The 56804-nt window shown below is 54.1% G+C and carries 55 protein-coding genes, 5 tRNA genes, 1 rRNA gene and 1 other annotated feature (2 of these 62 running past the window's edge); of the genes, 48 read left to right on the top strand and 13 right to left on the bottom strand.

All coding sequences use genetic code 11. The annotated features are described in order from the left end of the window. The 4 genes from mazG to queE form a co-directional block, all read left to right on the top strand. Positions 1–86, top strand: partial view of a nucleoside triphosphate pyrophosphohydrolase gene (mazG, locus tag PAT9B_RS15630; protein WP_013510245.1) — the end only. 706 nt of this gene lie to the left of the window's left edge; only the last 86 of its 792 coding nucleotides appear in the window; the start codon falls outside the window, past its left edge; it ends in the stop codon at positions 84–86. A gap of 254 nt (positions 87–340) precedes the next feature. After that, positions 341–1978: a glutamine hydrolyzing CTP synthase gene (pyrG, locus tag PAT9B_RS15625; RefSeq protein WP_013510244.1), complete on the top strand. Its 1638-nt coding sequence runs from the start codon at positions 341–343 to the stop codon at positions 1976–1978. Positions 1979–2052: 74 nt separating this feature from the next. Then, a complete protein-coding gene (eno, locus tag PAT9B_RS15620) occupies positions 2053–3351 on the top strand; it encodes a phosphopyruvate hydratase (RefSeq protein WP_013510243.1) in 1299 nt (432 codons plus the stop codon). Between the two features lie 147 nt (positions 3352–3498). After that, positions 3499–4170, top strand: coding sequence for a 7-carboxy-7-deazaguanine synthase QueE (gene queE, locus PAT9B_RS15615; RefSeq protein ID WP_013510242.1), 672 nt, complete (start codon positions 3499–3501; stop codon positions 4168–4170). Between the two features lie 46 nt (positions 4171–4216). Here the strand turns inward: queE and PAT9B_RS15610 are convergent, their stop codons facing one another. Then, positions 4217–4816, bottom strand: coding sequence for an inorganic diphosphatase (locus PAT9B_RS15610; RefSeq protein WP_013510241.1), 600 nt, complete (start codon positions 4814–4816; stop codon positions 4217–4219). A gap of 181 nt (positions 4817–4997) precedes the next feature. Next, positions 4998–5360, bottom strand: coding sequence for a 6-carboxytetrahydropterin synthase QueD (queD, locus tag PAT9B_RS15605; RefSeq protein ID WP_190274667.1), 363 nt, complete (start codon positions 5358–5360; stop codon positions 4998–5000). A 292-nt stretch (positions 5361–5652) separates the two neighbouring features. Here queD and cysJ point away from each other — a divergent pair, with 292 nt between their 5' ends. Genes cysJ through PAT9B_RS15590 form a run of 3 tightly spaced genes read left to right on the top strand, consistent with a single transcriptional unit; the run spans position 5653 to position 9913 of the window. After that, positions 5653–7458: an NADPH-dependent assimilatory sulfite reductase flavoprotein subunit gene (cysJ, locus tag PAT9B_RS15600; RefSeq protein ID WP_013510239.1), complete on the top strand. Its 1806-nt coding sequence runs from the start codon at positions 5653–5655 to the stop codon at positions 7456–7458. After that, complete coding sequence (gene cysI / locus PAT9B_RS15595; protein ID WP_013510238.1) at positions 7458–9182, top strand: assimilatory sulfite reductase (NADPH) hemoprotein subunit; 1725 nt, start codon at positions 7458–7460, stop codon at positions 9180–9182. Before cysJ ends, cysI begins: the two co-directional genes overlap by 1 nt. Further along, on the top strand, positions 9179–9913 hold the full coding sequence (locus tag PAT9B_RS15590; RefSeq protein ID WP_013510237.1) for a phosphoadenylyl-sulfate reductase: 735 nt from the start codon (positions 9179–9181) through the stop codon (positions 9911–9913). Before cysI ends, PAT9B_RS15590 begins: the two co-directional genes overlap by 4 nt. Positions 9914–9990: 77 nt before the next feature. Here the strand turns inward: PAT9B_RS15590 and PAT9B_RS15585 are convergent, their stop codons facing one another. Both PAT9B_RS15585 and PAT9B_RS15580 read right to left on the bottom strand, forming a co-directional pair. Beyond that, on the bottom strand, positions 9991–10275 hold the full coding sequence (locus PAT9B_RS15585) for a YciI family protein (protein ID WP_013510236.1): 285 nt from the start codon (positions 10273–10275) through the stop codon (positions 9991–9993). A gap of 9 nt (positions 10276–10284) precedes the next feature. Continuing rightward, on the bottom strand, positions 10285–11304 hold the full coding sequence (locus PAT9B_RS15580; protein ID WP_013510235.1) for an aminopeptidase: 1020 nt from the start codon (positions 11302–11304) through the stop codon (positions 10285–10287). Between the two features lie 246 nt (positions 11305–11550). Here PAT9B_RS15580 and cysG point away from each other — a divergent pair, with 246 nt between their 5' ends. The 13 genes from cysG (at position 11551) to rpoS (ending at position 22688) form a co-directional block, all read left to right on the top strand. After that, positions 11551–12966: a siroheme synthase CysG gene (gene cysG, locus PAT9B_RS15575; RefSeq protein ID WP_013510234.1), complete on the top strand. Its 1416-nt coding sequence runs from the start codon at positions 11551–11553 to the stop codon at positions 12964–12966. Between the two features lie 9 nt (positions 12967–12975). Further along, complete coding sequence (gene cysD, locus PAT9B_RS15570; protein WP_013510233.1) at positions 12976–13884, top strand: sulfate adenylyltransferase subunit CysD; 909 nt, start codon at positions 12976–12978, stop codon at positions 13882–13884. Positions 13885–13894: 10 nt separating this feature from the next. Beyond that, entirely contained in the window at positions 13895–15322 is a 1428-nt protein-coding gene (gene cysN / locus PAT9B_RS15565; protein ID WP_013510232.1) for a sulfate adenylyltransferase subunit CysN, read from the top strand. Next, positions 15322–15927 carry an adenylyl-sulfate kinase gene (cysC, locus tag PAT9B_RS15560; RefSeq protein WP_013510231.1) on the top strand — a complete coding sequence of 202 codons (606 nt, stop codon included), beginning with the start codon at positions 15322–15324 and terminating at the stop codon, positions 15925–15927. The genes cysN and cysC overlap by 1 nt, the downstream gene beginning before the upstream one ends. 54 nt (positions 15928–15981) lie before the next feature. Beyond that, positions 15982–16302 carry a DUF3561 family protein gene (locus PAT9B_RS15555; RefSeq protein ID WP_013510230.1) on the top strand — a complete coding sequence of 107 codons (321 nt, stop codon included), beginning with the start codon at positions 15982–15984 and terminating at the stop codon, positions 16300–16302. Between the two features lie 171 nt (positions 16303–16473). Then, positions 16474–16791 carry a cell division protein FtsB gene (ftsB, locus tag PAT9B_RS15550; RefSeq protein WP_013510229.1) on the top strand — a complete coding sequence of 106 codons (318 nt, stop codon included), beginning with the start codon at positions 16474–16476 and terminating at the stop codon, positions 16789–16791. Between the two features lie 3 nt (positions 16792–16794). Beyond that, entirely contained in the window at positions 16795–17511 is a 717-nt protein-coding gene (gene ispD, locus PAT9B_RS15545) for a 2-C-methyl-D-erythritol 4-phosphate cytidylyltransferase (RefSeq protein ID WP_013510228.1), read from the top strand. Continuing rightward, positions 17511–17993 (top strand): 2-C-methyl-D-erythritol 2,4-cyclodiphosphate synthase, encoded by a 483-nt coding sequence (ispF, locus tag PAT9B_RS15540; RefSeq protein ID WP_013510227.1) that lies wholly within the window; start codon positions 17511–17513, stop codon positions 17991–17993. The genes ispD and ispF overlap by 1 nt, the downstream gene beginning before the upstream one ends. After that, a complete protein-coding gene (gene truD, locus PAT9B_RS15535) occupies positions 17990–19033 on the top strand; it encodes a tRNA pseudouridine(13) synthase TruD (RefSeq protein WP_013510226.1) in 1044 nt (347 codons plus the stop codon). Before ispF ends, truD begins: the two co-directional genes overlap by 4 nt. Further along, positions 19014–19775: a 5'/3'-nucleotidase SurE gene (surE, locus tag PAT9B_RS15530; RefSeq protein WP_013510225.1), complete on the top strand. Its 762-nt coding sequence runs from the start codon at positions 19014–19016 to the stop codon at positions 19773–19775. Before truD ends, surE begins: the two co-directional genes overlap by 20 nt. Continuing rightward, positions 19769–20395, top strand: a complete 627-nt coding sequence (locus tag PAT9B_RS15525; protein ID WP_013510224.1) for a protein-L-isoaspartate(D-aspartate) O-methyltransferase — start codon at positions 19769–19771, stop codon at positions 20393–20395. Before surE ends, PAT9B_RS15525 begins: the two co-directional genes overlap by 7 nt. Positions 20396–20556: 161 nt before the next feature. Next, positions 20557–21645, top strand: coding sequence for a murein hydrolase activator NlpD (gene nlpD / locus PAT9B_RS15520; RefSeq protein ID WP_013510223.1), 1089 nt, complete (start codon positions 20557–20559; stop codon positions 21643–21645). A 50-nt stretch (positions 21646–21695) separates the two neighbouring features. Next, positions 21696–22688, top strand: coding sequence for an RNA polymerase sigma factor RpoS (gene rpoS, locus PAT9B_RS15515; RefSeq protein WP_013510222.1), 993 nt, complete (start codon positions 21696–21698; stop codon positions 22686–22688). A gap of 70 nt (positions 22689–22758) precedes the next feature. Here rpoS and mutS read toward each other — a convergent pair whose 3' ends face one another. Then, positions 22759–25302 (bottom strand): DNA mismatch repair protein MutS, encoded by a 2544-nt coding sequence (mutS, locus tag PAT9B_RS15510; RefSeq protein ID WP_013510221.1) that lies wholly within the window; start codon positions 25300–25302, stop codon positions 22759–22761. A gap of 362 nt (positions 25303–25664) precedes the next feature. Here mutS and mltB point away from each other — a divergent pair, with 362 nt between their 5' ends. Both mltB and PAT9B_RS15500 read left to right on the top strand, forming a co-directional pair. Next, positions 25665–26747, top strand: coding sequence for a lytic murein transglycosylase B (mltB, locus tag PAT9B_RS15505; protein WP_013510220.1), 1083 nt, complete (start codon positions 25665–25667; stop codon positions 26745–26747). An 86-nt stretch (positions 26748–26833) separates the two neighbouring features. After that, complete coding sequence (locus PAT9B_RS15500; protein WP_013510219.1) at positions 26834–27172, top strand: zinc ribbon domain-containing protein YjdM; 339 nt, start codon at positions 26834–26836, stop codon at positions 27170–27172. 33 nt (positions 27173–27205) lie between these two features. Here the strand turns inward: PAT9B_RS15500 and PAT9B_RS15495 are convergent, their stop codons facing one another. Continuing rightward, positions 27206–28093, bottom strand: a complete 888-nt coding sequence (locus tag PAT9B_RS15495; protein WP_013510218.1) for a dihydrodipicolinate synthase family protein — start codon at positions 28091–28093, stop codon at positions 27206–27208. Positions 28094–28259: 166 nt separating this feature from the next. On the opposite strand from PAT9B_RS15495, the gene tam reads away from it, so the two are divergent. The 15 genes from tam to luxS all read left to right on the top strand — a co-directional run bounded on the left by tam (position 28260) and on the right by luxS (position 39004). Further along, on the top strand, positions 28260–29036 hold the full coding sequence (tam, locus tag PAT9B_RS15490; RefSeq protein WP_013510217.1) for a trans-aconitate 2-methyltransferase: 777 nt from the start codon (positions 28260–28262) through the stop codon (positions 29034–29036). A 100-nt stretch (positions 29037–29136) separates the two neighbouring features. Beyond that, the gene (gene pncC / locus PAT9B_RS15485) at positions 29137–29631 is read left to right on the top strand and encodes a nicotinamide-nucleotide amidase (RefSeq protein ID WP_013510216.1); all 495 of its coding nucleotides are present in this window, start codon (positions 29137–29139) and stop codon (positions 29629–29631) included. A 96-nt stretch (positions 29632–29727) separates the two neighbouring features. Beyond that, positions 29728–30798, top strand: coding sequence for a recombinase RecA (gene recA / locus PAT9B_RS15480; RefSeq protein WP_013510215.1), 1071 nt, complete (start codon positions 29728–29730; stop codon positions 30796–30798). Between the two features lie 106 nt (positions 30799–30904). Beyond that, entirely contained in the window at positions 30905–31414 is a 510-nt protein-coding gene (locus PAT9B_RS15475; protein ID WP_013510214.1) for a regulatory protein RecX, read from the top strand. Positions 31415–31550: 136 nt separating this feature from the next. After that, positions 31551–34178 carry an alanine--tRNA ligase gene (gene alaS / locus PAT9B_RS15470; protein ID WP_013510213.1) on the top strand — a complete coding sequence of 876 codons (2628 nt, stop codon included), beginning with the start codon at positions 31551–31553 and terminating at the stop codon, positions 34176–34178. A 249-nt stretch (positions 34179–34427) separates the two neighbouring features. Then, complete coding sequence (gene csrA, locus PAT9B_RS15465; RefSeq protein WP_013510212.1) at positions 34428–34613, top strand: carbon storage regulator CsrA; 186 nt, start codon at positions 34428–34430, stop codon at positions 34611–34613. 283 nt (positions 34614–34896) lie between these two features. Then, a tRNA-Ser gene (locus tag PAT9B_RS15460) sits at positions 34897–34989 on the top strand. A 9-nt stretch (positions 34990–34998) separates the two neighbouring features. Next, a tRNA-Arg gene (locus tag PAT9B_RS15455) sits at positions 34999–35075 on the top strand. 87 nt (positions 35076–35162) lie between these two features. Then, a tRNA-Arg gene (locus tag PAT9B_RS15450) sits at positions 35163–35239 on the top strand. A gap of 58 nt (positions 35240–35297) precedes the next feature. Then, positions 35298–35374 (top strand) — tRNA-Arg (locus PAT9B_RS15445). A 53-nt stretch (positions 35375–35427) separates the two neighbouring features. Next, positions 35428–35504: transfer RNA gene (locus tag PAT9B_RS15440), tRNA-Arg, on the top strand. Between the two features lie 208 nt (positions 35505–35712). Beyond that, positions 35713–36279 carry a fructose-1-phosphate/6-phosphogluconate phosphatase gene (gene yqaB / locus PAT9B_RS15435; protein ID WP_013510211.1) on the top strand — a complete coding sequence of 189 codons (567 nt, stop codon included), beginning with the start codon at positions 35713–35715 and terminating at the stop codon, positions 36277–36279. Continuing rightward, on the top strand, positions 36276–36704 hold the full coding sequence (locus PAT9B_RS15430; RefSeq protein ID WP_013510210.1) for a YqaA family protein: 429 nt from the start codon (positions 36276–36278) through the stop codon (positions 36702–36704). Before yqaB ends, PAT9B_RS15430 begins: the two co-directional genes overlap by 4 nt. Positions 36705–36735: 31 nt before the next feature. Further along, positions 36736–38340, top strand: coding sequence for a glutamate--cysteine ligase (gene gshA, locus PAT9B_RS15425; protein ID WP_013510209.1), 1605 nt, complete (start codon positions 36736–36738; stop codon positions 38338–38340). A gap of 148 nt (positions 38341–38488) precedes the next feature. Then, positions 38489–39004, top strand: a complete 516-nt coding sequence (luxS, locus tag PAT9B_RS15420) for an S-ribosylhomocysteine lyase (protein ID WP_013510208.1) — start codon at positions 38489–38491, stop codon at positions 39002–39004. A gap of 51 nt (positions 39005–39055) precedes the next feature. On the opposite strand, the gene PAT9B_RS15415 is transcribed toward luxS, so the two are convergent. Together PAT9B_RS15415 and PAT9B_RS15410 are read right to left on the bottom strand one after the other, a co-directional pair. Next, on the bottom strand, positions 39056–40342 hold the full coding sequence (locus PAT9B_RS15415) for an HlyC/CorC family transporter (RefSeq protein ID WP_013510207.1): 1287 nt from the start codon (positions 40340–40342) through the stop codon (positions 39056–39058). Positions 40343–40355: 13 nt separating this feature from the next. Beyond that, entirely contained in the window at positions 40356–41156 is an 801-nt protein-coding gene (locus PAT9B_RS15410) for an inner membrane protein YpjD (protein ID WP_013510206.1), read from the bottom strand. Between the two features lie 166 nt (positions 41157–41322). Here PAT9B_RS15410 and ffh point away from each other — a divergent pair, with 166 nt between their 5' ends. The 5 genes from ffh (at position 41323) to rplS (ending at position 44832) form a co-directional block, all read left to right on the top strand. Further along, the gene (gene ffh / locus PAT9B_RS15405) at positions 41323–42684 is read left to right on the top strand and encodes a signal recognition particle protein (RefSeq protein WP_013510205.1); all 1362 of its coding nucleotides are present in this window, start codon (positions 41323–41325) and stop codon (positions 42682–42684) included. A 142-nt stretch (positions 42685–42826) separates the two neighbouring features. Next, positions 42827–43075, top strand: coding sequence for a 30S ribosomal protein S16 (rpsP, locus tag PAT9B_RS15400; protein ID WP_013510204.1), 249 nt, complete (start codon positions 42827–42829; stop codon positions 43073–43075). Positions 43076–43093: 18 nt separating this feature from the next. Then, positions 43094–43642: a ribosome maturation factor RimM gene (gene rimM, locus PAT9B_RS15395; protein WP_013510203.1), complete on the top strand. Its 549-nt coding sequence runs from the start codon at positions 43094–43096 to the stop codon at positions 43640–43642. A gap of 35 nt (positions 43643–43677) precedes the next feature. Next, positions 43678–44442 (top strand): tRNA (guanosine(37)-N1)-methyltransferase TrmD, encoded by a 765-nt coding sequence (gene trmD, locus PAT9B_RS15390; RefSeq protein ID WP_041525837.1) that lies wholly within the window; start codon positions 43678–43680, stop codon positions 44440–44442. A 42-nt stretch (positions 44443–44484) separates the two neighbouring features. After that, complete coding sequence (gene rplS, locus PAT9B_RS15385) at positions 44485–44832, top strand: 50S ribosomal protein L19 (protein WP_013510201.1); 348 nt, start codon at positions 44485–44487, stop codon at positions 44830–44832. Positions 44833–44899: 67 nt separating this feature from the next. Here the strand turns inward: rplS and PAT9B_RS15380 are convergent, their stop codons facing one another. Continuing rightward, entirely contained in the window at positions 44900–45421 is a 522-nt protein-coding gene (locus PAT9B_RS15380) for a GNAT family N-acetyltransferase (RefSeq protein WP_013510200.1), read from the bottom strand. Positions 45422–45721: 300 nt separating this feature from the next. On the opposite strand from PAT9B_RS15380, the gene PAT9B_RS15375 reads away from it, so the two are divergent. Both PAT9B_RS15375 and tyrA read left to right on the top strand, forming a co-directional pair. Next, positions 45722–46801: a 3-deoxy-7-phosphoheptulonate synthase gene (locus tag PAT9B_RS15375; RefSeq protein WP_013510199.1), complete on the top strand. Its 1080-nt coding sequence runs from the start codon at positions 45722–45724 to the stop codon at positions 46799–46801. 6 nt (positions 46802–46807) lie between these two features. Beyond that, positions 46808–47929, top strand: a complete 1122-nt coding sequence (gene tyrA, locus PAT9B_RS15370; protein ID WP_013510198.1) for a bifunctional chorismate mutase/prephenate dehydrogenase — start codon at positions 46808–46810, stop codon at positions 47927–47929. A 33-nt stretch (positions 47930–47962) separates the two neighbouring features. On the opposite strand, the gene pheA is transcribed toward tyrA, so the two are convergent. From pheA to bamD, 4 genes are all read right to left on the bottom strand, one after another. Beyond that, on the bottom strand, positions 47963–49126 hold the full coding sequence (pheA, locus tag PAT9B_RS15365; protein WP_041525836.1) for a bifunctional chorismate mutase/prephenate dehydratase: 1164 nt from the start codon (positions 49124–49126) through the stop codon (positions 47963–47965). Further along, complete coding sequence (locus PAT9B_RS30965) at positions 49113–49271, bottom strand: hypothetical protein (protein ID WP_013510196.1); 159 nt, start codon at positions 49269–49271, stop codon at positions 49113–49115. Before PAT9B_RS30965 ends, pheA begins: the two co-directional genes overlap by 14 nt. Continuing rightward, positions 49149–49272: a sequence feature (Phe leader region), on the bottom strand. It overlaps the preceding gene by 123 nt. 98 nt (positions 49273–49370) lie before the next feature. Next, positions 49371–49697, bottom strand: a complete 327-nt coding sequence (gene raiA / locus PAT9B_RS15360) for a ribosome-associated translation inhibitor RaiA (protein WP_013510195.1) — start codon at positions 49695–49697, stop codon at positions 49371–49373. Positions 49698–49965: 268 nt separating this feature from the next. After that, the gene (bamD, locus tag PAT9B_RS15355; RefSeq protein WP_013510194.1) at positions 49966–50697 is read right to left on the bottom strand and encodes an outer membrane protein assembly factor BamD; all 732 of its coding nucleotides are present in this window, start codon (positions 50695–50697) and stop codon (positions 49966–49968) included. A 130-nt stretch (positions 50698–50827) separates the two neighbouring features. Between bamD and rluD the strand changes: the two genes are divergently transcribed. From rluD to PAT9B_RS15335, 4 genes are all read left to right on the top strand, one after another. Continuing rightward, the gene (rluD, locus tag PAT9B_RS15350; RefSeq protein ID WP_013510193.1) at positions 50828–51808 is read left to right on the top strand and encodes a 23S rRNA pseudouridine(1911/1915/1917) synthase RluD; all 981 of its coding nucleotides are present in this window, start codon (positions 50828–50830) and stop codon (positions 51806–51808) included. Beyond that, positions 51805–52533, top strand: a complete 729-nt coding sequence (yfiH, locus tag PAT9B_RS15345; RefSeq protein ID WP_013510192.1) for a purine nucleoside phosphorylase YfiH — start codon at positions 51805–51807, stop codon at positions 52531–52533. Before rluD ends, yfiH begins: the two co-directional genes overlap by 4 nt. Positions 52534–52659: 126 nt before the next feature. Beyond that, positions 52660–55233 (top strand): ATP-dependent chaperone ClpB, encoded by a 2574-nt coding sequence (gene clpB / locus PAT9B_RS15340; protein WP_013510191.1) that lies wholly within the window; start codon positions 52660–52662, stop codon positions 55231–55233. 448 nt (positions 55234–55681) lie between these two features. Next, a 16S ribosomal RNA gene (locus PAT9B_RS15335) occupies positions 55682–56804 on the top strand; it runs 420 nt beyond the window's last position.

Raw genomic sequence — 56804 nt, 5'->3', positions numbered from 1 at the left:
CGCAGGGCATGGCGATGACTGACGCCACGCTGGAGCAGATGGAAGAGGCCTGGCAGCAGGTGAAAGTCAGTGAGAACAAGGAGTAACGCGATCCACCTTGATTTGTTGATTATTCCAGCGCTGTGCATAAAATCGCCGCTTGAGCTTACTCGATTCAGCCTTGCGGCAACTTTGTGACGTGCGTCAACATTTCCACCCTGGCTATCCGCTATGTTACCCGCTGCACTGCGTAGGAGGAGAGGGTGGTGATTGATCAATTGTGGCAGGTGACGACTTCAGGTATACTGTTTTCCCGTCCTGGTTATTCCACCGTCTTTAAACCTAAACTCTCAGGTTCAGCATGACAACGAACTATATTTTTGTGACCGGCGGGGTCGTTTCCTCTCTGGGGAAAGGCATTGCCGCAGCCTCCCTCGCAGCCATCCTTGAAGCACGTGGTCTGAATGTGACCATCATGAAACTCGATCCGTACATCAACGTCGATCCGGGTACCATGAGCCCAACTCAGCATGGTGAAGTTTTCGTCACCGATGACGGGGCCGAGACCGATCTGGATTTGGGTCACTACGAGCGCTTCATTCGCACCAAAATGACGCGTCGTAACAACTTTACTACCGGCCGTATCTACTCAGAAGTGCTGCGCAAAGAGCGTCGTGGCGACTATCTGGGCGCGACCATTCAGGTTATCCCACATATCACCAACGCCATCAAAGAACGCATCATTGAAGGTGGCGAAGGTCACGACGTCGTTCTGGTGGAAATCGGCGGCACTGTGGGGGATATCGAATCTCTGCCGTTCCTCGAAGCGATTCGCCAGATGGCGGTCGATGTGGGCCGTGAACACACCATGTACATGCACCTGACGCTGGTGCCATACATGGCTGCTGCTGGTGAAGTGAAAACCAAGCCGACGCAGCACTCGGTGAAAGAACTGCTCTCCATCGGGATTCAGCCAGACGTGCTGATTTGCCGTTCTGACCGCGCCGTACCGGCTAACGAACGCGCTAAAATTGCGCTGTTCTGTAACGTACCGGAAAAAGCGGTTATCTCACTGAAAGATGTCGACTCCATCTACAAAATCCCGGGCCTGCTGAAATCGCAGGGTCTGGATGACTACATCTGCAAACGCTTCAACCTGAATGCCCCGGAAGCCAATCTGGCCGAGTGGGAGCAGGTGATTTACGAAGAAGCCAATCCGGGTGGCGAAGTGACCATCGGTATGGTCGGCAAATATGTCGAACTGCCGGATGCCTACAAATCCGTGATTGAAGCGCTGAAGCACGGCGGCCTGAAAAACCGCGTCACCGTTAACATCAAGCTGATCGATTCGCAGGATGTTGAAACGCGTGGTGTCGAATTACTGAAAGATCTGGATGCTATTCTGATCCCTGGCGGCTTTGGCTACCGTGGTGTGGAAGGCAAACTGATGACCGCGCAATACGCGCGTGAAAACAACGTGCCTTACCTCGGCATCTGCCTGGGAATGCAGGTTGCGCTGATGGAGTTTGCCCGCAATGTGGCGGGTATGGCTGGCGCCAACTCAACTGAATTTGTGCCAGACTGTAAGTACCCGGTGGTTGCGCTGATCACCGAATGGCGTGACGAAGAAGGCAACGTCGAAATGCGTAGCGAGCAGAGCGATCTGGGCGGCACCATGCGTCTGGGTAGCCAGCAGTGCCAGCTTACGCCGGAAAGCAAAGTACGCCAGCTGTACGGCTCAGACGTGATCACTGAACGTCACCGCCACCGTTATGAAGTAAACAATATGCTGTTGAAGCAGATTGAAGCGGCGGGTCTGCGTATTGCGGGCCGTTCCGGTGACGATCAACTGGTCGAAATCATTGAGATTCCAAACCACCCGTGGTTTGTGGCCTGTCAGTTCCACCCGGAATTCACGTCGACCCCGCGTGATGGTCATCCGCTGTTTGCTGGCTTTGTGAAAGCGGCACAGGAATACCAGAAGCGGTTAGCGAAGTAAGTTTCACGAGCAGCGCGCGAGGTTTCGCGCGTTGTTTGTCTTAGGATTGACTAACTTGTACTGAGGAAAATCGAATGTCCAAAATCGTAAAAGTCATCGGTCGCGAAATTATCGACTCCCGTGGCAACCCGACTGTAGAAGCAGAAGTGCATCTGGAAGGTGGTTTCGTTGGTCTGGCTGCTGCCCCGTCAGGTGCATCAACCGGTTCTCGCGAAGCGTTGGAGCTGCGTGACGGTGACAAATCTCGTTTCCTGGGCAAAGGCGTGACCAAAGCGGTTGCGGCGGTTAACGGTCCGATCGCTGACGCGGTAAAAGGCAAAGATGCCAAAGACCAGGCGAACATCGATAAGATCATGATCGAGCTGGACGGTACTGAGAACAAATCCAACTTCGGTGCAAACGCCATTCTGGCCGTTTCTCTGGCGGCGGCGAAAGCAGCTGCGGCGTCTAAAGGCCAACCGCTGTATGAGCACATCGCTGAACTGAACGGCACCCCGGGCAAATACTCTATGCCGCTGCCGATGATGAACATCATCAACGGTGGTGAACACGCTGACAACAACGTCGACATCCAGGAATTCATGATTCAGCCGGTTGGCGCGAAAACGGTGAAAGAAGCCATCCGTATGGGTTCTGAAGTTTTCCATCACCTGGCGAAAGTGCTGAAAAGCAAAGGCATGAACACCGCGGTAGGTGACGAAGGTGGTTACGCGCCGAACCTGGGTTCTAACGCAGAAGCACTGGCTGTCATCGCAGAAGCGGTTAAAGCAGCAGGCTACGAGCTGGGTAAAGACATCACCCTGGCGATGGACTGCGCAGCGTCTGAATTCTACAAAGACGGCAAATACGTGCTGGCGGGTGAAGGCGGCAAAGCATTCACTTCTGAAGAGTTCACCCATTTCCTGGAAGATCTGACCAAACAGTATCCGATCGTTTCTATCGAAGACGGTCTGGACGAGTCTGACTGGGCGGGCTTCGCTTACCAGACTAAAGTACTGGGCGACAAAATTCAGCTGGTGGGCGACGACCTGTTCGTTACCAACACCAAGATCCTGAAAGAAGGTATCGAGAAAGGCATCGCTAACTCCATCCTGATCAAATTCAACCAGATCGGTTCTCTGACCGAAACGCTGGCTGCTATCAAGATGGCGAAAGACGCAGGCTACACCGCGGTGATCTCTCACCGTTCAGGTGAAACCGAAGATGCGACCATCGCTGACCTGGCAGTCGGTACCGCCGCTGGCCAGATCAAAACCGGTTCAATGAGCCGTTCTGACCGCGTTGCTAAGTACAACCAGCTGATTCGTATCGAAGAAGCTCTGGGTGCTAAAGCGCCGTTCAACGGTCTGAAAGAAGTGAAAGGCCAGGCGTAATCGCCTGCTGATGCTGCCGTAAGGCAGTATCGCCTGTTACGAAGCCCCGCTCTGGCGGGGCTTTTGCATTTTTGACGTAAAGCCGCTGTTGTTACCGGTGACAGATCTGCCATAATCTGCGCCTTGAATGAGTGAAGTGAGCAAATAATGTACTACCCGATTAACGAAATGTTCCAGACGCTGCAGGGCGAAGGTTTTTACACGGGCGTTCCCGCGCTGTTCATCCGCTTGCAGGGATGTCCGGTCGGCTGTAGCTGGTGTGATACCAAACATACCTGGGAAAAGCTGGCAGATCGGGAGACCTCGCTCGGCGACATTCTGGTCAAGACGGTTGAAAGCGATGCCTGGGGCAACGCTGATGCAGCGATGCTGATTGACACTATTCAGCGCCAGGGCTGGACCGCACGCCACGTGGTGATCACCGGTGGTGAACCGGCCATCTACGATTTACGTCCGCTCACCAGCGCACTGGAAGCCGCGGGTTTTGCCTGCCAGATTGAAACCAGTGGCACCCATGAAATACGCTGTTCCGACTCCACCTGGGTGACCGTTTCACCCAAGGTGAATATGCGCGGAGGCTATGATGTACTGCCGCAGGCGTTGCAGCGCGCTGATGAGATCAAACATCCGGTGGCACGCGTGCGTGATGTTGAAGCGTTGGATGCGCTGCTGGCGGGATTGCATGACGAGAAAAAACGTATTATTGCGCTGCAACCGATCAGTCGTGGTGATGCCGCAACCAAACTGTGCATTGAGACTTGTATCGCCCGCAACTGGCGCTTGTCGATGCAGACGCACAAATATCTCAATATCGCCTGATCACGGTAGCGAAACGGCGCGAAAGTTCGCGCCGCTCTGGCGGTGATTACTGCTTCGCTTTATAGGCTTCAAACGCCTTTTTGATCTCGGTCTTCGCCGCCACCGCATCCTGGAAACCATTCAGCTCCACTTTCTTGCGGCCGTCCGGCAGTTGCTTGTACACGCGAAAGAACGCCTGCAAACGTTCCTGCTCGATCTTCGGCAGATCGCTCATGGCTTTGATATCGTCATAGGTGGGATCGATTTTGCTCGCCGGTACTGCGACGATTTTATCGTCCACTTCGCCACCATCGATCATCTTCAGTACGCCGATCGGGCGCAGCTTGATCAGGGTACCCGGTTGCAGTGGGGCGCGACTGTAGAAAATCACATCCAGCGGATCGCCATCGCCACCCAGTGACTGGGTCAGCGAGCCGTAGTTAGCCGGATAAGCCACCGGCATCGACTGGAAACGGTCAGCCACGATAAAACCGGTTTTTGCGTCGGTTTCATACTTGATGTTACCCCCGGCCGGGATTTCGGTGACGGCATAAAACTCCTCCGGCACGTTATCAGGCTGTGGGAAATCCAGCACGTTTTGCGCCTGAACGGCAGCAGAGGCGGAAATAAAAATCGCAATCAGGGAAAGGCGTTTTACCAGGTTCATTGTTGATTCTCTTGATCTTTAATGAAGGAGACAACAACGTAGGGGCTGTTGATGACAGCCAGATGATAGGAATGTAAAGAAGTCTTAAGACATATTCCGTAGCGGCGCGATTTATCGCGCAGGTTTTTCCTGCATCGCGCATGGAACTACGCGATAAATCGCGCCGCTACGATACGGAGCCTTACCCGCGATAGACGCAGCCAGCGGTGCAGGTTTCCTTGATCATTACGGCGCTCAATTCCGGCAGAATTGGCTTCATCTCATCCCAAATCCATTTTGCCAGCACTTCACTGGTGGGATTCTCCAGACCCGGGATGTCATTGAGATAGTGGTGATCGAGGCGGTCATAAAGGGGCGCAAAGGCCGCTTTCAGTTCTGCAAAATCCATAACCCAACCGGTATAAGCATCCACTTCTCCGGTAATTTCCAGCCGCACCAGAAAGGAGTGACCGTGCAAACGACCGCATTTATGCCCTTCAGGCACGTGCGGTAAGCGGTGCGCCGCTTCAAACTGGAACTCTTTAAACAACGTGGTAGACATAATGGCCTCAACATAAAATCGGCTAAAGTCTACCTGAAATGCAGATTTTTAGCACCCGTTACCTCTGAACGCGGCATTTTGCGCACTCAGCCTCGCCAGACGATAAATTAACTCATTGAATATAAATTGCTTTATTTACCACTTTTGCTGGTTAGCATTACCCGAAAAACCACTTAGTCATTTTGGTTATTTATTATGTCGAAGCTTTATTTAATCGTTAATATACGGGCCGGTAACCTATTCACTCTTCCGCCATTTTACGGTCCGGACTTCTGATACTGGAATTTTTAACGCGATGACGACTCAGGCACCCCCAGGTTCACTGCTGCCGCTAACCCCGGAGCAACTCGCGCGCTTACAGGCAGCGACAACCGATTTCTCTACCACCCAAATGGCATGGCTTTCGGGTTATTTCTGGGGCATGGTCAACCAGACACCTGGCGCCGTCGCCACACCGGCACCGGTGCAGGCCGAGGTGCCGACCATCCTATTGATCTCGGCATCGCAAACCGGCAATGCCCGTCGCCTGGCAGAGCAACTGCGTGATGACCTGTTGGCGGCGAAACTGAACGTCAACCTGGTGAATGCCGGTGACTACAAATTCAAACAGATCGGTCAGGAAAAACTGCTGGTCGTGGTGACCTCCACCCAGGGCGAAGGCGAACCGCCAGAAGAGGCGGTGGCCCTGCATAAATTCCTGATGTCGAAAAAAGCGCCGAGCCTGAAGGGCGCGGCCTTTGCCGTGTTTGGCCTGGGCGATACCTCTTACGAATTCTTCAGCAAAGCCGGTAAGGACTTCGACAGCCGTCTGGCGGAGCTTGGCGCAGAACGTCTGCTGGATCGCGTCGATGCCGATGTGGAATATGCCGATCAGGCCAGTGCCTGGCGTAAGCAGATCACTGACATTCTGCAATCGCGCGTACCGAGCGGATCACCTGCCCCGTTGGCCGCAACCGCTGCCGGTAGCGTCAATGAAATCCACAGCAGCCCGTACAGCAAAGAAGCACCACTGACCGCCAGTTTTGCCGTTAACCAGAAAATCACCGGTCGTGATTCCGACAAAGACGTGCGTCATATCGAAATCGATCTGGGCGATTCGGGTCTGCGCTACCAGCCGGGCGATGCCCTCGGCGTGTGGTTTGAAAACGATCCGCTGTTGGTCAAAGAGCTGCTGGAGTTGTTGTGGTTGAAAGGCGATGAGCCGGTGGCGATCCACGGTGAAACCTTACCGCTGGCGGAGGCGCTGCAACGTCATTTTGAGCTGACGGTCAATACGCCGCAAATCGTCGAGCAATACGCTGCGCTGTCACGTAACGATGCGCTGCTGGCGCTGGTCGGTGATAAGCCGCAACTCCAGCACTACGCACAAAGCCTGCCGATTGTCGATATGGTGCGTCAGGCACCGACCGAGTTGAATGCAGAACAGCTGACCAGCCTGCTGCGTCCTTTGACGCCGCGCCTGTATTCCATTGCCTCCTCTCAGGCTGAGAACGAGACTGAAGTGCATATCACGGTGGGTGCGGTACGCTTCGAGATTGAGGGGCGTCAACGTGGTGGCGGTGCTTCCACCTGGCTGGCAGATCGTCTGGCAGAAGACAGCGACATCCGGGTGTTTATCGAACATAACGACAACTTCCGCCTGCCCGCCAACCCGGATACGCCGGTGATTATGATCGGGCCGGGCACCGGGATCGCACCGTTCCGCGCCTTTATGCAGCAGCGCGATAATGAGGGCGCTGGCGGTAAAAACTGGTTGTTCTTTGGCAACCCACACTTCACCGACGATTTCCTGTATCAGGTTGAGTGGCAGAAGTATGTCAAAGACGGCTTGCTAACCCATATCGACCTCGCCTGGTCGCGCGATCAGGCTGAGAAGATTTACGTACAAGATAAAATCCGGGCGAAAGGCGCGGAAGTGTGGCGCTGGATTGAAGAGGGCGCGCACCTTTACGTCTGCGGCGACGCCAATCGCATGGCGAAAGACGTTGAGCAGGCATTACTGGATGTGGTGGTCGAGCACGGTGCAATGGATCGTGAAACGGCTGACGAGTTTTTAAGTGAGCTGCGCATTGAGCGCCGTTATCAGCGAGACGTTTACTAATGAGTGAAAAACACCCTGGACCGCTGGTCGTTGAAGGCAAACTTGTTGACGCCGAGCGTCTGAAAAAACAGAGCAATTATCTGCGCGGCACCATCCTTGAAGATCTCGACGATGGTCTGACCGGTGGCTTTAACGGCGATAACTTCCTGCTGATCCGTTTCCACGGCATGTACCAGCAGGATGACCGTGATATCCGTGCGGAACGTGCGGCGCAGAAACTCGAACCGCGCCATGCCATGATGCTGCGTTGCCGTTTGCCGGGTGGCATCATCACGCCAACCCAATGGCTGGCGATTGATAAATTTGCGACCGATAAAACCATTTATGGCAGCATCCGTCTGACCAACCGCCAGACGTTCCAGTTTCACGGTATTCTGAAAAAGAACGTCAAGCCGACGCACCAGATGCTGCACGAAGTGGGCCTCGACGCGCTGGCAACCGCGAACGACGTGAACCGTAACGTGCTCTGTACCTCCAACCCGGTGGAGTCAGCGCTGCACCAGGAAGCTTACGAGTGGGCGAAAAAACTGTCGGAGCATCTGCTGCCGAAGACGCGCGCCTACGCTGAGATCTGGTGGGATCAGGAGAAAGTCGCGACTACCGATGAGGAGCCGATTCTCGGGGAAACTTACCTGCCACGTAAGTTCAAAACCACGGTAGTGATCCCGCCGCATAACGATGTGGATCTGCACGCTAACGATCTCAACTTCATTGCCATCGCCGAGAAAGGCAAGCTGGTGGGCTTTAACCTGCTGGTGGGCGGTGGTCTGTCGATCGATCACGGCAATAAAGCCACTTACGCACGTACTGCCAGCGAATTTGGCTTCCTGCCGGTGGAGAAGATCCTCGATGTCGCGGCGGCGGTGGTGACCACCCAGCGTGACTGGGGCAACCGTACCGATCGTAAAAACGCCAAAACCAAATACACGCTGGAACGCGTGGGCGTGGAAACCTTTAAAGCCGAAGTAGAAAAACGTGCCGGTATCACCTTTGCACCGACGCGTCCTTACGAATTCACCACCCGTGGCGATCGTATTGGCTGGATCAAAGGCGTGGATAAGAAGTGGCACCTGACGCTGTTTATTGAAAACGGTCGTCTGCTGGATTACCCGGGCCGTCCGCTGAAGCGCGGCATCGCTGAAATCGCAAAAGTGCATCAGGGCGATTTCCGCCTTACCGCGAATCAGAACCTGATTGTCGCCGGGGTACCGGAGAAGCAAAAAGCGCAGATCGAAGCCATTGCGCGTGAGCACGGTTTGATGGAGCAGGTGACGCCGCAGCGTGAAAACTCGATGGCCTGCGTCTCCTTCCCGACCTGTCCGCTGGCGATGGCCGAAGCTGAGCGCTTCCTGCCATCGTTCGTGACCAAAGTCGAAGAGATTATGCATGGCCATGGCGTCGGTGATGAGCACATAGTGTTACGCGTTACCGGTTGTCCCAACGGTTGTGGTCGTGCCATGCTGGCCGAAATCGGTCTGGTGGGCAAAGCGCCAGGACGTTACAACCTGCATATTGGCGGCAACCGCATCGGCACCCGTATTCCGCGTATGTATCGTGAGAACATCACGGAAGGGGAGATCCTCGCCAGCATTGATGAGCTGGTGGGGCGCTGGGCGAAAGAGCGTAACGGTGAAGAAGGTTTTGGCGACTTCGTGATTCGCGCGGGCATCGTGAAGCCAGTGGTTGATCCCGCCCGTGATTTTTGGGACCCGGAGGCAGTATGACGGTACTCGATCTCGCAGCACTGAATGATTTACCCAAAATTGATCGTGTCATGGCGTTGGCAGAAACCAACGCGCAGCTGGAAAAACAATCAGCAGAAGATCGCCTGAGCTGGGCTTTGCAACAGCTACCCGGCGGGTTTGTGCTGTCGTCCAGTTTTGGTATTCAGGCGGCGGTGTTGCTGCATATGGTCACGCAGCAGCAGCCGGATATGCCGGTGATCCTCACTGACACCGGTTATCTGTTCCCGGAAACTTACCGTTTTATCGATGAGCTGACCGAGAAGCTTAACCTGAATCTACAGGTGTTCCGGGCTGAAACCTCACCGGCCTGGCAGGAAGCACGCTATGGCAAGCTATGGGAACAGGGTGTTGATGGGATCGAGAAATACAACCAGATCAACAAAGTGGAACCGATGAACCGCGCGCTGGAAACGCTGGGGGCGCAAACTTGGTTTGCTGGCCTGCGGCGCGATCAGTCCGGCAGCCGTGCACATTTGCCGGTGTTGGCGATTCAGCGTGGCGTATTTAAGGTGCTGCCGATTATCGACTGGGATAACCGCCAGGTGCATCAGTATCTGAAACAGCACGGCCTGAAATACCATCCGCTGTGGGATGAAGGCTATCTGTCGGTCGGGGATACCCATACCACGAAGAAGTGGGAACCGGGCATGGCGGAAGAGGAAACGCGTTTCTTTGGCCTGAAGCGTGAGTGCGGCCTGCACGAAGGCTAATCTTTTCACCCGTAGCGGCGCGATTTAACGCGCATCTTTTAAAAGATCGCGCGATAAATCGCGCCGCTACGGATCAATTAAATACCTGTTAATCCAGCAAATGCTTCGCCAGCACGCGTCACATTCACCTTTGTGACGTCGTAATTCGCCACCGCCACAAACGGATCTTCCGCCAGGATCGCATCCAGCTCAGCACGTTCCATATCCTTCACCAGCACCATGCCGCCAGTGCGCGGATCTTTACGTCCGGCGGCAATAAACGCGCCGTTGGCGAAATAGCGATCCAGCCAGTCAATATGGGGGGCGAGCAACGCTTCCACTTCGGCCACCGGGCGGAAATAGTTCAGATAAACCACGTACATATCAGTTCCTCAGGTTGTCGGATTCGCCAGCTCGGTGAGCAGTGGCAATAGAATTTTCACGCTATCGCGCGTGCGTTGAGAGATGCGTCCCGGTAGCCAGTGGTCGAGGTAGTTCAGGCTGTCACGCTCGGTTTGATGGCGTACACTGCCATCCGGGAAGTGGTGGCTGCGTGCGCGCTGCTGCTGGCCATCTTTATTCCCCAGCGCCCAGTTGCTGGCGGTGACGTCCAGCAGCGGCATACCTGCTTTATCAAAAGGATTCACACCCGGATAATCCCGCGCGGTTAGCGTATGGGTTAGCGCAGAAATCCCCAGATGGTGCGCCAGTTGGATGGCACGGGCGCTGGTTTGCTTCCGCACGGCGGAGGGGGTGTTCATCCCGCTATTGAAATAGAGATGATCGCCGACGATCAAGCTGTTCAGATCAATCACCAGCAGGGTGTTTTTCTTCTCTTTGGCATCCATACGCGACAGATAATCATCCATCCCGTGCAGCCCGGTCTCACCGGCGCTCAGTGCCACAAAGCGCACGCCGTAATGGAGCGGCGTTTTGCTCAGTTGTTGTGCCAGCTCCAGCATCACGCCAAGGCCGGACGCGTTGTCATCCACGCCCTGCAAACGCAGGCCGCCGAGGTTGTTGTCGGCTTCGCGGCTGCTGAGCGGTGTCCAGGTATCAAGGTGCGCCACAATCAGGATCTCCTGCGGCGCGCTACCGGCACGTGCGGCGATCACTGAGGTGGCGGTGACTTTATGCCAGCGCATCTGGCCCTGTTTTTCACGCCAGTTATAGCCGGTATTAAACTGGCGGGTATTGCTCTGATAACCCAACTGGGTGAACTGTTGGCGCAGATAATCTGCCGTCATCAGTTCGGCCGGGCTACCGCTCATGCGGCCAGGGAAATAGGTGGCGATATGGCGCAATTGTTGTTCGGCATACTGCCCCGGTACGGTGTCCGTGGCTTGAGCAAAAAGAGGAAAACCGCTCGCTATCACTGCAGCCAGCAGGGCGCGGCGGAGGGTGGCAAACATAGTGTGTCCTTTTCTGACATCCCGTCATGCTAAAAAAAATCTGCTTTAGTATGAAACTGTGACCGGTATTACACAATTTGAATTGCTCCGAAACGCCAGCAATATCATTTGCTAAGCACAAAATGTTCTCAACAATCCTGGGTCGTTATTCCATTCGGTAACTACTCATTCCAATTCGTAATTTCATCTGCCAGAAGGCAGGGACGTATAGTCGCGTTAACTTATTGTAAAACTGACAAGGTTAACGTGGATTATCTGCCTCTTTTTGCCGATCTCAAAAACCGTCCGGTGCTGGTTGTCGGCGGTGGCGACATCGCTGCGCGCAAAATCGAACTGCTGCGGCGTGCCGGTGCACGCGTGCTGGTGGCTGCGCGTGAGTTGGGCCATGAGTTGCAGGCGCTACAAGAGATCGCAGCCATTGAGTGGATTGCACAAACCTTTGATGTCGCGCAGTTGGATGGCGTATTCCTGGTGATTGCCGCCACCGATGACAACGCGCTGAATCGCCAGGTCTTTGAGGCTGCCAATGCCCGCCACAAGCTGGTGAACGTGGTGGATGACCAGCCGAAATGCAGCTTTATCTTCCCGTCGATTGTCGATCGTTCCCCGCTGGTGGTGGCGATCTCCTCCAGCGGCACCGCGCCGGTGCTGGCTCGACTGTTGCGGGAAAAAATTGAAGCGCTGTTGCCTGCCAACCTTGGGCAAATGGCCGAGGTGGCTGGGCAGTGGCGTGACAAAGTGAAACAGCGTTACCGCCAGATGTCTGAACGTCGTCGCTTCTGGGAACGTGCTTTTAATGGCCTGTTCGCCAGCCAGATGGCGGCGGGTAACGTGAATGAAGCGCGTCGTACCCTTGATCGCGAACTGGAGAATGACAGCGACAATCAGGGGGAGATCACGTTGGTCGGCGCTGGCCCTGGCGATAGCGGTTTGCTGACACTGCGCGGCTTACAGGTGATGCAGTTGGCCGATGTGGTGCTCTACGACCATCTGGTCAGCGACGAGGTGCTGGAACTGGTGCGTCGCGATGCTGACCGTATTTGTGTCGGTAAACGGGCTGGCGCGCACTCTGTTCCGCAGGAAGAGACCAATCGGCTGCTGGTGCAACTGGCGCAGCAAGGTAAACGCGTCGTGCGCCTGAAAGGCGGCGACCCCTTTATTTTTGGCCGTGGCGGTGAAGAGTTGCAGGCTGCCAAAGCCGCCGGTATTCCGTTTCAGGTGGTGCCCGGCATTACCGCTGCCGCAGGCGCAACCGCGTATGCCGGTATCCCTTTAACCCATCGTGACCATGCGCAAAGCGTGATGTTTATTACGGGCCAGTGCCGGGCAGACAGCAACGGTATCGACTGGCCTTCGCTGGCGCGCGCCCGGCAGACGCTGGCGATTTATATGGGCACGGTGAAGGCGGCAGAAATTGCTGCCGGACTGATTGAACACGGGCGCGATCCGGCAACCCCTGTTGCGGTGATTGGTCGTGGTACACGGCAGGATCAACAGGTGCTGACCGGCACCTTAGACCAGTTGGAGGCGCTCGCCGCCGTCGCGCCGACGCCAGCCTTGCTGGTGATTGGTGAAGTTGTGAATTTGCACGGGCAACTCGCCTGGTTTCAACATTCAGCACAGCAGGGGACCCGCGAGTCCGCCGTTGTCAATTTGGCTTGAGGAAAAATTATGGACCAAAACCGACTCACTCATCTGCGCCAGCTGGAGGCAGAGAGTATCCATATCATCCGCGAGGTGGCGGCCGAGTTCAGTAATCCGGTGATGATGTACTCCATCGGCAAGGACTCCTCGGTAATGCTACATCTGGCACGCAAAGCCTTCTATCCGGGCACGTTGCCATTTCCGCTGCTGCACGTTGATACCGGCTGGAAATTCCGTGAAATGTATGAGTTCCGCGACCGCACCATCAAAGCGATGGGCGCGGAGCTGCTGGTGCACCGTAACCCGGAAGGGGTGGCAATGGGCATCAACCCGTTTGTGCACGGCAGCGCTAAACACACCGACATCATGAAAACCGAAGGTCTGAAACAGGCGCTGAATAAATACGGCTTTGATGCCGCCTTCGGTGGCGCGCGTCGCGATGAGGAGAAATCCCGCGCCAAAGAACGTATCTATTCGTTCCGTGACCGTTTCCACCGCTGGGACCCGAAAAACCAGCGCCCGGAGCTGTGGCACAACTACAACGGCCAGATCAACAAAGGTGAGAGCATCCGCGTGTTCCCGCTCTCCAACTGGACCGAGCTGGATATCTGGCAGTACATCTTCCTCGAAAACATCGAGATTGTTCCGCTGTATCTCGCGGCACCGCGTCCGGTACTGGAACGCGATGGCATGCTGATGATGGTGGATGATGACCGTATTGACCTGCAACCGGGTGAAGTGATCAAACAACGCATGGTGCGTTTCCGTACCCTCGGCTGTTGGCCGCTGACCGGCGCGGTGGAATCTGAAGCACAAACGTTGCCAGAAATTATTGAAGAGATGCTGGTCTCCACTACCAGCGAACGCCAGGGGCGTGTCATTGACCGCGACCAGGCCGGTTCGATGGAACTGAAGAAACGTCAGGGTTATTTCTAAGGAGACGCAGATGAATACCGTTATTGCACAACAGATTGCCGATCAGGGCGGCGTGGAAGCCTGGCTGACCGCGCAACAACACAAAAGCCTGCTGCGTTTCCTCACTTGCGGTAGCGTTGACGACGGCAAAAGTACGCTGATTGGTCGTCTGCTGCACGATACCCGCCAGATCTATGAAGATCAGCTCTCCTCGTTGCACAACGACAGCAAACGTCATGGCACCCAGGGTGAGAAACTCGATCTGGCGCTGTTGGTGGATGGCTTGCAGGCCGAGCGCGAGCAGGGCATCACCATTGACGTGGCCTACCGTTATTTCTCGACCGAAAAGCGCAAATTTATTATCGCGGATACCCCGGGGCACGAGCAGTACACGCGCAATATGGCGACGGGTGCCTCCACCTGTGATCTGGCGATTCTGTTGATTGATGCGCGCAAAGGCGTGCTGGATCAGACCCGTCGTCACAGCTTTATCTCCACGTTGCTGGGCATTAAGCATCTGGTGGTGGCGATCAACAAGATGGATCTGGTGGCGTATAAACAGGACGTGTTTGAGCAGATCAAACAGGACTACCTCGATTTCGCAGCACAGCTGCCGGAAGACCTCGACATTCGCTTTGTGCCGATGTCCGCGCTGGAAGGGGATAACGTCGCATCGCCGAGCACGACCATGCCGTGGTACAGCGGTCCAACGCTGCTCGACGTGCTGGAGACCGTGGAACTGAAGCGTGTGGTGGATCACCAACCGATGCGTTTCCCGGTGCAATACGTTAACCGTCCGAACCTCGATTTCCGTGGCTATGCCGGAACGCTGGCGTCAGGCGTGGTCACCGTGGGCCAACGCGTGAAGGTGCTGCCGTCTGGCGTAGAATCCAGCATTGCACGCATCGTCACCTTTGATGGCGATTTGCAGGAAGCCGCAGCCGGTGAGGCCATTACCCTGGTGCTGCAAGACGAGATCGACATCAGCCGTGGTGACCTGTTGGTGGATGCCGTTGCGGAACTGAAATCGGTGCAATCCGCCACGGTGAACGTGGTGTGGATGGCCGAGCAGCCGTTGCAACCGGGTCAGAGCTATGACGTGAAGATCGCCGGTAAGAAAGCGCGTGGCCGGGTGGAAAACGTGATCCATCAGTTCGATATCAACACGCTGGAAAAACGCAGCGCCGACAGCCTGCCGCTCAACGGCATCGGTCTGGTGGAAGTCACCTTTGACGAGCCGATGGTGCTGGACAAATATCGCGACAACCCGGTGACCGGCGGCATGATCTTTATCGATCGCCTGAGCAATGTCACCGTGGGTGCCGGATTGATTGAAGAACCGCAAAGCGCTAATCGTGCCGAGGCGAGCCAGTTCAGCGAGTTTGAACTGGAGCTGAATGCGTTGATTCGTCGCCACTTCCCGCACTGGAATGCACGCGATCTGCTGGGTGGTCAGTAATGGCGCAACACGATGAAAACGTGGTGTGGCACGATCATCCGGTGACACGCGCTGAGCGTGAGCAGCAGCACGGCCATCAGGGCGTGGTGCTGTGGTTTACCGGGCTGTCCGGCTCGGGTAAATCCACGGTGGCAGGGGCGCTGGAGCAGGCGCTGCATCGCGCCGGCGTCAGCACTTATCTGTTGGATGGTGACAACGTGCGTCACGGCCTGTGCCGTGACCTCGGCTTCAGCGATGACGATCGTAAGGAAAATATTCGGCGTGTCGGTGAAGTGGCAAAGCTGATGGTGGATGCCGGGCTGGTGGTGCTGACGGCCTTTATTTCACCGCATCGCGCCGAACGTCAGATGGTGCGCGACCTGCTGGCGGATGGACAGTTTGTTGAAGTGTTTGTCGACACGCCGCTGGCGGTGTGCGAGGCGCGTGATCCGAAAGGATTGTATAAAAAAGCGCGTGCCGGAGAATTGCGTAATTTCACCGGTATCGACAGTGTTTATGAGGCCCCGGAAACCCCGGAAATCCACCTTGATGGTGAACAATTGGTTACAAAACTGACCGCCCAATTGTTAGACCTGCTGCGCCACCGCGATATCATCAGATCCTGAATAGACAGCGGCAAATCACCATGATTTGCCGCGATTAGCGTCAACAGGAACTCTATGCAGAATGTTACCCCTATGCTGGCACGCAAAGATGAACGCCCCCAGGATGAGCCTCGCTCGTCATTACCGGGTGGTGTGATTGGTTTTCTCTCGTATTGGTGTGCGCTGGCCATTCCGTTCCTGCTCTACGGTTCCAATACCTTGTTTTTCTTCCTCTACACTTGGCCGTTCTTCCTTGCCCTGCTGCCGGTATCGGTGTTGATTGGCATTGTCCTCAGCCTGATGATGCGTGGTCATCTGTTCTGGAGCGGGGTGGTGACGGCGATCGTGGTGGTGTGCCTGTTCTGGTTACTCTTCTCATTTCTCTCCGGCTGGTAAGCCGTGCCTGATGTGCAAACGCGTCGGCAGGTTACAAAACTTTACCTGCCGATCTGCGCGCCAGTGAATCATTATTTGTACGGACAATCGTCCGTAAACGGCATTTTCGCTGCTGGAGTGGAGTCCGGCGCGAAGTTATGGGATGATTGAGCCGTTTTTCAGGGGGCTGGGATGGGAAAACTGACGCTATTACTACTCGTTTTGCTCGGCTGGCTTCAGTATTCGTTGTGGCTGGGCAAGAACGGGATACACGACTATACGCGCGTCAATGATGATGTTGCGTCACAACAGGCGAATAACGCCAAACTGAAAGCGCGTAACGATCAGCTGTTCGCCGAAATTGACGATCTCAACGGCGGTTCTGAAGCGATCGAGGAGCGCGCACGCAATGAACTGGGCATGATCAAGCCTGGTGAAACCTTCTATCGCCTGGTGCCAGACCAGAACAAACGTAACGCGCAACAAGCTGCGCAAAATCAACAACGATAAACCATGAACAACCACTCTTCCTCTGCGGATGTGATCGCCGTAGTGCCCGCTGCCGGTATTGGCAGCCGCATGCAGGCTGCCTGCCCGAAACAATATCTGACCATCGGTCAATCCACTCTTCTTGAACATAGCGTTGCCCGCCTGCTGGCGCACCCGGCGGTGAAACAGGTGATTGTCGCTATCAGCCCCGATGACGGCTGGTTTGATACCTTGCCGCTGGCACAGGACGCGCGCGTGCTGCGGGTCACCGGGGGGGAAACGCGTGCTGAGTCGGTGCTGGCAGGTTTGCAGGCCGTGACGCAAGGGGAATGGGTGCTGGTACACGACGCGGCCCGCCCCTGCCTGCATCCTGATGATTTAGCGCGTCTGCTGGCGGTGCGCCAGCACAGCAAAGTCGGGGCGATTCTGGCGGCACCGGTGCGCGATACCATGAAACGTGCTGAACCCGGTAAAGCCGCCATTGCACATACCGTCGAGCGTGAAGATTTATGGCACGCGCTGACGCCACAATTTTTCCCTCATGCGCTGCTGACCGCCTGTCTGACGCGTGCTCTGCATGAGGGCGCGACCATCACTGATGAAGCCTCGGCGCTGGAATACTGCGGCTATCATCCCGAACTGGTGAGTGGCCGCAGTGATAACATTAAGGTGACGCGGCCAGAAGACCTGGCGCTGGCGGCCTTTTATCTTACCCAGATTCAGTTAAAGGAGAGCGCATGATGCGTATCGGTCACGGCTTCGACGTCCACGCCTTTGGAGGCGAGGGTCCTCTGGTGATTGGTGGGGTGCGTATTCCCTTCGAACACGGTTTTATTGCCCATTCTGATGGTGACGTAGCCCTGCACGCACTGACGGATGCGCTGCTGGGAGCGGTAGCGATGGGGGATATCGGCAAATTGTTCCCTGACACCGATCCGGCTTATAAAGGGGCAGACAGCCGTGGTTTGCTGCGCGAAGCCTGGCGTCGGATTCAGCAGAAGGGGTATCAGGTCGGTAACGTTGACGTCACCCTGATTGCTCAGGCACCGAAAATGCTGCCGCATGTGCCACAGATGCGCGTGAACATCGCTGAAGATCTGGGCTGTCATATGGATCAGGTCAATGTGAAAGCGACCACCACGGAAAAACTGGGTTTTACCGGGCGTGGTGAAGGCATTGCCTGTGAAGCGGTCGCGCTGCTGGTGAAGGCGGAAAGCGCATGAGTGAGTTGCTGTACCTGCATGGTGTGCCGCGCGCCACTGGTGTGATCAAAGCCAATCCGGAAGATTTTGTCGTTATCGAGGATCTCGGTTATCCCTATGATGGCGAAGGCGAACAGCTGCTGGTGCGTATTCGTAAAATCGGCTGCAACACCCGCTTTGTTGCCGAGGCGCTGGCGAAATTTCTCGGGGTGCATGTGCGTGATCTCAGCTATGCCGGGATGAAAGACCGCCATGCAGTGACGGAACAGACGCTGTGCTTCCGTTTGCCGGGCAACGCCATGCCTGATCTGTCTGAATTTAAGCTGGAGGGTGTAGAAATCCTGCAGGTAGTGCGCCACAAGCGTAAACTACGTACCGGCGCGCTGGCAGGGAATGCATTTCGTCTGGTGATCCGCCAAATCTCGGACCGGGCTGCGGTGGAACAGCGTTTACAGAAAATTCAGAAAAGCGGTGTGCCTAACTATTTTGGCGAGCAGCGTTTTGGTCGTGAGGGTAATAATCTGACTCAGGCGCAGCAGTGGGCGCAGGATCGTTTTCGCCCGCGCGATCGCAATAAAAAAGGATTGTTGCTTTCGGCCACCCGCAGCCACCTGTTTAATCAGGTGACCAGCGCCCGTTTGCAGCGAGACGGTCATCTCGACGCAGTGATGAGCGGCGATGCGTTGCAACTGACCGGGCGTGGTAGCTGGTTTGTTGCGCAGACGGAAGAACTGGCGGAACTGCAGCAGCGCGTGAATCAGGATGAACTGCGTATTACCGCGCCGTTACCGGGTCGTGGTGACTGGGGACCCCAGGCGGAAGCGCTTGAATTTGAACAACACAGCCTGGCAGGTGCGGTAGAATTGATTACACTGCTTGAGCGTGAACGTGTTGACGCAGCACGTCGTGCGATGCGTGTGGTGCCAAAGGACTTGCACTGGAACTGGTGGGATGATGTGACGCTGGAGATGGCGTTCTGGCTGCCTGCGGGCAGTTTTGCTACCAGCGTCGTGCGTGAGCTTCTCCAACAAGAAGGTAACGATGCGGATATTGCTGAGTAATGATGACGGCATTCATGCGCCAGGCATTCAGACCCTGGCGCGCGCGCTGCGCCAGTTTGCTGAGGTGCAGGTGGTCGCACCCGATCGCAATCGCAGTGGTGCCTCAAACTCGCTAACGCTGGAGACGCCGCTTCGTACCTTTACCCATGAAAACGGTGATATCGCCGTGCAGCAGGGTACCCCGACCGATTGCGTGTTTCTCGGGGTTAACGCCCTGATGCAACCGCGTCCGGATATTGTGGTTTCCGGTATCAATGCTGGCCCGAATCTCGGTGATGACGTGATTTATTCCGGCACCGTGGCGGCGGCGATGGAAGGCCGCCATCTCGGGCTACCGGCGCTGGCAGTGTCATTGAATGGCCATCAGCATTACGCCACTGCGGCGGCGGTCACCTGCGCATTGTTGCGCGCGTTGACGCGTGAACCGCTGCGCACCGGGCGTATTCTCAATATCAACGTGCCTGATCTCCCCTTATCAGAAGTGAAAGGTTTCCGTGTGACGCGCTGTGGCAGCCGCCATCCTGCCGATCAGGTGATCTGTCAGCAAGATCCGCGCGGCAATACCCTGTACTGGATTGGTCCGCCGGGTGAGAAACTGGATGCCGGTCCCGATACCGATTTTGCTGCGGTGGATGCGGGGTATGTCTCGATCACCGCGTTGCATGTTGACCTGACCGCCCCGGCGGCGCAGGTGGTGTTAAGCGATTGGCTGACCCAGGCGGAGGTGGATTTGGCATGGTGAACCGGCGCGTTGAAACCTTGCTGGCGCAACTGCGCGCCCAGGGTATCCATGATGAACATCTGCTGAAAGCTATCGCCGATGTGCCGCGTGAGCGTTTTATCGACGAAGCCTTTGAACACAAAGCCTGGGACAATGTCGCGTTGCCAATTGGCAGCGGGCAGACGATTTCACAGCCCTATATGGTGGCGCGGATGACGGCGCTGCTTGAACTCAACGCCGATGCACAGGTGCTGGAAATTGGCACGGGTTCTGGCTATCAGACCGCTATTCTGGCGCATCTGGTCAATCACGTTTACTCGGTTGAACGTATCAAAGGGCTGCAATGGCAGGCGAAACGCCGCCTGAAGCAGCTTGATCTGCATAATGTTTCCACCCGCCACGGCGATGGCTGGCAGGGATGGGCCGCGCGTGGTCCGTTTGACGCCATTATTGTGACGGCGGCACCGCCTGAAATTCCGACTGCGCTGATAGCACAATTGCGTGACGGCGGCAGAATGGTGCTGCCGGTTGGCGAAGATCAACAAGTGTTAAAACGTCTGCGTCGTCAGGGGGATGAGATGATCGAGGAGATTATCGAACCCGTCCGCTTTGTACCTTTAGTACAGGGTGACCTGGCCTGAAGCTCTTCGTACTTGTTCACAACTGTTACATGGCACGGCGCAGTTGATCTTGTTACTATCCTTGTTAATCAATGCTAAAGGCCGTTTCGTCTGCATTATGCAGTGTAAAATGCGGTTCACGCAGACACAGTTATATCCAGGATTGCCATCACGGGGGATCAATGAGCACGGGAAGCACAACATTTCAATTACGCCGTTTGGCGGCTCTGACACTGGTCGGATTTTGGCTGGCAGGCTGTAGCTCCAGCGATAACACACAAGCACCCATCAGCCAGATTGGTGGCAACGGGGGCATGAGTGATTCCTCTGGTGGTGGCGTACCGACGATGCCGCATGGTGGAATGTTAAGCGGTGGCGTACCTTCGGCACCGCCATCTGGCGGAATGATTAGTGGTAATAATAATGTGACCACGGAAAATGGTCGCATTGTGTACAATCGCAACTATGGGAATATTCCGAAAGGGAGCTATGGCGGTGAGACCTACACCGTTAAACGTGGCGACACCCTGTTCTATATTGCGTGGATTACTGGCAACGACTATCGCGACCTGGCGCAACGCAACAACATCCCCGCTCCGTATAGCCTGAACGCCGGGCAAACACTGCAAGTGGGTAACGGAGCAGGGCAGTCCATAACCGGTGGTAACGCTATCACTGTAGCGGATGCCACTCAGGGTGGCGTACCTGCCACACCGGGTTCTTCGCAAATTAAATCTGCCCCGGTTGCACAGCAACCTGTTATTACGTATTCTGATGATTCGGGTAATTCTTCAGGCAGCAAATTGTTGCCGTCGAAAGGGGCAAATAATGTGGCAACGACCACAGCTCCGGTTACCGTACCGCCCACGGTCAGCAGCACGACCGATAGCACAACACCGGTGGGAAGCTGGCGTTGGCCGACCGATGGGAAAATTATCGATAACTTCTCCGCTGCGGAAGGTGGAAACAAAGGGATCGATATCGCGGGTTCACGTGGACAACCTGTTGTCGCTACTGCTTCCGGTAGGGTGGTTTACGCAGGTAACGCGCTCCGTGGGTACGGTAATTTAATCATCATCAAACACAATGATGACTACCTGAGTGCCTACGCCCATAACGACACAATGCTGGTCCGGGAACAACAGGAAGTTAAAGCTGGGCAAAAAATAGCTACGATGGGTAGCACCGGAACCAGTTCAGTAAGATTGCATTTTGAAATTCGTTACAAGGGGAAATCCGTAAATCCGTTGCGTTACTTACCGCAACGATAATCCGGCAGAACCCAGGTGTTCTGCCCTTGGATCACGGGTAGGAGCCGCTTATGAGCCAGAATACGCTGAAAGTTAACGAGTTACACGAAGATGCGGAATTCGAGGAGAACGGAGCTGAGGTTTTTGATGAGAAGGCTCTCGTTGAGAACGAACCTGGTGATAACGATGTAGCGGAAGAAGAGTTGTTGTCACAGGGTGCGACGCAACGCGTTTTGGATGCGACGCAGCTCTACCTCGGAGAAATTGGTTATTCTCCATTGTTAACGGCGGAAGAAGAGGTGTTCTTTGCCCGCCGCGCATTACGAGGCGACATTCCTTCTCGTCGCCGCATGATTGAAAGTAACTTACGTCTGGTGGTGAAGATTGCCCGTCGTTACAGCAATCGTGGTCTGGCGCTGCTGGATCTGATTGAAGAGGGTAATCTTGGCCTGATTCGTGCTGTAGAGAAGTTTGACCCGGAACGTGGGTTCCGCTTCTCAACTTACGCCACCTGGTGGATTCGTCAGACCATTGAACGGGCAATCATGAACCAAACCCGTACCATTCGTCTGCCTATCCACATTGTTAAAGAGTTAAATGTCTATCTGCGTACTGCGCGCGAACTCTCGCACAAGCTCGATCATGAGCCGAGTGCCGAAGAGATTGCCGAGCAGTTGGACAAGCCGGTTGATGATGTAAGCCGTATGCTACGTCTCAACGAGCGTATTACCTCGGTTGACACACCGTTAGGTGGTGATTCCGAAAAAGCGCTGCTGGATATCCTGGCTGATGAAAAAGATAACGGCCCGGAAGACACCACGCAGGACGATGATATGAAGCAAAGCATCGTTAAGTGGTTGTTTGAACTGAATGCCAAGCAGCGTGAAGTGCTGGCGCGTCGTTTCGGCCTGTTGGGCTATGAAGCGGCAACGCTTGAAGATGTGGGCCGCGAAATCGGTTTGACCCGTGAGCGTGTTCGTCAGATTCAAGTGGAAGGGCTGCGTCGTCTGCGTGAAATCCTGCAGACACAGGGCCTGAATATTGAAGCGCTGTTTCGTGAATAAACCGTAATCGCTATATAAAAACGGTGACCGTCTGGTCACCGTTTTTTTATGCCTGCGATTCAGGATGAGGCTACACCAGCGTTTTCAAACGATAGATCCACTCCAGCGCCTGGCGTGGCGTCAGCGTATCGGGATCGAGTGCTTCCAGTGCTTCCACCGCCGGAGACGTTTCCGCGACCAATAACGGGAGCTGTGAACCTTCGACCGTTGAGGCGGCAGTGCTGCCCGACAACGTTTCCAACTCCTTCAGCTTGTGACGAGCGCGCTTAATCACCTCTTTCGGTACACCTGCGAGCGCGGCGACGGCCAAACCGTAGCTTTTGCTGGCCGCACCGTCCTGCACGCTATGCATAAATGCGATGGTGTCACCGTGCTCCACGGCATCCAGGTGCACGTTGACCACGCCTTCCATTTTTTCCGGTAGCGTTGTCAGCTCGAAATAGTGGGTGGCGAATAGCGTCATTGCTTTAATCCGGTTGGCCAGGCTCTCGGCACAAGCCCAGGCCAGCGACAGACCATCATAGGTTGAGGTGCCGCGACCGATTTCATCCATTAACACCAGGCTATGTTCGGTAGCGTTATGCAGGATATTGGCCGTTTCGGTCATCTCCACCATAAAAGTGGAGCGCCCGGAAGCCAAATCATCAGCCGCACCCACGCGAGTAAAGATGCGATCGATCGGGCCAATCACCGTCTCTTCCGCCGGAACGAAGCTGCCGATCCATGCCATCAGCGCAATCAGTGCCGCCTGACGCATATAGGTACTTTTACCGCCCATATTGGGACCGGTGATAATCAGCATGCGTCGCTGGGTCGAGAGTGACAGCGGGTTGGCGATAAACGGCTCTTTTAAAACCTGTTCGACTACCGGATGACGTCCGCCCGTGATGCGGATCCCGGCTTTTTCCTGTAGCACCGGGCGGCAATAGTTGAGGGTCCAGGCGCGTTCCGCCAGGTTACTCAGCACATCGAGTTCGGCCAGTGCCGCCGCGCTTAATTGCAGCGCTTCCAGATGTGGCAGCAGACGGTCAAACAATTCATCGTACAGGCCTTTTTCCAGCGCCAGCGCTTTCCCTTTTGAGGTCAGCACCTTGTCTTCGTACTCTTTCAGCTCAGGAATAATATAGCGTTCGGCATTCTTAAGGGTCTGGCGGCGTACATAGTGGATGGGCACCAGATGGCTTTGACCACGGCTGACCTGAATGTAGTAACCATGAATCGCGTTAAAGCCAACTTTGAGCGTATCCAGCCCGAGCTTTTCCCGCTCACGAATTTCCAGACGGTCGAGATAATCGCTGGCACCGTCGGCCAGGGCGCGCCACTCATCCAGTTCAGCGTTATAACCCGGCGCAATCACGCCGCCATCACGCACTAAAACCGGTGGTGATTCGATGATGGCATTCTCCAGCAATTCGCGCAGTTCGCTGAATTCACCCATCTGGCTACGTAACTGCGTGAGCTGCGGCGCATTTACCGCTTGCAGCAACGCATTCAGTTCCGGCAGTTGCTGGAAGGCGTGACGCATACGCGCCAGGTCACGCGGGCGGGCGGTACGTAATGCCAGACGGGCGAGGATACGCTCCAGGTCGCCGATCTGGCGTAAAACCGGTTGCAGTTCTTCGCTGTGCGCCTGTAATTCCGCAATGGCTTCCTGACGGCGGGCGATGGTGTCAACATCACGCAACGGCATATGCAACCAGCGTTTCAGCATGCGGCTGCCCATTGGCGTGACGGTTTTATCCAGTACGGCGGCCAGGGTATTGTCGGTGCCACCGGCGAGGTTTTGCGTGATTTCCAGATTGCGACGCGTAGCGGCATCCATGATCACGCTATCCTGCTGGCGCTCCATACTGAGTGAGCGGATATGGGGCAGCGAGGTGCGTTGGGTGTCTTTGACATATTGCAGCAGACAACCCGCCGCGCGCAGCGCCAGATGCGCCTGTTCAACGCCAAAACCGTTGAGGTCACGCGTGCCAAATTGCAGATTTAACTGCTGACGCGCGGTATCGATTTCATATTCCCAAAGCGGGCGACGACGCAGGCCGCGCCGTTGGTCGATTAGCGCCATCGCCTGCAAATCTTCGGGATAGAGTAATTCGGCCGGGTTAGTACGCTGCAACTCGGCAGCCATGGTTTCCTGATCACCCGGCTCGCTCAGGCGAAAACGTCCTGAGCTGATATCCAGCGTGGCATAGCCAAAGCCACGCTGGCTTTGAAAAATGGCGGCCAGCAGGTTGTCCTGCCGCTCCTGTAGCAACGCTTCATCGCTGATGGTGCCAGGGGTGACAATGCGCACGACTTTACGCTCGACCGGTCCTTTACTCAGCGCCGGGTCGCCAATTTGCTCGCAAATCGCGACCGATTCCCCTAACTGGACCAGTTTCGCCAGATAACCTTCAACCGCGTGATAAGGGACGCCCGCCATCGGAATGGGTTCGCCTGCTGACGCACCACGTTTGGTGAGAGAGATTTCCAGCAGCTGCGAGGCGCGTTTGGCGTCATCATAAAACAGCTCGTAAAAATCGCCCATGCGATAGAACAGCAGAATGTCAGGATGATCGGCCTTCAGACGCAGGTATTGCTGCATCATGGGCGTATGGGCGCTGAAGTCCATTTGCTCTGCTCCTTTCATCTCTTTCTCACTTTGTATTTACTTTTTGATGACCTGCGACACGTTGTCGCCGCAGGGGAAGATGTCGTTATCACACTGGGCAATAACGAAAGAGGGGATGTTACCATTTTTACGCTCTCTCCTTCATCCGCCCGCTGGCTTTTCGGTTGCCGACCATAACAAATTGCTGTGTCAGGAAAAAATAAAAAAACGGGAAAATGGTAAAGTGTGGAGATGGGTCGCAAATTTTGTCTGTCAGCACGATGGCAGAGATAACTGACGAAAATTTAAGATATTGCCCTGTAAGTCGGGTATCTGAACGATTAATATGTGTGCTTTAGTTTCATCTGGTTTATGGATATCCGATGCGTTTTAAGGTTGCTCTTCTCCCGCTTATTGCTCTGCTTGCTGCCTGTAGCAGCAAGCCCCACACCGCCCAGCAGCCCGCTGTTGCTTCTGCTCCGCAGGGGGGCTTTTTACTCGATGCCTCCCATGCTAACCCGACGATGTTTGGTGACTTTGCCGGTAATCCCGCCGCTGAAAAGTTTATTGACGAGATGGTGGCTAAGCATGGCTTCGACCGCCAACAATTGCATGCGGTGCTTGGTCAGGCGAAACGACTGGATTATGTGCTGCGTCTGATGGATCAACAGGCACCGAGTTACACGCCCCCCACCGGTCCTAACGGTGCCTGGATTCGTTATCGTAATAAATTCATCACCCCGGATAACGTGCAAAACGGCGTTGCTTTCTGGAATCAATACCAGGATGCGCTGCAACGTGCCCAGCAAGTGTATGGTGTGCCACCGGAAATCATTGTGGGCATCATTGGCGTCGAAACGCGCTGGGGTCGGGTGATGGGTAAAACCCGTTTACTCGATGCACTGGCAACCCTCTCCTTTAGCTACCCACGGCGTGCCGCCTACTTTAGCAGTGAGCTGGAAACCTTCCTGCTGATGGCGCGCACGGAACAGGATGACCCGCTGGATCTGCGTGGCTCCTTTGCCGGGGCGATGGGCTATGGTCAGTTTATGCCTTCTTCGTATAAACAATATGCGGTCGATTTCAACGGTGATGGGCACATCAATCTGTGGGACCCGGTTGATGCCATCGGCAGCGTCGCCAATTACTTCAAAGCACATGGCTGGCGTGCCGGTGAGACGGTTGCCGTACCGGCCAGTGGTCAGGCACCGGCGCTGGAAAATGGCTTTAAAACCCTCTATCCGGTCAGCACGCTGGCGGCGAGTGGGTTGACGCCACAGGGATCACTTGACGGTAACCAACAGGCCAGTTTGCTGCGCCTTGATCTCGGCACGAGTTACCAATACTGGTACGGGCTACCCAATTTCTACGTGATAACCCGCTACAATCACAGCACGCATTATGCCATGGCGGTGTGGCAGTTGGGTGAGGCTGTCAGCAAAGCGCGGCAGGGCGCGATATTTTAATGCTGTCCTTACAGTTAGTAAGGAGATAAGATGACGCCCCTTTTGCGGCGCCATCTTTGCCGCGACCTTTTCTCTGAGGAGCGCTTATGAATACCTTACCGGCCTGTCCTGAATGCCATGCTGACTATACCTGGCAGGATGGCGAAAAGCTGAACTGCCCATCTTGCGGGCATATCTGGTCGCTGGCGGCTGATGATGCGGCAGGCGATGGCCTTGTGGTACGTGATGCGAATGGCAATCTGCTGGTGGATGGCGATAGCGTTACCGTTATCAAAGATCTGAAAGTCAAAGGTAGCTCCTCAACCCTGAAAATCGGCACGAAAGTTAAAAGCATTCGTCTGGTCGAAGGTGATCACAATATCGATTGTAAAATCGATGGCTTTGGGCCGATGAAGCTCAAATCGGAATTTGTGAAAAAGAACTGATGATCGGACGGCGTTGCGCCGTCCGTGTTGCTGTCATCCCAGTAGCCGTTCAATTTCAGCACACTGTGTGGTGCTTAATTCACCGCCATAGTTGCGTGAGCGGGTCGTCATGGATGCAAAACGGCGGGCAACGGCGGTTTTGATGGTCGTGACAAAATCATCACCAATGGTATAGATCGCCATGAGCTGACCGATACGTTGCTGAATGGTGGTCAACTGGCGCAAATCGCCCGCCCGCCATGCCTGCATCGCCTGGGCAAACAGCTCAGGCACAATATTATTCAAGCCAGAGATCGCCCCCGCACCGCCTGCCAGCAAATTGGGCAGCAGATACTCGTCATATCCTGACAACACCGCAAAATCGCTGCGAACTTTTTTTGTTTCCTCAATTAGCGCACGATTGTGTGACAGGCAATCGGTCGTGTCTTTAATCCCGATAAAATTGGGCAGTTCGGCCGCCAGTTCAGCGATCAGGGACGGCGTTAAATCGCAGCCGGTGCGCGCCGGGAAATTATAGGCAAACCACTTGCCGCCTAATTGCGAGTCCAGCGCTTTGAAATAACGCAGAAGCTGCTGCCGGGTTTGCCCGTAGTAATAAGGTGGCAGCACCATTACGGCATCGAAACCATGTTGCCATGCGGCTTCAGCCAGTTGCAGCATATCCGCGACGCAGGTGCTGGACACGTTAGCGACCATCGTCAAAGGTGAGAGCTGGCGTGCTTCGCGTAGTAAGTGCAGTCGTTCTTGTTGGGTCAGCGAGGCAAATTCGCCAATACTTCCCATTAACAAAATTGTATCAATTCCTGACGTGTTGAGCCGGGAGAAATGGCGACCAAGGGCGTCAATATCCACCTTATCCTGGTTATCAAAAGGGGTTACTGACGGACACCAGACGCCAGCCAGTGCGGGTTGTGTTGCCATAGCGAACTCCTTGTCGTTAAAAATGAAACGTCGTTTTAACTTAATATCCTTCGTGATGACTGACCAGTGCCTGAAGGTTAAAAAGGTGAAGTAACGCACTTTTCCTCCCCCGAAAGTGGCAAAAGCGGGTAGTGTTTTGCTCTTCGGGTAAAACAGGAGTGTTCAAATGCAAGACTGGAATCCACAGCTGTATCGGCAGTTTGAATCAGAAAGGACGCGCCCGGCACGCGAGTTACTGACGCGGATCGCCACCCCGGATGTACGCTATGCCACGGATTTAGGCTGCGGACCGGGCAACAGTACGGAATTACTGGTGCAGGCCTGGCCGGACGCGCTCGTCACCGGCATCGACAGTTCAGAGGCGATGCTGGTACAGGCGCGTGAGCGTCTGCCGGGTTGCCGTTTTGCGCAGGCTGATATTCGTTACTGGCAGGCAGAACAGCCGCAGCAGGTGATTTACGCCAATGCATCACTGCAATGGCTGGGCGATCATCAGGCGTTGTTGCCGCATCTGGTTAGCCAACTTGATATCGGCGGCTCCCTGGCGATTCAGATGCCCGATAATCTTGAAGAACCTTCCCATCGTCTGATGCGTGACGTCGCCGCCGGCGAACGTTGGCGAGCACATATTTCGCCCCAGGCTGCCGATCGTAAACGCTTACTGACCACCGAGCAGTATTATGATTTGCTGAGTGACGCGGGCTGTGAGGTAGATATCTGGCGTACCACCTATTACCACGTGATGTCTGATGCTCAGGCCATTATTACCTGGCTACGCGCTACAGGATTGCGTCCTTTCCTCGCCGGCCTGGATGATAGCCAGCAACACGCCTTTTTAGCGGAGTATCATCAGGCGTTAATTCCTGCTTATCCGACCCGCAGCAACGGCAAGGTTTTGCTGGCTTTCCCGCGTCTTTTTATGGTGGCGATGAAAACCCGCTAACGCTGCTGGAACCCCGCGCGCAAAACGCAATATTGGGGTTGAAAAGCGTCCTCCGCCGCACCATTTCCTGTTAACGTGAGCGCCAGACAAGGAGAAGGCGATGAACGATGAACAGTTACAACAGTTGAGTCGTCGTATTGGCGAGCAGCTGAAAATACGCAAGGCAACCATTACTGCGGCCGAATCCTGTACGGGTGGCTGGATTGCAAAAGTGTTTACCGATATCAGCGGCAGTTCAGCCTGGTTTGAACGCAGTTTCGTCACTTACAGCAATGAGGCCAAACAGCAGATGGTCGGTGTGCAGACCAGCACGCTGGCGCAGTTTGGTGCGGTGAGCGAACAGACCGTGCGCGAGATGGCTGTGGGGGCGTGTAAAGAAGCGGCGGCGCAGTATGCCATTGCCGTCAGCGGCATTGCCGGGCCGGATGGCGGAACGCCGGAGAAGCCGGTTGGTACCGTCTGGTTTGGCTTTGCCGGGCCGGAAGGACGCGTAATAGCACAGTGTCAGCGCTTTGATGGCGACCGTGATGCTGTGCGTCGTCAATCCGTCGCCTGGGCGTTACAAACGCTGCATGATGAATTTCTGACAAATTAAACTTGATACTGTATGACTGTACAGTATAATTACCGGCAACAGAACGCGAGCTGGCATACAGAGATGCCCGCTTACCCGGCATGATTAGGAGTGGAAATGGCGATTGACGAAAACAAACAGAAGGCTTTAGCTGCCGCGCTGGGCCAGATTGAGAAACAATTTGGTAAAGGCTCCATCATGCGCCTGGGTGAAGACCGCTCGATGGACGTTGAAACCATCTCCACCGGTTCACTGTCACTGGATATCGCGTTAGGTGCGGGTGGCCTGCCGATGGGGCGTATCGTTGAGATTTATGGCCCGGAATCTTCAGGTAAAACCACGCTGACCCTGCAGGTGATTGCCGCAGCACAGCGCAAAGGCAAAACCTGTGCCTTTATCGACGCCGAGCACGCGCTGGACCCGGTTTACGCGAAAAAACTGGGTGTGGATATCGATAACCTGCTGTGTTCACAGCCGGATACCGGTGAGCAGGCGCTGGAAATCTGTGATGCGCTGGCGCGCTCTGGTGCTGTCGACGTCATCATTGTTGACTCCGTCGCGGCTCTGACGCCGAAAGCTGAAATTGAAGGCGAAATTGGCGACTCCCACATGGGTCTGGCTGCACGTATGATGAGCCAGGCGATGCGTAAGCTGGCGGGTAACCTGAAACAGTCCAACACGCTGCTGATTTTCATCAACCAGATCCGTATGAAGATTGGTGTGATGTTTGGTAACCCGGAAACCACGACCGGTGGTAACGCACTGAAATTCTACGCTTCTGTACGTCTTGATATCCGTCGTATCGGCGCCATTAAAGAAGGTGACGAGGTCGTCGGTAGCGAAACGCGTGTGAAAGTGGTGAAGAACAAAGTTGCAGCGCCGTTCAAACAGGCTGAGTTCCAGATTATGTACGGTGAAGGCATCAATACCTTCGGCGAACTGGTCGACCTCGGTGTGAAGCACAAGCTGGTTGAAAAAGCGGGTGCCTGGTATAGCTATAACGGCGACAAGATTGGTCAGGGTAAAGCGAATGCGACCAACTTCCTGAAAGAGAATCCGGCGATTGCCAACGAAATCGATCAGAAGTTGCGTGACATGCTGCTGACCGGTGCCACCGCGACGGCGGGTGCTGCGGATGTTTCCGCGGAAGATTACGAAGAAGCCAGCGAAACCAACGAAGATTTCTGATACCACAACGGGAGCACACTGCTCCCGTTTTGTTTTTCCCCGCCAGCACTTTCCCTCTGTGAATTCTTGCTTTACCCTGCGCCACTGTCTGAACAAGGTAGATCATATGTCATCATCACCGACACCCGCGCCAACTTTTTCCCGTTTACTGGATCGTGCGATGCGCATCCTGTCACAGCGCGACCACAGCCGTGCAGAGCTGAAAGGGAAACTACAACTTTCCAATCAGCGCGCAGCCTGGATGAAGCAGGAAGCGGTCGAGCCGATCCCGGATGAACTGCTGGAGCAGGTGGCCGATTGGTGCCAACAAAACGGTTGGTTAAACGATCAACGTTTCACGGAACGCTTTATCCTCAGCCGCAGTCGCAAAGGCTATGGCCCGCAACGTATCCGCATGGAGCTGCAACAAAAGGGCATTGCGCGTGATGATATTGACCAGGCGCTGTTTGATACCGAGGTCAATTGGGTGGCCTGTGCCGCTGGACTGGCAACGCGCAAGTTTGGCGATCCGCTGCCACAAGATTGGGCAGGGAAGAGCAAGGTGCAGCGTTTTTTGATGACAAAAGGCTTTCTGATGGAAGATATTCAAGCCATTTTCAGAAATTTTGATGACTGAAAGGCGATGGGATTTTACTTCCCACTGAAGAAAATTTATCTTATTCCCACTTTTTGTTCCTCAGTCAGCGGTGGGTCGGGCGCATGCGGCTTGCCAGACGAAAGGGAACGTTCGTTAGCGTGATTCCAGGAAATTTATGAGCAAGAGCACTGCTGAGATCCGTCAAGCGTTTCTCGACTTTTTTCATAGCAAGGGACATCAGGTTGTAGCCAGCAGCTCCCTCGTACCGAACAACGACCCGACGCTGCTGTTTACCAATGCCGGGATGAACCAGTTTAAAGACGTTTTCCTCGGTCAGGATAAGCGCGATTACTCGCGTGCGACCACGGCGCAGCGTTGTGTGCGTGCCGGTGGTAAGCACAACGACCTCGAAAACGTGGGCTACACCGCACGCCATCACACCTTCTTTGAAATGTTGGGCAACTTCAGCTTTGGCGACTATTTCAAAAAAGACGCGATTGCTTACGCCTGGGAACTGCTGACGGGTGAGCAGTGGTTTAAGCTGCCGAAAGATCGTCTCTGGGTCACCGTCTATGAAACGGACGATGAAGCCTATGACATCTGGGCGAATGACATTGGTATTCCGCGCGAACGTATTATTCGCATCGGTGATAACAAAGGCAGCGCTTACGCCTCTGACAACTTCTGGCAGATGGGTGATACCGGTCCTTGCGGTCCGTGCAGCGAAATTTTCTTCGACCATGGCGATCATATCTGGGGTGGCCCGCCGGGCAGCCCGGAAGAAGACGGCGATCGTTATATTGAAATCTGGAACATCGTGTTCATGCAGTTTAACCGTCAGGCTGACGGTACCATGCAACCGCTGCCAAAACCTTCCGTGGATACCGGTATGGGGCTGGAGCGTATTGCGGCGGTGTTGCAGCACGTGAACTCCAACTACGAAATCGATCTGTTTGCCAAACTGATTAAGTCAGTGGCAGACGTGACCGGTGCGACCGACCTCAGCAATAAATCGCTGCGCGTTATTGCCGACCATATCCGTTCCTGCGCCTTCCTGATTGCGGATGGTGTGATTCCTTCGAATGAAAACCGTGGCTATGTTCTGCGTCGCATCATTCGTCGCGCGGTACGCCACGGCAATATGCTCGGTGCGAAAGATGCCTTCTTCTACAAACTGGTTGCACCGCTGATTGAAGTGATGGGTTCAGCGGGTGAAGATCTGCAACGTCAGCAGGCACAGGTAGAAAACGTGCTGAAAGCGGAAGAAGAGCAGTTCGCGAAAACGCTGGAGCGTGGTCTGGCATTGCTGGATGAAGAATTGGCGAAATTGCAGGGCGATACCCTTGATGGGGAAACCGTCTTCCGTCTGTATGACACTTTCGGCTTCCCTGTCGATCTGACAGCCGATGTTTGCCGTGAGCGTGATCTGAAGATCGACGAAGCAGGCTTCGAAGTGGCGATGGAGCAGCAGCGTCAGCGTGCACGTGAAGCCAGCGGCTTTGGTGCCGATTACAACAATGTGATCCGTATTGACTCTGCCTCTGCGTTTAAAGGCTATGACCAGCTGGCATTGGCTTCCACTGTGCAGGCGCTGTTTGTTGATGGCCAACAGGTTGACCACGTCAGTGCAGGTCAGGACGCCGTGGTGGTGCTGGATGAAACCCCGTTCTACGGTGAGTCTGGTGGGCAGGTAGGGGATACCGGTGTTCTGGCTGGGAATAATGCTGAATTTAGCGTCCAGGATACACAGAAGTATGGTCAGGCGATTGGTCATATCGGTAAGCTTACCCAGGGACAACTGCGTGTCGGTGACCGCCTGAACGCTCAGGTTGATGAAGAACGTCGCGCACGTATTCGCCTGAACCACTCCGCGACGCACCTGCTGCATGCCGCGTTGCGTCAGGTACTCGGTGACCATGTGGCGCAGAAAGGTTCGCTGGTAAACGACAAGTACTTGCGTTTCGACTTCTCGCATTTCGAAGCGATGAAACCGCAGGAAATCCGTCAGGTTGAAGATATCGTCAACGCCCAGATTCGTCGTAATCTGGCGGTTGAAACCAACATCATGGACCTGGAAGCGGCCAAAGCGAAGGGCGCAATGGCGCTGTTTGGCGAGAAATATGATCAGCGCGTGCGCGTGCTGAGCATGGGTGATTTCTCAACCGAGCTGTGTGGCGGTACTCACGCGGCCCGTACCGGTGATATTGGCCTGTTCCGCATTCAGTCTGAGTCAGGCACTGCGGCAGGCGTGCGTCGTATTGAAGCCGTTACCGGTGAAGGTGCGCTGGCACAGGTTAATGCGCAGAGTCATCAGTTGCACGACATCGCGCAGTTGGTGAAAGCCAACAGCAGCAACCTGAATGAAAAAGTGCGTGGTCTGGTGGATCACGTGCGTGCGCTGGAAAAAGAGCTGCAACAATTGCGTGACCAGCAGGCGGCGCAAGAGAGTGCCTCGCTGAGTAGCAAAGCCATTGATGTAAAAGGTACTAAGCTGCTGGTGAGTGAGCTGAGCAACGTCGAACCGAAGATGCTGCGTACCATGATGGACGATCTGAAAAATCAGCTCGGTTCCGCCATTATCGTGCTGGCAACGGTCGCGGAAGGTAAAGTGTCACTGATTGCCGGGGTAACCAAAGACTTGACCGACCGCGTGAAGGCGGGTGAACTGGTCGGTGAGCTGGCTGCACAGGTCGGTGGCAAAGGCGGTGGTCGTCCGGATATGGCACAGGCGGGTGGTACTAATCCGCAGGCGCTGGCCGGTGCGCTTGCAGGTGTGCAGGACTGGGTTAGCAATCGACTGTAACGAAATAAAACTAAGCATCGTGGAGAGCGCCAGGAACAGATGTTCCGGCGCTTTTTAACGCGATGTGCACCAGGTAATGACAAAGTCAGGTTGAGGCAGTGTATTTCGGCTAAACTAACTATCAGCAGAATGTATTGGCGTGGCAAACCACAATGGTGTATTTGTCATAGACATTGTTCGGCAGTATATGATGGATATGGCCGGGAACCCGAACAGGCCCGACTCTTTTAATCTTTCAAGGAGCAAAGAATGCTTATTCTAACTCGTCGAGTTGGTGAAACCCTCATGATTGGCGATGAGGTGACTGTAACGGTGCTGGGAGTTAAAGGTAACCAGGTCCGTATTGGCGTCAATGCACCTAAAGAGGTTTCAGTGCATCGCGAAGAGATCTATCAGCGCATCCAGGCAGAAAAAGCTCAGCCTACGAGTTACTAACGGATTCAGCGCCTCGCTTTGCGGCGAGGCGCTACCGCTTTTCCCCTGCTTTTCTGCTTTCCCGCTCATTTTCTTCTTTCTCATTTTGTTATCTGTGTCGCCCTTTTACTGTTGATTAATCACTCTTTTTGTCGGCAAATTGCGCGGATTGTCTGTCATTTGTGCAAACGAACCTGTAGTGGGAAAAATTGTTTGACTTATAAGTGCGGGAAAGTAATATGTGCGCCACGCAGTGCCGATGAGCAGAAACAAGTTCAGCAGCACAGTTCGTAAGAACGCGTAAGGTGAGGTGGCCGAGAGGCTGAAGGCGCTCCCCTGCTAAGGGAGTATGCGGTCAAAAGCTGCATCCGGGGTTCGAATCCCCGCCTCACCGCCATTTTTCGATGCATCCATAGCTCAGCTGGATAGAGTACTCGGCTACGAACCGAGCGGTCGGAGGTTCGAATCCTCCTGGATGCACCATCGAAAAAGATGTCGTAAAGAGTGAACGAGCAGTTCCTTTCGTGGTGAGTTGTTAGCACCCTGCGTTGTACAAGAATTTTCAGAAATGCATCCATAGCTCAGCTGGATAGAGTACTCGGCTACGAACCGAGCGGTCGGAGGTTCGAATCCTCCTGGATGCACCATTCTTCGTATCATTCCCAGGTTGATTTCAGTTAGTCCATCGTAAGAAAATCTCTCAATGCATCCATAGCTCAGCTGGATAGAGTACTCGGCTACGAACCGAGCGGTCGGAGGTTCGAATCCTCCTGGATGCACCATTCTTTGTCTCATCACCAGATTTAGTGAGTCCGTCGCAAGAAAAACTCTCAATGCATCCATAGCTCAGCTGGATAGAGTACTCGGCTACGAACCGAGCGGTCGGAGGTTCGAATCCTCCTGGATGCACCATCGCCTTACCCTCGCAATCTTTGTCATCTGCCCGTTCCCCCCAAAACACTGAATTAACCGTCATTTATGCGCGGCACCGTTTTCTCACCTTTTTCTTAAATCCAAAATTGCTAATGCTTTCAAAGCATTTGCTGTTAAGCACACCTGGCGACAACCTGAACGCATTACGTTAAAGTAAGGGCACCTTTGCAGGACGTCCGGAGTGACAATGTACGACCAATATGACGCCTTGATTTTCGATATGGACGGCACGATTCTCGATTCTGAGCCGACACATCGAAAAGCCTGGCATCAGGTGCTCAGCCGCTATGGTTTCGCCATTGACGACGAAAAAATGGTGGGCTTCAACGGTGCGCCTACTTGGCAGTTGGCGCAATTTATCATCGAGCAAAACAACGCCTCGCATGATCCGCATCAGTTGGCGGCGGAAAAGACTCAGGTCTTCAAAGCGATGCTGCTGGAAGGTGTTCGTCCGTTGCCATTGATGGAGGTGGTGAAGGCATATCATGGCCGTCGCCCAATGGCCGTCGGGACCGGCAGCGAACATAGCCTGGCGGAAGCGCTGTTGAAGCAGTTGGGCGTATATCATCTTTTTACCGCAGTCGTCGGCGCCGATGATGTTCAGCGCCATAAACCGCAACCGGATACCTTTTTGCGTTGCGCCGAGCTGATGGGCGTCGCACCCGCGCGTTGTGTGGTATTTGAAGATGCTGATTTTGGCGTGCAGGCAGCCAAAGCGGCAGGTATGGATGTGGTTGATGTCCGTTTACTGTGAATGACTTTCTGACTTATGGCTCGTTATTTGGCAGTAGCTTTCTGAGTGCCACTCTCCTTCCGGGGAGCTCAGAAGCGATGCTGGTTGCCCTGTTGATCGCCCAAAAAGGCTCGGTCTATGGGTTGCTATTGGCTGCATCAGTGGGAAACACGCTGGGCGGTCTGACGAACATTTTTCTTGGTCGCCTGATGCCACCAAAAGGGCAGGGGCGATGGCATAACACAGCAATGACGTGGTTACACCGATTCGGACCTGCAGCCCTGCTGTTTAGCTGGCTACCCGTGGTGGGCGATCTGCTCTGCGTCTTCGCAGGCTGGTTGCGCGTTGGCTGGCTTCCGGCGTTGTTGTTTCTCGCCATCGGTAAAACACTGCGTTACATCGTTATCGCGACGGTCACTTTGCAAGGTTTGCAATGGTGGCATTGATTCGCACAGATTCGAGGCTACGGTTAACATTATGCTGAACAAAAATAAATTATTCGCACAGCGGGAGGTTAATGTGATCCCGGACGTATCAAAAGCGCTTTCCTGGCTGGAAGCGCATCCCGACGCGTTAAAGGGTATCGGCCGTGGCATTGAACGCGAAACGTTGCGTGTCGAGCCGGATGGCCACCTGGCAACCACCGGGCACCCAGAGTCCCTGGGTTCTGCGCTGAAGCACGATTGGATTACCACCGATTTTGCCGAAACGCTGTTGGAGTTCATCACGCCTGTTGATCAGAACATCGATCACATGCTCAGTTTCCTGCGCGACATTCACCGCCATGTGGCACGTGAATTGGGTCAGGAGCGCATGTGGCCGTTTAGCATGCCCTGTATCATTGAAGATGCGGATAAAATCGAGCTGGCGCAGTACGGCAGCTCCAATATCGGCAAAATGAAGACGCTGTATCGCCAGGGCCTGAAAAACCGCTATGGCGCGTTGATGCAGACCATTTCAGGTATCCATTACAACTTCTCGCTACCGTTGTCATTTTGGCGTGAGTGGGCGGATGTCAAAGATGCGGAAAGCGGTAAAGAAACCATCTCCGCCGGTTATCTGCGTCTTATTCGTAACTACTACCGTTTCGGCTGGGTGATTCCGTATCTGTTTGGCGCATCGCCCGCGATTTGCTCCAGCTTCCTGCAAGGCCGGGACAGTAACCTGCCGTTTGAAACGAACGACCAGGGGACACTATGGCTGCCGTATGCCACCTCGCTGCGTCTGAGCGACCTCGGTTATACCAATAAATCGCAAAGTGGGTTGGGCATTACCTTTAACTCGCTGGAAGGGTATGTTGCCGCGTTGAAAGCCGCCATCAAGACGCCTTCTGAGGACTATGCGGCGATTGGCACCAAAGATGCTGACGGCAACTGGTTGCAGCTGAACACCAATGTGCTGCAAATCGAGAACGAATTATATGCGCCGATTCGTCCGAAGCGCGTGACGCGTAGCGGTGAAGCGCCTTCAGATGCGCTGCAACGCGGCGGTATTGAATACATTGAAGTTCGCTCGCTGGACATCAATCCGTTCTCTGCAATCGGCGTGGATGCGAACCAGGTGCGTTTCCTCGACTTGTTCCTGATTTGGTGTACGCTGGCAGATGCGCCAGAAATGAGTGCGGATGAGTTGCTGTGTAGTCGCAAAAACTGGAATCGTGTGGTGCTCGAAGGCCGTAAGCCAGGTCAGATGATTGCCGTGGGGTGCAGTGAACCCCAGCATACGCTGGTTGAAGTCGGTAAGGCATTGTTTGCGGACCTGCATCGCGTGGCGGAAGTGCTCGACAGCAATGAAGGCAGCACGCAATATCAACAGGTTTGCGATCAACTGGTGGCATCGTTTGACGATCCTGAGCTAACCTATTCGGCGCGCATCCTTCATGCCATGAAGGAAAATGGTTTAACCGGAACCGGTGTGGCACTGGCTGAACAGTATCGTCATCTGCTGTGTGAGGAGCCGCTTGAGGTGCTGAGCGAGGATGATTTTACGCGTCAGGCACAGGATTCAGTGCTCGCGCAAGAGAAGCTGGAACAGAGTGATACGCTGGATTTCGCCAGCTATCTCGCCAGCCGGGAAGGGTAAAAAGAAAAGGCCACATCACTGTGGCCGAATTAACATCTCTGTTGTCAGGGATGATGATAACAAATGCGCGTCTTTCATATATTCAGACGTTGGGCGAACAGAAAAGTTTCATCGTTTTAAAAAAATTCTCAAAACAGGAGGTGACAATATGCCACTGCTGGATAGTTTTACTGTAGATCACACCATCATGGGCGCGCCCGCAGTGCGTGTAGCAAAAACCATGAAAACTCCTCATGGCGATACCATCACCGTTTTTGACCTGCGCTTCTGCCGACCGAACAAAGAAATTCTGACCGAGCGCGGTATTCATACGCTGGAGCATCTTTTCGCCGGATTTATGCGTAACCACCTGAATGGTGAAGGCGTTGAAATCGTCGATATCTCGCCGATGGGTTGCCGTACCGGTTTTTACATGAGCCTGATTGGTGCGCCGGACGAGCAACGTGTGGCAAAAGCGTGGAAAGGGGCGATGGAAGACGTTCTGAAAGTGAAAGAGCAGAACCAGATCCCGGAATTGAACGAGTATCAGTGTGGTAGCTACAAGCTGCACTCACTGGACGAAGCGCAACAGATTGCTCGCAATGTGCTGGCACACGAGATTGGCGTTAACTACAACGACGATCTGAAACTGCCGGCAGAAAAACTGCACGAACTGCACATCTAGTTGCTGTTGCTGCAGAAAGAAAAATGCCGCGTTTATCGCGGCATTTTTATGTCAGGAACCAATCGATGATTTCAGTGGCGTGTGCGGTGTAATGCGTACCTGCTTCACCATGTTGTCCTGTACATCGAGAATATCGATATCGTACTTGCCGACCTGAACCTGGGTATTGACCTGTGGAATCTCTTCCAGCACTTCCAGCAGCATGCCATTAATGGTGCGGGCTTCCTCTTCCGGCAGCGACCAGTTGAACGCTTTGTTAATTTCACGCACGTTAGCGCCGCCTTCAATCAGCACTGAGCCGTCAGTCTGCGGCATCACTTCTTCCGCCAGCGTTGGTGACATTGACGTGGTGAAGTCACCGACGATTTCTTCAAGAATATCTTCGATGGTTACCAAACCTTTGATATCGCCGTATTCATCAACGACCAGTCCGACCTTCTTCTTATTACGTTGAAATTTCACCAACTGAACGTTCAGTGGCGTTCCTTCCGGCACGTAGTAGATTTCATCGGCAGCGCGCAGCAGCGTCTCTTTGTTGAACTCTTTTTTCTCGGTCATCATGCGCCAGGCTTCACGCACACGCAGCATGCCGACACAGTCGTCCAGCGAGTCGCGAAACAAGACAATGCGGCCATGCGGAGAGTGGCTAAGCTGACGCACCACGGATTTCCAGTCGTCATTGACGTTGATGCCGACGATCTCGTTACGCGGCACCATGATGTCTTCAACGCCGACCTTTTCCAGGTCCAGCACTGACAGCAGCATATCCTGGTTACGGCGTGACATCAGGCTACGCGATTCATACACAATGGTGCGTAACTCCTCTTTGCTCAATGCGGAGTTAATTGAACCATCGGTTTTGATGCCGACCATACGCATCAAAATGCGGGTAATGGTATTCAGCAGCCAGACCAGCGGCAGCATCACGTATTGCAGCGGCGTCAGCAGGAAACTGCTGGGATAAGCGACCTTCTCCGGGTAGAGCGCCGCGATAGTTTTCGGCAGTACCTCGGCAAACACCAACACCACGAAGGTCAGCACACCGGTGGCAATCGCCACACCGGCGTCGCCGTATAAACGCATGCCGACAATGGTACCTAAGGCTGATGCCAGGATGTTGACCAGGTTGTTACCAATCAGCACCAGGCTAATCAGGCGATCCGGACGGCGCAGCAGTTTTTCGACGCGACGGGCGCTACGTTGACCGTTTTTCGCCTGATGGCGCAGTTTGTAGCGGTTGAGCGTCATCATGCCGGTCTCTGAACCGGAGAAATAGGCCGAGACCAGCACCATGATGACCAGGGTGATGATCAACGTGGTGGTTGAAACATGTTCCAACGCAAAAATTCCTTTAGTGAGACGATTGGGTGAGCAGGTGTTGCAGTACACGGCTGCCGAAATAGGCCATCGTCAGCAAAATTGCACCGCTGCAGTTGAACCAGACGACGCGACGACCGCGCCAGCCCTCGTGATAGTGTCCCCAGAGCAAAACGATATAAACAAACCAGGCAATAATCGACAACACCGCTTTATCTACATTCTCGGCGCTGAACAAATTGTGCATATAGAACAGGCCAGTCACCAGCACCAACGTCAGCAGCACCACACCAATTTGCGTGATGTGGAACATTTTGCGCTCAATGCTGAGTAACGGCGGCATGTCCTGCGTGAACGCCAGCTTTTTATTTTTCAGTTGGTAGTCGATCCACGCCAGCTGCAACGCATACAGGGCCGCAATGATCAGGGTGGCGTAAGCAAACAGCGACAGACCAATGTGGATCATCATGCCCGGTGTGGTTTCCAGGTGCGTAATAAAGGCATTGGGCACGAAGGTAGCAAAGGCCAGGTTGATCAGGGCAAAGCTGTAGACAACCGGCAGTAGCAACCAGCCCCGATTACGCGATGCGACGATAGTCATAATGGCGCAGATCAGCAGGCTGACCAGCGAGCCAATATTCAGCAGGCTAAGATTTTGTCCGTTATCGACGGCAAAAATACGTTGTTGTAACGCCACAGCGTGGGCGATTAGCGCCACACAGGCAGAGAGCACAGCAAAGCGCCGCCAGCCCCCATTGCGTTTCAGCAGGCTGGGGATGATCAAAGCAAGGCTGAGAGAGTAGGCGAACAGCGCCACGATCGCAAAAACGAACATAGATCCTTTCAGGTGTCAGTCAGATAAGGAAAAAACTAGTATAACGTCAGCCGCAGCAGGCTCCAAACGATCTGAAGGGCAATTGCAGAGATCGGCCTGGCTTCGTGTTATAATCCGCCGCATTGTGTCGCCTTGGCGGCCTCGCTATGTGTCTAAGTGAGAGAGCATGTTTGATAATTTAACCGATCGTTTGTCGCAAACCCTGCGCAATATTAGCGGCCGCGGAAGGCTGACCGAAGACAACATCAAGGACACGCTGCGTGAAGTGCGTATGGCGTTGCTGGAAGCGGATGTCGCGCTGCCGGTGGTCCGTGAATTTATCAACCGCGTCAAAGAGCGCGCGGTCGGCCATGATGTGAACAAGAGCCTGACTCCGGGTCAGGAATTCATCAAAATTGTTCGCAATGAACTGGTCGAGGCGATGGGTGCAGAAAATAATGCACTCAATCTCGCCGCCCAGCCGCCAGCTGTGGTGCTGATGGCGGGCCTGCAAGGTGCCGGTAAAACCACCAGTGTCGCGAAGCTGGGTAAATTCCTGCGTGAGAAGCACAAGAAAAAAGTGCTGGTTGTCTCCGCTGACGTCTATCGCCCGGCGGCGATCCGCCAGCTGGAAACGCTGGCGCAACAGGTAGGCGTGGATTTCTGCCCGTCTGACCTGAGCCAGAAGCCCGTCGACATCGTGAACAATGCGTTGAAAGAAGCGCGTTTGCAGTTCTATGACGTGCTGTTAGTGGATACCGCGGGTCGTCTGCACGTTGACGAAGCGATGATGGACGAAATCAAGCAGGTTCATGCCGCGATCAATCCGGTGGAAACGCTGTTTGTTGTCGATGCGATGACCGGCCAGGATGCCGCCAACACCGCGAAAGCGTTCAACGAAGCGCTGCCGCTGACCGGTGTGATCCTGACCAAAGTCGATGGTGATGCGCGCGGTGGTGCGGCGCTGTCGATTCGTCATATTACCGGCAAGCCGATCAAATTCATGGGTGTCGGCGAGAAAACGGAGGCGCTGGAGCCGTTCTATCCGGATCGTATCGCCTCACGTATCCTCGGCATGGGCGATGTACTGTCGCTGATTGAAGATATCGAAAGCAAGGTTGACCGCGAACAAGCGGAAAAGCTGGCGAAGAAACTGAAAACCGGCGATGGCTTTGACCTTAATGATTTCCTTGAGCAGCTAAAGCAAATGCGCAACATGGGCGGCATGGCAAGCCTGATGGGTAAGCTGCCGGGCATGGGACAGTTGCCGGATAACGTGAAATCACAGATGGACGATAAGCTGCTGGTGCGTATGGAAGCGATCATCAACTCGATGACGCGGAAAGAACGTGAGAAGCCTGAAATCATTAAGGGTTCCCGCAAGCGTCGTATCGCTCTGGGTTCGGGCATGCAGGTGCAGGATGTTAACCGACTGCTGAAGCAGTTCGATGATATGCAGCGCATGATGAAGAAAATGAAGAAGGGCGGCATGGCGAAAATGATGCGTAGTATGAAGGGCATGATGCCGCCAGGATTCCCCGGTCGTTAAGTCGACCGGCTAAATGCCGGAAAAGTGAGATGCTCAGGTTGCTTTTTGCGCCAAAATGAGTAAAATTTTCGGGCTTTTTATATTGCACCCGGGCCCCGTTCCTCGATGGGGCCCGGTTGTTTTATTAACTAATGAGGATGTTATGGTAACCATTCGTTTGGCACGTCACGGCGCTAAAAAGCGTCCGTTCTATCAGGTCGTCGTTACTGACAGCCGCAATGCTCGTAACGGTCGCTTCATCGAGCGCGTAGGTTTCTTCAACCCGATCGCTGCTGGTCAGGCTGAAGGTCTGCGTCTGGATCTGGACCGTATTGAGCACTGGGTTGGCCAGGGCGCAACGCTTTCTGATCGCGTTAATGCGCTGATCAAAGAAGCAAAAAAAGCAGCTTAATCTGTCACGGTGGTGAGCATGAGCAGAAAACCTGCCGCACAGCCTCCCGCTAACCCGGTCGTACTGGGGAAGATGGGTGCCGCTTACGGCATTCGGGGCTGGCTCAAAGTGTTTTCTTCCACCGAAGAAGCCGAAAGTATCTTCGACTATCAGCCTTGGTTTATTCAGCATGCCGGTCAATGGCAGCTGGTCGAACTGGAAGGCTGGAAGCACCACAATCAGGACCTGATCATCAAAGTCAATGGCATTGACGATCGGGATGCCGCGGCTCAATTAACCAATTGCGAAATTACGGTTGATTCCGCGCAACTGCCGGCGCTGGAAGAGGGTGATTACTACTGGAAAGACCTTATGGGTTGCAAAGTCGTAAACCTCGAAGGCTACGAAATGGGCAAAGTCATTGATTTGATGGAGACCGGCTCGAACGACGTCCTCGTCGTTAAGGCAAACCTGAAAGATGCATTCGGTGCACAGGAGCGGTTAATACCGTTTCTTGATGAACAGGTTATCAAGAAAGTCGATCTCTCTACTGGCACTATTGAAGTAGATTGGGATCCTGGTTTTTGATCTCCGGACAAACCGGTAACGCAACGGCGAACGCGATGTGGATTGGTGTTATTAGCCTGTTTCCAGAGATGTTTCGCGCTATTACCGATTACGGGGTAACTGGCCGGGCAGTAAAAAATGGCCTGCTCAACATTGAGAGCTGGAGTCCTCGTGACTTCACGCACGACCGGCACCGTACCGTGGACGATCGTCCTTACGGCGGCGGACCGGGAATGTTGATGATGGTGCAACCCTTACGGGACGCCATCCACGCAGCGAAAGCAGCGGCGGGGGAAGGTGCTAAGGTGATTTATCTTTCACCTCAGGGGCGCAAACTCGACCAACAGGGCGTTTGCGAACTGGCGACACACCAGAAGCTGATTCTGGTTTGTGGTCGTTATGAAGGAATAGATGAGCGCGTTATTCAAACCGAAATTGATGAAGAATGGTCAATCGGTGATTACGTACTCAGTGGCGGTGAGCTGCCAGCCATGACGTTAATTGACTCAGTTGCCCGGTTTATCCCTGGCGTATTGGGAAAACAGGCGTCAGCCGATGAGGATTCATTCTCGGATGGTTTGCTGGATTGCCCGCACTATACCCGACCTGAAGTGTTAGAAGGGATGGATGTTCCGGCAGTGTTACTGTCGGGGAACCATGCTGATATTCGCCGATGGCGCCTGAAACAGTCGCTAGGCCGTACCTGGCTGAGAAGACCTGAACTTCTGGAAAACCTGGCTCTGACTGAAGAGCAAGCAAGGTTGCTTACTGAGTTCCAGCGGGAACATCAGCAGCAACAAAACGATGAGGCGGAAGAGTAATCTTCCCTGACTATCAGTTTACCCAGGATAAGAGATTTAATTATGAGCAACATTATCAAGCAACTTGAACAAGAGCAGATGAAACAGGACGTACCTTCCTTCCGTCCGGGTGATACCGTGGAAGTGAAAGTATGGGTCGTTGAAGGTTCTAAGAAACGTCTGCAGGCATTCGAGGGCGTGGTTATCGCTATTCGTAACCGCGGTCTGCACTCTGCATTCACTGTTCGCAAGATTTCTAACGGCGAAGGCGTTGAGCGTGTCTTCCAGACTCACTCTCCGGTAATTGACAGCATCGCTGTTAAACGTCGTGGTGCTGTGCGTCAAGCCAAACTGTACTACCTGCGTGAGCGTACTGGTAAGTCTGCTCGTATTAAAGAGCGTCTTAACTAAGAGCTCGCGTAAGCGACATCTCAAAGTTAATAGCAAACAAGGGGTTGGCATCTGCCAGCCCCTTTTTTTATCCGCGCGTTAAATGATAAATGGCGGTATTCACCGGGCCGCTTTCCAGCACGATCAAACCGTAGCGGTAATCCACAAAGCTAAATCCACAGCGTTCCGCCACTGCACGACTGGCGAGATTATCTGCGGCTGCCAGAATCTCCAGTGTCTTCAGACCGGGTGTCTGAAACCCTAACTCAATCAGCTGTGCGACGGCGCGGGTTGCTACTCTCTGGCGCTGGGCATCAGAACGTACCCAATAGCCTATCGCGCTGAACTCTCCGGGTTGGCGGGCAAAGCGGATCCCGGCACCACCTAATAGCCGATGATGTTCATCTACGATGGCAAATTCTTCTGCCTCACCCTGATCACGCTGGATATGGGTAAACTTAATCCAGCTGATGGCTTCTTCGAGACGGTAGTCCTCATGCGCCCATACCATCCAGGGCTGCAGGCTGGTGAGCGAGGTATTTACTGCTTCGGTAAAGGCACTGGCATCCTGCCAATGCCAGGGGCGAAGGTGTACAGCAGCGATTGTCATCAATTTGATCCTGAAAAGTGACATATAACAGAATGTTAGCGCAGGCTTTGCTGCTAGTCGTGTGGTGTTTTATATCTTTAGTGTAAACTATTATTTACGTTCTGTGTTTTGTTTTTCTGTTTTTGAATTCTATTAACTATATGTATTTTAAATATTTTATTTGATTTTATGTGAGTGGTTTATTTGTGTGGTAATAAAAGTGTACATGCATGGATTGCATCATTTACGACTTGTGGTAAAGTGTGCAGCATCCTCAGTGAGGACCCTGACACGCATAAACGAGTAAAAAGGATCGCTATCATGCAAAAAGACGCGCTGAACAATGTGCATATCGCCGATGAACAAATTTTAATTACCCCCGGAGAGCTGAAAGCGAAATTCCCGCTGAGCGCTGCTCAGGAAGCGCAAATTGCTGCTTCCCGCCAGACGATCTCCGATATCATCGCTGGCCGCGATCCGCGCCTGCTGGTGGTCTGTGGTCCTTGTTCTATCCACGATACCGAAGCTGCACTTGAATATGCCCGTCTGCTCAAAACTCTTTCTGAACAGTTGAAGGATCAGCTGTACATCGTTATGCGTGTCTATTTTGAAAAACCCCGTACCACCGTCGGCTGGAAAGGGTTGATCAACGATCCTTATATGGACAACTCGTTTGATATGGAAGCCGGGCTGCACATTGCGCGTCAGCTGCTGGTGAACCTGGTGGAGATGGGACTGCCGTTGGCTACGGAAGCGCTCGATCCGAATAGCCCACAATACCTTGGCGATCTGTTCAGCTGGTCGGCCATTGGTGCGCGTACCACCGAATCGCAAACGCATCGCGAGATGGCCTCTGGCCTTTCTATGCCGGTGGGCTTTAAAAATGGCACCGATGGTAGCCTGGGTACGGCGATCAATGCGATGCGCGCAGCTGCCATGCCACACCGTTTTGTCGGTATCAACCAGGCCGGTCAGGTGTGCCTGCTGCAGACCCAGGGTAACCCGGATGGCCACGTGATTCTGCGTGGTGGCAAAGCACCGAACTACGGCCCGGAAGATGTGGCGCAGTGTGAAAAAGAGATGCTGAAAGCGGGACTGCGCCCAGCCTTAATGATAGATTGCAGCCATGGCAATTCTAACAAAGACTATCGCCGTCAGCCCGGTGTAGCCGAATCGGCTATTGCCCAGATCAAAGATGGAAACCGCTCCATTATCGGCCTGATGCTGGAAAGCCACATTCATGAAGGCAACCAGTCTTCTGAGCAGCCGCGTAGTGAGATGAAGTACGGGGTGTCCGTCACCGATGCCTGCATCAACTGGGACACCACCGAAACCTTACTGCGTGAAATCCATCAGGATCTGCAGGGAGTGCTGTCGGCGCGTCTGTCACACGAGGTGTAATGAGTCATGGTGGCTGAACTGACCGCGCTACGCGATCAAATCGATGAAGTAGATAAAGCCCTGCTCGGGTTGCTGGCAAAGCGGCTTGAGCTGGTGGCAGAAGTAGGCGAAGTAAAAAGCCGTTATGGCTTACCGATCTATGTACCGGAGCGTGAAGCCAGCATGTTGGCTTCACGTCGTCAGGAAGCGGAGGCGCTCGGTGTGCCGCCGGATCTGATTGAGGATGTGCTGCGTCGTTTGATGCGCGAATCCTACACCAGTGAAAACGATAAGGGCTTCAAAACCCTGTGTCCGACACTGCGTCCAGTGGTGATTGTCGGTGGCCGTGGCCAGATGGGGCGTCTGTTTGAAAAGATGCTGACCTTGTCTGGCTATCAGGTCCGTCTGCTCGACAAAGAGGACTGGGACCAGGCTGATACCTTACTGAAAGATGCCGGTATGGTGATCATCAGTGTGCCGATCCATCTGACAGAACAAATCATCGCGCAGCTGCCAACGCTGCCGGCAGATTGCATTCTGGTCGATCTGGCATCGGTGAAGAACCGTCCATTGCAGGCCATGCTGGCGGCACACAGCGGTCCGGTGCTTGGTCTGCACCCGATGTTTGGCCCGGACAGCGGTAGCCTGGCAAAACAGGTTGTGGTGTGGTGCGATGGGCGTCAGCCGGAAGCCTACCAGTGGTTCCTTGAACAGATTCAGGTATGGGGAGCGCGGCTGCATCGTATCAGTGCTGTCGAGCATGACCAAAACATGGCGTTTATCCAGGCGTTGCGTCACTTCGCCACCTTTGCCTATGGCCTGCATCTGGCGGAAGAGAACGTCAATCTGGATCAACTGTTGGCTTTGTCTTCACCGATTTACCGCCTGGAACTGGCGATGGTGGGGCGGTTGTTTGCGCAGGACCCACAGCTGTATGCCGACATCATCATGTCTTCAGAAAGCAACATTGCGCTGATTAAACGTTATTACCAGCGCTTTGGTGAAGCGATTACCTTGCTGGAGCACGGTGATAAACAGGCGTTTATTGAGAGCTTCCGACGCGTGGAACACTGGTTTGGTGACTACGCGAAACGCTTCCTGGTCGAGAGTCGCAGCATGCTGCGTTCGGCCAATGATAGCCGACAATAAAACAGCAGGGCATCCGCAGGGATGCCCTTTTGTTTAGATGCGCGGCTCTACCGGCACCACATTCTCACCCGGATAACAACCGAGTACTTTCAACGAACGGGTCAGGCCGCGCAGCTCTTCCAGCGCGCGCTGCATGCTGTCAGATTGCAGATTACCCTGCACGTCGATGTAAAACATCTCTTCCCATGGATTGCCGTTGATTGGCCGTGATTCGAGTTTGCTCATGATCAGGTTGTGCTGACGCAATACCAGCAGGGCTTCAACCAGTGCCCCCGCCTGCTGCCCGGTAGCCATAATCAGCGTGGTTTTGGCCGGAACCTGGTCAGAGACATCAATCGGCTTACGCGCCAGTACGATAAAGCGAGTATGGTTCTGCTGCTGGTTGGCCAGATCGCGTTCCAGGACCTGTAATTGATACAACTCACCGCCCGCTTCGCTACCGAGTGCGGCCACTTTCGGTGAATTCATCGCCGCCACTTTTTCCATCGCCGCTGCGGTGCTTTCGGTATATTCGATTTTCCACTGTGGGAAACGGTTGATGAACTGGCTGCACTGCTGGAACGGTTGCGGATGGCTGTAGACGGTTTCAATCTGCTGCAAATCGGTATTGCCGCTCACCAACACACAATGTTCGATAGGGATGGTCAGTTCACCGACAATCGACAGCGAGGTTTGCTGCAGCAGGTCATAAACGTCATTGATGGAGCCGGAAGAGGTGTTCTCAATCGGCATCACGGCATAGTCAGCCTGGCCGCTCTCCACTTGCTGAATGATATCCTGAAACTTCAGGCAACCGCTTTCCACCATCGAATCGAAATGGCGGGCGGCATATTTGCGTGCGGCAAGGTGTGAATAGGAGCCTTTCGGGCCAAGAAACGCAATGCGGGGTGCATGAGCATGCGGATGGTTGAGATTCTTTTGCAGCAGCGCCTGCTGAGTTAACACCGAATCTTCAATCACCAGTTGGAAAAGACGGGTGATGTAGTGTGCATCAAGCTGGTGTTTCTTCCCGAGCGTAATCAGGTTTTCCAGTAGGGCACGTTCACGTTCGACATCACGAATCGGGCGGTGTGTGGCCAGTTTTGCCTGCGCAACGTCAATCGCCAGGCTACGGCGCTCAGCCAGCAGCGTCAGTAGCTTCTCATCAACAGCGCTGATTTTGTCGCGTAATGCCAGCAGTGGATTATCGGGGTTCATTCGGCTCACCTGTAAGCTGTCCAATAAAAAAGCCTCCCGGTTGGGAGGCTTTGTTGTTCGTCTTCGCATTCATTTTCACATGACGAATCGCCTCCCAATCAGGGGAAGGTAAAAAGAATGCGAAGAAGAACGGCAGACGTTTCATGTTAGATTCCATACGTAAAGTGACCCGAGATTAACCGTACTGATTTAAGCCTGTCAATAAAAAACGCGCCCGTAGGCGCGTTGCTGAGAAAATTGACGATTATCCTGCTGGCGTAAAATCTTTCACACTGGTGGTGGCGCGACGCGCTTCAGGTTTGTGTTGCGCTTTATTGAGCTGTCGCTCCAGCTTGGCAATCAGGTCGTTGATTGCGGTGTACATATCATCATGTTTCGCGCTGGCGACCAGCGTGCCGTTTGGCGTGTTAATCGTGGCGTCGGCCACAAATTCTTTCGGCTCTTTCGATAACACAATGTGCGGATTTATCAGGTGAGTTTGCCATTTTTCCAGCTTGGCGAGACGGTCTTCGACATGGTTGCGGATAGCCGCAGTGATTTCCATTTGTTTACTGGTAATGTTCAGAATCATCATTCAAACCTCTCTGTCATTTCCGTCTGGGTAGGTCCAGCATACCGCGGAAACCGGGAAAATGTGTGATCAAGATCACGTAAAAATGTCACTTTTTGTCAATGCCAACAAATTGTGAGAAAGGCTGGGAAAGTGGCGGAAAAAGCTTGAAGCGTGGGGATGAACCGGGCAAGATTGACGAGTTAACTGAGGTGGAAAATCATTTTTTTGTCTGATTTTTCGCCAAAAAAAAGCAGCCGGTGAAGGCTGCTTTTTTATTTGCTACAAATCAGGCGTGATTGGCGGCGATGATTTTTGCCACTTTATCGGCCTCTGCAGTCAGCTGCAGTTGGCGATAGGCATTTTCCATCAGCGGCAACGCTTCATGAGTGGCTTGCGTGTCCGGGTAATCCTTCATCATCCCTTCTACACGGTTAACAACAGCGACATAAGCCCCGCGCTTGGTATAGAATTGCGCCACTGAAAGTTCATACTTCGCCAGGCGCTCTTTCAGGAACACCAGGCGTTTCTGCGCATCGGCGGCATACTGGCTGTTCGGGTAACCTCGCAGCAGTTGGGAGAAGTCGCGGAATGCATCACGGGCGTGAGTCGGATCGCGATCGGAACGATCAATACCGAAGAAGCCCTGCAGTGCGGAGTCATCCAGCGCCATATCCGTCAGACCTTTCATGTAAATGACATAGTCGATGTTCGGATGGGTCGGGTTGAGACGCATAAAGCGGGCAATAGCGGCTTGCGCCAGCGGCAGATCGGCATTTTTGTAATACGCGTAGATCAAATCCAGCTGTACCTGCTGAGAATACGGGCCGAACGGATAACGGTTATCCAACGCTTCCAGTTGCTTAATCGCCGCTTTAAAGTTACCGTCCTGCAGTTTTTGCTGAGCTGTGGCGTAAATCTCAGACGGCGGGCTGTCCGGTACTGTGTCCTTAGAACCGGAGCAACCCACCAGTGCCAGGCTCAGTGTGGCAGCAGCCACCAGATGTTTCATACGCGTCATGACGAAATGATTATCCTCAAAGTGTTATGGCGGAAGCTGTCCGTGTAGCTCCCGGTAATGACCAGGTACGATAGCACATTATATTAAACGGCATCGCCGTGAAAACCCAACGTTAACGAAGAAGCTGTATATGGCACAACAAGTTCAACTCACCGCAACGGTGTCCGAAGCACAACTTGGACAACGCTTAGATCAGACTTTGGCGGAATTGTTCCCTGATTATTCACGTTCTCGCATAAAAGAATGGATCCTCGAGCGTCGCGTCAGTGTCAACGGCACCGTCATCGACAAACCGAAAGAAAAAGTTCTGGGCGGCGAGCAAGTGTCGATCAGCGCTGAGATCGAAGAAGAACAACGCTGGGAAGCGCAAAATATTCCGTTGAATATTGTCTATGAAGACGACGATATCATCGTCATTAATAAACCCCGCGACCTGGTGGTGCACCCTGGAGCAGGCAATCCGGATGGTACGGTGCTGAATGCGCTGCTTTACCATTACCCGCCGATCGTGGATGTACCACGCGCGGGGATTGTCCATCGCCTGGACAAAGACACCACCGGGTTGATGGTGGTGGCAAAAACCGTTCCGGCGCAAACGCATTTGGTGGAAACGCTGCAATTGCGTGAAATCACCCGTGAGTACGAAGCGGTAGCGATTGGCACCATGACGGCAGGTGGGACGGTGAATGAGCCGATGGCACGTCACTCCACCAAACGTACCCATATGGCGGTACATCCTATGGGCAAACCGGCGACCACGCATTATCGCATCATGGAACATTTCCGTGCGCACACCCGTTTACGCCTGCGTCTGGAGACGGGCCGTACACACCAGATTCGTGTGCATATGGCCCATATCAACCATCCGCTGGTGGGCGATCCGCTGTACGGTGGCCGTCCTCGCCCGCCGAAAGGTGCTTCTGACGCATTTATCGAGACGTTGCGCGGATTCGACCGTCAGGCGCTGCACGCGACGATGTTGCGCCTCTATCACCCGATTACCGGGATTGAGATGGAGTGGCACGCCCCGCTGCCGCAAGACATGGTTGATCTGATTGACGCCCTGAAAGCGGATACCAACATGTTCCGCGATCAGTTGGATTGGTTATGAGTGACCTGATCATCCCGGACTGGCCAGCACCGGCTGGCGTTCGGGCATGTTCAACCCTGCGTCACGGCGGGGTAAGTCTCGCCCCCTGGCATTCACTGAATCTCGGCAATCATGTGGGTGACAGTGAAAATCATGTGAACCTCAATCGTCAGCGTCTGGTCGAGCTGGCGCAATTGCCGGCAATGCCGCAATGGCTTAATCAGGTTCACGGCCAGGAGGTGGTGCGCTTACCCCATAGCAAAACGATTCCTGATGCTGACGCTGCGATCACCCGTGAAGCGGGTGTGGTTTGTGCGGTTATGACGGCGGATTGCCTGCCAGTGTTATTTTGCTCTTATGATGGCCGCGAAGTCGCCGCCGCGCATGCGGGCTGGCGCGGTTTGTGCCAGGGTGTGCTGGAGCAGACGCTGGCGCAGTTTCACTGTCCACCCGATGAGATACATGCGTGGCTGGGACCCGCCATTGGCCCGCAGGCGTTTGAAGTGGGTGCAGAAGTGCGGGCAGCATTTATGGCGCAGGATGTGCGTGCGGATGCGGCATTTAGCCCGGTGGGTGAAAAATATTTTGCCGACATCTGGTTACTGGCGCGTCAGCGTCTGCAAGCCGCAGGCGTGCACTCCATCAGTGGTGAACAGCGCTGCACCTGGCATGAAAACGACGATTTTTTCTCCTTCCGACGCGATCGCATCACCGGGCGTATGGCAACTTTGATTTGGCTGAGATAACCTTACGCCACAAGACGATCCAGTTAGCGTATTTTTTGCTCACAACTCAGGTCATTAACCTTGAAAAATTTGAGGGATGACCTCATTTAATCTCCAGTAGCATTTTGACCTGTAATGGGAGGAATCATGCGTCTGGATCGTCTTACTAACAAATTCCAGCTGGCCTTGGCCGATGCACAGTCCCTTGCTCTGGGACACGATAATCAATTCATTGAACCCCTTCATGTGATGAGCGCCTTGCTTAATCAGGAAGGCGGATCGGTGCGTCCGTTGCTCAGCGCGGCGGGTGCCGATGTAGCTGGGCTACGCACCAGCATTGAACAGGCTATTAACCGATTACCACAAGTTGAAGGCACTGAGGGCGATGTCCAACCGTCCGCCGATTTGGTGCGCGTACTCAACCTGTGCGACAAGCTGGCGCAAAAGCGCGGCGATAATTTTATTTCATCTGAATTATTTGTTCTGGCGGCCCTGGATTCACGTGGTTCGCTGGCTGATTTACTTAAGTCTGCTGGCGCAACCCCGGAAAAACTCGCTAAGGCCATCGAGCAATTGCGAGGGGGAGAAAACGTGAACGATCAAGGGGCTGAAGATCAGCGCCAGGCATTAAAAAAATACACTATCGATCTGACTGAGCGTGCGGAATTGGGCAAGCTCGATCCGGTGATCGGTCGCGATGAAGAAATTCGCCGTACCATTCAGGTGCTGCAACGTCGTACCAAAAATAACCCGGTGCTGATTGGTGAACCGGGGGTGGGTAAAACCGCGATCGTCGAAGGTTTGGCTCAGCGCATCATTAATGGTGAAGTACCGGAAGGGCTGAAAGGCCGTCGGGTGCTGGCACTGGATATGGGTGCGCTGGTAGCGGGCGCGAAATACCGTGGTGAGTTTGAAGAACGTCTGAAAGGCGTGCTCAACGATCTGGCGAAACAGGAAGGGAACGTCATCCTGTTTATTGATGAGCTGCATACCATGGTCGGTGCCGGTAAAGCCGATGGTGCTATGGATGCGGGCAATATGCTGAAACCCGCGTTGGCTCGCGGAGAGCTTCATTGTGTCGGTGCCACAACCCTGGATGAATATCGCCAATACATCGAAAAAGATGCGGCGCTGGAACGTCGTTTCCAGAAAGTGTTCGTGGCTGAGCCGAGCGTTGAGGACACCATCGCTATTTTGCGTGGCCTGAAAGAACGTTATGAATTGCATCACCATGTGCAAATTACCGATCCGGCGATTGTGGCAGCGGCTACGCTTTCGCATCGCTATATTGCAGACCGTCAGTTGCCAGATAAAGCCATCGACCTGATTGATGAGGCGGCTTCCAGCATTCGTTTGCAAATTGATTCGAAGCCGGAACCCCTCGATCGACTTGACCGCCGTATTATCCAGCTCAAGCTGGAGCAACAGGCGCTGAAGAAAGAGTCTGATGATGCCAGTGTTAAACGGCTGGAGATGCTCGAAACCGAACTCGACCAGAAAGAGCGTGAATACGCCGAGCTGGAAGAGGAGTGGAAAGCAGAAAAAGCCTCCCTGACCGGTACGCAGAATATCAAGGCTGAACTGGAGCAGGCTCGATTGTCGCTGGAGCAGGCGCGTCGTGTGGGTGATCTGGGGCAGATGTCGGAATTGCAGTACGGCAAAATCCCGGCACTGGAAAAACAACTGGCCGCGGCGACACAGTCAGAAGGCAAAACCATGAAACTGTTACGCAACCGCGTAACTGATGTGGAGATTGCCGATGTGCTGGCACGCTGGACCGGCATTCCGGTGGCACGCATGATGGAAGGTGAGCGCGATAAGTTGCTGCGGATGGAGCAGGAGTTGCACGCGCGTGTCATCGGTCAGGATGAAGCGGTGGAAGCGGTCTCGAACGCGATTCGTCGTAGCCGTGCTGGTCTTTCCGATCCCAACCGGCCAATTGGTTCCTTCCTGTTCCTGGGGCCAACCGGTGTGGGTAAAACCGAGCTGTGTAAGGCGCTGGCAAATTTCCTGTTCGACAGTGACGATGCCATGGTGCGTATCGATATGTCCGAATTTATGGAGAAACATTCGGTATCGCGTCTGGTGGGCGCGCCTCCGGGATATGTCGGCTATGAAGAGGGTGGCTATCTGACCGAAGCCGTTCGTCGTCGTCCTTATTCGGTGATTCTGCTGGATGAGGTCGAGAAAGCGCATCCGGATGTATTCAACATTTTGTTGCAGGTGCTGGATGATGGTCGCTTAACTGATGGCCAGGGGCGGACGGTCGATTTCCGTAACACCGTGGTGATCATGACTTCGAACCTGGGTTCTGATTTGATTCAGGAACGCTTTGGCGCGCTGGATTATCCTGAAATGAAGGATCTGGTGATGTCGGTTGTTGGGCACCATTTCCGTCCGGAGTTTATTAACCGTATTGATGAAGTCGTGGTATTCCATCCGCTGGGTGAAAAACACATTGCTTCTATTGCGCAGATTCAGCTGCAACGGTTGTATAAACGTCTGGAGGAACGTGGCTACCAGCTGCACATTTCCGATGAGGCCATTCGGTTGTTGGGTGAGAACGGTTACGATCCGGTTTACGGTGCGCGGCCACTCAAACGCGCTATCCAGCAGCAGATTGAAAACCCGCTGGCACAACAGATCCTTTCTGGTGCGCTGGTTCCGGGTAAAACCATTGAGATGGATGTCAAAGATGACGCGATTGTCGCGCATCAATAAATAAGATAATGACGCTAACGGGCCTGCGGGCCCGTTTTTTATGCCTTTTGCACCGGATTCTGCTGCATTTCTCAACGAAATGGCTGAAAAATGAGCGGTCGCGCAAAAAGTTTAAATTAGCGCTTGTCAGTCAGAATTATCTCCCTATAATGCGCCTCCACTGACACGGCAAAGCGGCAACGCAGACGGTCAGCGAGGGACGAAGTGATTCATCCCGCCAGAGAAAAATCTCGAAAAAGGGATTGACTCTGAAGGAGGAAAGCGTAATATACGCCACCTCGCGACAGACGGTTAACCCGCTGTTCGCACTGCTCTTTAACAATTTATCAGACAATCTGTGTGGGCACTCGCAGGATTGATATCAAAAGTCTACGGACTTAAAAAATATCAAGTCTCAAGAGTGAACACGTAATTCATTACGAAGTTTAATTCTTTGAGCATCAAACTTAAATTGAAGAGTTTGATCATGGCTCAGATTGAACGCTGGCGGCAGGCCTAACACATGCAAGTCGAACGGTAGCACAGAGGAGCTTGCTCCTTGGGTGACGAGTGGCGGACGGGTGAGTAATGTCTGGGGATCTGCCCGATGGAGGGGGATAACTACTGGAAACGGTAGCTAATACCGCATAACGTCGCAAGACCAAAGTGGGGGACCTTCGGGCCTCACACCATCGGATGAACCCAGATGGGATTAGCTAGTAGGTGGGGTAACGGCTCACCTAGGCGACGATCCCTAGCTGGTCTGAGAGGATGACCAGCCACACTGGAACTGAGACACGGTCCAGACTCCTACGGGAGGCAGCAGTGGGGAATATTGCACAATGGGCGCAAGCCTGATGCAGCCATGCCGCGTGTATGAAGAAGGCCTTCGGGTTGTAAAGTACTTTCAGCGGGGAGGAAGGTGTTGAAGTTAATAGCTTCAGCAATTGACGTTACCCGCAGAAGAAGCACCGGCTAACTCCGTGCCAGCAGCCGCGGTAATACGGAGGGTGCAAGCGTTAATCGGAATTACTGGGCGTAAAGCGCACGCAGGCGGTCTGTCAAGTCGGATGTGAAATCCCCGGGCTTAACCTGGGAACTGCATTCGAAACTGGCAGGCTAGAGTCTTGTAGAGGGGGGTAGAATTCCAGGTGTAGCGGTGAAATGCGTAGAGATCTGGAGGAATACCGGTGGCGAAGGCGGCCCCCTGGACAGAGACTGACGCTCAGGTGCGAAAGCGTGGGGAGCAAACAGGATTAGATACCCTGGTAGTCCACGCTGTAAACGATGTCGACTTGGAGGTTGTGCCCTTGAGGCGTGGCTTCCGGAGCTAACGCGTTAAGTCGACCGCCTGGGGAGTACGGCCGCAAGGTTAAAACTCAAATGAATTGACGGGGGCCCGCACAAGCGGTGGAGCATGTGGTTTAATTCGATGCAACGCGAAGAACCTTACCTGGCCTTGACATCCACGGAATTTGGCAGAGATGCCTTAGTGCCTTCGGGAACCGTGAGACAGGTGCTGCATGGCTGTCGTCAGCTCGTGTTGTGAAATGTTGGGTTAAGTCCCGCAACGAGCGCAACCCTTATCCTTT

This window comes from Pantoea sp. At-9b, assembly GCF_000175935.2.
Lineage (GTDB): Bacteria > Pseudomonadota > Gammaproteobacteria > Enterobacterales > Enterobacteriaceae > Pantoea.
The sequence above is the reverse complement of the archived record's forward strand: the minus strand, read 5'-3'. Positions and strand labels throughout refer to the sequence as shown.

What these genes read in the sequence shown, in the direction of transcription:
- pyrG (WP_013510244.1), top strand. Translation starts at nt 341, where the DNA reads ATGACAACGAACTATATTTTTGTGACCGGCGGGGTCGTTTCCTCTCTG.
- eno (WP_013510243.1), top strand. Translation starts at nt 2,053, where the DNA reads ATGTCCAAAATCGTAAAAGTCATCGGTCGCGAAATTATCGACTCCCGT.
- queE (WP_013510242.1), top strand. Translation starts at nt 3,499, where the DNA reads ATGTACTACCCGATTAACGAAATGTTCCAGACGCTGCAGGGCGAAGGT.
- PAT9B_RS15610 (WP_013510241.1), bottom strand. Translation starts at nt 4,816, where the DNA reads ATGAACCTGGTAAAACGCCTTTCCCTGATTGCGATTTTTATTTCCGCC.
- cysJ (WP_013510239.1), top strand. Translation starts at nt 5,653, where the DNA reads ATGACGACTCAGGCACCCCCAGGTTCACTGCTGCCGCTAACCCCGGAG.
- cysI (WP_013510238.1), top strand. Translation starts at nt 7,458, where the DNA reads ATGAGTGAAAAACACCCTGGACCGCTGGTCGTTGAAGGCAAACTTGTT.
- PAT9B_RS15590 (WP_013510237.1), top strand. Translation starts at nt 9,179, where the DNA reads ATGACGGTACTCGATCTCGCAGCACTGAATGATTTACCCAAAATTGAT.
- PAT9B_RS15585 (WP_013510236.1), bottom strand. Translation starts at nt 10,275, where the DNA reads ATGTACGTGGTTTATCTGAACTATTTCCGCCCGGTGGCCGAAGTGGAA.
- PAT9B_RS15580 (WP_013510235.1), bottom strand. Translation starts at nt 11,304, where the DNA reads ATGTTTGCCACCCTCCGCCGCGCCCTGCTGGCTGCAGTGATAGCGAGC.
- cysD (WP_013510233.1), top strand. Translation starts at nt 12,976, where the DNA reads ATGGACCAAAACCGACTCACTCATCTGCGCCAGCTGGAGGCAGAGAGT.
- cysN (WP_013510232.1), top strand. Translation starts at nt 13,895, where the DNA reads ATGAATACCGTTATTGCACAACAGATTGCCGATCAGGGCGGCGTGGAA.
- cysC (WP_013510231.1), top strand. Translation starts at nt 15,322, where the DNA reads ATGGCGCAACACGATGAAAACGTGGTGTGGCACGATCATCCGGTGACA.
- PAT9B_RS15555 (WP_013510230.1), top strand. Translation starts at nt 15,982, where the DNA reads ATGCAGAATGTTACCCCTATGCTGGCACGCAAAGATGAACGCCCCCAG.
- ftsB (WP_013510229.1), top strand. Translation starts at nt 16,474, where the DNA reads ATGGGAAAACTGACGCTATTACTACTCGTTTTGCTCGGCTGGCTTCAG.
- ispD (WP_013510228.1), top strand. Translation starts at nt 16,795, where the DNA reads ATGAACAACCACTCTTCCTCTGCGGATGTGATCGCCGTAGTGCCCGCT.
- ispF (WP_013510227.1), top strand. Translation starts at nt 17,511, where the DNA reads ATGCGTATCGGTCACGGCTTCGACGTCCACGCCTTTGGAGGCGAGGGT.
- truD (WP_013510226.1), top strand. Translation starts at nt 17,990, where the DNA reads ATGAGTGAGTTGCTGTACCTGCATGGTGTGCCGCGCGCCACTGGTGTG.
- surE (WP_013510225.1), top strand. Translation starts at nt 19,014, where the DNA reads ATGCGGATATTGCTGAGTAATGATGACGGCATTCATGCGCCAGGCATT.
- PAT9B_RS15525 (WP_013510224.1), top strand. Translation starts at nt 19,769, where the DNA reads ATGGTGAACCGGCGCGTTGAAACCTTGCTGGCGCAACTGCGCGCCCAG.
- nlpD (WP_013510223.1), top strand. Translation starts at nt 20,557, where the DNA reads ATGAGCACGGGAAGCACAACATTTCAATTACGCCGTTTGGCGGCTCTG.
- rpoS (WP_013510222.1), top strand. Translation starts at nt 21,696, where the DNA reads ATGAGCCAGAATACGCTGAAAGTTAACGAGTTACACGAAGATGCGGAA.
- mutS (WP_013510221.1), bottom strand. Translation starts at nt 25,302, where the DNA reads ATGGACTTCAGCGCCCATACGCCCATGATGCAGCAATACCTGCGTCTG.
- mltB (WP_013510220.1), top strand. Translation starts at nt 25,665, where the DNA reads ATGCGTTTTAAGGTTGCTCTTCTCCCGCTTATTGCTCTGCTTGCTGCC.
- PAT9B_RS15500 (WP_013510219.1), top strand. Translation starts at nt 26,834, where the DNA reads ATGAATACCTTACCGGCCTGTCCTGAATGCCATGCTGACTATACCTGG.
- PAT9B_RS15495 (WP_013510218.1), bottom strand. Translation starts at nt 28,093, where the DNA reads ATGGCAACACAACCCGCACTGGCTGGCGTCTGGTGTCCGTCAGTAACC.
- tam (WP_013510217.1), top strand. Translation starts at nt 28,260, where the DNA reads ATGCAAGACTGGAATCCACAGCTGTATCGGCAGTTTGAATCAGAAAGG.
- pncC (WP_013510216.1), top strand. Translation starts at nt 29,137, where the DNA reads ATGAACGATGAACAGTTACAACAGTTGAGTCGTCGTATTGGCGAGCAG.
- recA (WP_013510215.1), top strand. Translation starts at nt 29,728, where the DNA reads ATGGCGATTGACGAAAACAAACAGAAGGCTTTAGCTGCCGCGCTGGGC.
- PAT9B_RS15475 (WP_013510214.1), top strand. Translation starts at nt 30,905, where the DNA reads ATGTCATCATCACCGACACCCGCGCCAACTTTTTCCCGTTTACTGGAT.
- alaS (WP_013510213.1), top strand. Translation starts at nt 31,551, where the DNA reads ATGAGCAAGAGCACTGCTGAGATCCGTCAAGCGTTTCTCGACTTTTTT.
- csrA (WP_013510212.1), top strand. Translation starts at nt 34,428, where the DNA reads ATGCTTATTCTAACTCGTCGAGTTGGTGAAACCCTCATGATTGGCGAT.
- yqaB (WP_013510211.1), top strand. Translation starts at nt 35,713, where the DNA reads ATGTACGACCAATATGACGCCTTGATTTTCGATATGGACGGCACGATT.
- gshA (WP_013510209.1), top strand. Translation starts at nt 36,736, where the DNA reads ATGCTGAACAAAAATAAATTATTCGCACAGCGGGAGGTTAATGTGATC.
- luxS (WP_013510208.1), top strand. Translation starts at nt 38,489, where the DNA reads ATGCCACTGCTGGATAGTTTTACTGTAGATCACACCATCATGGGCGCG.
- PAT9B_RS15410 (WP_013510206.1), bottom strand. Translation starts at nt 41,156, where the DNA reads ATGTTCGTTTTTGCGATCGTGGCGCTGTTCGCCTACTCTCTCAGCCTT.
- ffh (WP_013510205.1), top strand. Translation starts at nt 41,323, where the DNA reads ATGTTTGATAATTTAACCGATCGTTTGTCGCAAACCCTGCGCAATATT.
- rpsP (WP_013510204.1), top strand. Translation starts at nt 42,827, where the DNA reads ATGGTAACCATTCGTTTGGCACGTCACGGCGCTAAAAAGCGTCCGTTC.
- rimM (WP_013510203.1), top strand. Translation starts at nt 43,094, where the DNA reads ATGAGCAGAAAACCTGCCGCACAGCCTCCCGCTAACCCGGTCGTACTG.
- trmD (WP_041525837.1), top strand. Translation starts at nt 43,678, where the DNA reads ATGTGGATTGGTGTTATTAGCCTGTTTCCAGAGATGTTTCGCGCTATT.
- rplS (WP_013510201.1), top strand. Translation starts at nt 44,485, where the DNA reads ATGAGCAACATTATCAAGCAACTTGAACAAGAGCAGATGAAACAGGAC.
- PAT9B_RS15380 (WP_013510200.1), bottom strand. Translation starts at nt 45,421, where the DNA reads ATGACAATCGCTGCTGTACACCTTCGCCCCTGGCATTGGCAGGATGCC.
- PAT9B_RS15375 (WP_013510199.1), top strand. Translation starts at nt 45,722, where the DNA reads ATGCAAAAAGACGCGCTGAACAATGTGCATATCGCCGATGAACAAATT.
- tyrA (WP_013510198.1), top strand. Translation starts at nt 46,808, where the DNA reads ATGGTGGCTGAACTGACCGCGCTACGCGATCAAATCGATGAAGTAGAT.
- pheA (WP_041525836.1), bottom strand. Translation starts at nt 49,126, where the DNA reads ATGAACCCCGATAATCCACTGCTGGCATTACGCGACAAAATCAGCGCT.
- PAT9B_RS30965 (WP_013510196.1), bottom strand. Translation starts at nt 49,271, where the DNA reads ATGAAACGTCTGCCGTTCTTCTTCGCATTCTTTTTACCTTCCCCTGAT.
- raiA (WP_013510195.1), bottom strand. Translation starts at nt 49,697, where the DNA reads ATGATTCTGAACATTACCAGTAAACAAATGGAAATCACTGCGGCTATC.
- bamD (WP_013510194.1), bottom strand. Translation starts at nt 50,697, where the DNA reads ATGACGCGTATGAAACATCTGGTGGCTGCTGCCACACTGAGCCTGGCA.
- rluD (WP_013510193.1), top strand. Translation starts at nt 50,828, where the DNA reads ATGGCACAACAAGTTCAACTCACCGCAACGGTGTCCGAAGCACAACTT.
- yfiH (WP_013510192.1), top strand. Translation starts at nt 51,805, where the DNA reads ATGAGTGACCTGATCATCCCGGACTGGCCAGCACCGGCTGGCGTTCGG.
- clpB (WP_013510191.1), top strand. Translation starts at nt 52,660, where the DNA reads ATGCGTCTGGATCGTCTTACTAACAAATTCCAGCTGGCCTTGGCCGAT.